57 protein-coding genes and 1 other RNA gene (2 of these 58 running past the window's edge) are annotated in these 55311 nt (G+C 65.8%); 27 read left to right on the top strand and 31 right to left on the bottom strand.

Annotation, left to right across the window (positions count from 1 at the left end; genetic code table 11):
- Positions 1–53: the end of a 5'/3'-nucleotidase SurE gene (gene surE, locus CS1BSM3_RS00255; RefSeq protein ID WP_072384974.1), read on the top strand. It extends 724 nt beyond the left edge of the window; 53 of the gene's 777 nt are visible here — the last part of the coding sequence; its start codon lies beyond the left edge, outside the window; the stop codon is at positions 51–53.
- Positions 54–126: 73 nt separating this feature from the next.
- On the opposite strand, the gene CS1BSM3_RS00260 is transcribed toward surE, so the two are convergent.
- Positions 127–315, bottom strand: coding sequence for a hypothetical protein (locus tag CS1BSM3_RS00260; RefSeq protein ID WP_072384975.1), 189 nt, complete (start codon positions 313–315; stop codon positions 127–129).
- Positions 316–424: 109 nt separating this feature from the next.
- Between CS1BSM3_RS00260 and gcvA the strand changes: the two genes are divergently transcribed.
- The gene (gene gcvA, locus CS1BSM3_RS00265; RefSeq protein ID WP_072384976.1) at positions 425–1483 is read left to right on the top strand and encodes a transcriptional regulator GcvA; all 1059 of its coding nucleotides are present in this window, start codon (positions 425–427) and stop codon (positions 1481–1483) included.
- Here the strand turns inward: gcvA and thiL are convergent.
- Complete coding sequence (gene thiL, locus CS1BSM3_RS00270; protein WP_143149023.1) at positions 1392–2402, bottom strand: thiamine-phosphate kinase; 1011 nt, start codon at positions 2400–2402, stop codon at positions 1392–1394. The genes gcvA and thiL overlap by 92 nt on opposite strands.
- Before the next feature lie 139 nt (positions 2403–2541).
- Here thiL and CS1BSM3_RS00275 point away from each other — a divergent pair, with 139 nt between their 5' ends.
- Together CS1BSM3_RS00275 and CS1BSM3_RS00280 are read left to right on the top strand one after the other, a co-directional pair.
- Complete coding sequence (locus CS1BSM3_RS00275) at positions 2542–4563, top strand: NADPH-dependent 2,4-dienoyl-CoA reductase (RefSeq protein ID WP_072384977.1); 2022 nt, start codon at positions 2542–2544, stop codon at positions 4561–4563.
- Between the two features lie 20 nt (positions 4564–4583).
- Complete coding sequence (locus CS1BSM3_RS00280; protein ID WP_072384978.1) at positions 4584–5345, top strand: SDR family NAD(P)-dependent oxidoreductase; 762 nt, start codon at positions 4584–4586, stop codon at positions 5343–5345.
- Positions 5346–5352: 7 nt separating this feature from the next.
- Here CS1BSM3_RS00280 and CS1BSM3_RS00285 read toward each other — a convergent pair whose 3' ends face one another.
- A complete protein-coding gene (locus tag CS1BSM3_RS00285; RefSeq protein WP_072384979.1) occupies positions 5353–5910 on the bottom strand; it encodes a DinB family protein in 558 nt (185 codons plus the stop codon).
- Positions 5911–6022: 112 nt separating this feature from the next.
- Between CS1BSM3_RS00285 and CS1BSM3_RS00290 the strand changes: the two genes are divergently transcribed.
- Positions 6023–6766, top strand: coding sequence for a 16S rRNA (uracil(1498)-N(3))-methyltransferase (locus tag CS1BSM3_RS00290; protein WP_072385225.1), 744 nt, complete (start codon positions 6023–6025; stop codon positions 6764–6766).
- Positions 6767–6770: 4 nt separating this feature from the next.
- Here the strand turns inward: CS1BSM3_RS00290 and ruvA are convergent, their stop codons facing one another.
- From ruvA to CS1BSM3_RS00315, 5 genes are all read right to left on the bottom strand, one after another.
- Entirely contained in the window at positions 6771–7406 is a 636-nt protein-coding gene (gene ruvA, locus CS1BSM3_RS00295) for a Holliday junction branch migration protein RuvA (protein ID WP_072384980.1), read from the bottom strand.
- Positions 7403–7930, bottom strand: coding sequence for a crossover junction endodeoxyribonuclease RuvC (gene ruvC, locus CS1BSM3_RS00300; RefSeq protein ID WP_072384981.1), 528 nt, complete (start codon positions 7928–7930; stop codon positions 7403–7405). Before ruvC ends, ruvA begins: the two co-directional genes overlap by 4 nt.
- A 35-nt stretch (positions 7931–7965) precedes the next feature.
- Positions 7966–8565, bottom strand: coding sequence for a TIGR04282 family arsenosugar biosynthesis glycosyltransferase (locus CS1BSM3_RS00305; RefSeq protein ID WP_072384982.1), 600 nt, complete (start codon positions 8563–8565; stop codon positions 7966–7968).
- A gap of 94 nt (positions 8566–8659) precedes the next feature.
- Entirely contained in the window at positions 8660–9658 is a 999-nt protein-coding gene (locus tag CS1BSM3_RS00310; protein WP_072384983.1) for an MBL fold metallo-hydrolase, read from the bottom strand.
- A 114-nt stretch (positions 9659–9772) separates the two neighbouring features.
- Entirely contained in the window at positions 9773–10462 is a 690-nt protein-coding gene (locus tag CS1BSM3_RS00315) for a TIGR04283 family arsenosugar biosynthesis glycosyltransferase (RefSeq protein WP_072384984.1), read from the bottom strand.
- 65 nt (positions 10463–10527) lie between these two features.
- On the opposite strand from CS1BSM3_RS00315, the gene CS1BSM3_RS00320 reads away from it, so the two are divergent.
- Positions 10528–11034: a GrpB family protein gene (locus tag CS1BSM3_RS00320; protein WP_072385226.1), complete on the top strand. Its 507-nt coding sequence runs from the start codon at positions 10528–10530 to the stop codon at positions 11032–11034.
- Between the two features lie 58 nt (positions 11035–11092).
- Positions 11093–12223: a PA0069 family radical SAM protein gene (locus tag CS1BSM3_RS00325; protein WP_072384985.1), complete on the top strand. Its 1131-nt coding sequence runs from the start codon at positions 11093–11095 to the stop codon at positions 12221–12223.
- 2 nt (positions 12224–12225) lie between these two features.
- Here CS1BSM3_RS00325 and CS1BSM3_RS00330 read toward each other — a convergent pair whose 3' ends face one another.
- The 5 genes from CS1BSM3_RS00330 to cysS are packed head-to-tail and all read right to left on the bottom strand — an operon-like array spanning position 12226 to position 15443.
- The gene (locus tag CS1BSM3_RS00330; protein WP_072384986.1) at positions 12226–12918 is read right to left on the bottom strand and encodes an alpha-isopropylmalate synthase regulatory domain-containing protein; all 693 of its coding nucleotides are present in this window, start codon (positions 12916–12918) and stop codon (positions 12226–12228) included.
- Positions 12919–12923: 5 nt separating this feature from the next.
- The gene (locus CS1BSM3_RS28750; RefSeq protein ID WP_280174700.1) at positions 12924–13046 is read right to left on the bottom strand and encodes a hypothetical protein; all 123 of its coding nucleotides are present in this window, start codon (positions 13044–13046) and stop codon (positions 12924–12926) included.
- Positions 13043–13528 (bottom strand): GFA family protein, encoded by a 486-nt coding sequence (locus CS1BSM3_RS00335; RefSeq protein WP_072384987.1) that lies wholly within the window; start codon positions 13526–13528, stop codon positions 13043–13045. The genes CS1BSM3_RS28750 and CS1BSM3_RS00335 overlap by 4 nt, the downstream gene beginning before the upstream one ends.
- Complete coding sequence (locus CS1BSM3_RS00340) at positions 13525–13965, bottom strand: VOC family protein (protein WP_072384988.1); 441 nt, start codon at positions 13963–13965, stop codon at positions 13525–13527. Before CS1BSM3_RS00340 ends, CS1BSM3_RS00335 begins: the two co-directional genes overlap by 4 nt.
- Positions 13962–15443 carry a cysteine--tRNA ligase gene (cysS, locus tag CS1BSM3_RS00345; protein WP_072384989.1) on the bottom strand — a complete coding sequence of 494 codons (1482 nt, stop codon included), beginning with the start codon at positions 15441–15443 and terminating at the stop codon, positions 13962–13964. The genes CS1BSM3_RS00340 and cysS overlap by 4 nt, the downstream gene beginning before the upstream one ends.
- A 427-nt stretch (positions 15444–15870) precedes the next feature.
- Here cysS and CS1BSM3_RS00350 point away from each other — a divergent pair, with 427 nt between their 5' ends.
- Entirely contained in the window at positions 15871–16380 is a 510-nt protein-coding gene (locus CS1BSM3_RS00350; protein WP_072384990.1) for a GNAT family N-acetyltransferase, read from the top strand.
- On the opposite strand, the gene CS1BSM3_RS00355 is transcribed toward CS1BSM3_RS00350, so the two are convergent.
- Positions 16365–17120, bottom strand: coding sequence for a CPBP family intramembrane glutamic endopeptidase (locus tag CS1BSM3_RS00355; RefSeq protein ID WP_072384991.1), 756 nt, complete (start codon positions 17118–17120; stop codon positions 16365–16367). The genes CS1BSM3_RS00350 and CS1BSM3_RS00355 overlap by 16 nt on opposite strands.
- A 90-nt stretch (positions 17121–17210) precedes the next feature.
- Between CS1BSM3_RS00355 and ssrA the strand changes: the two genes are divergently transcribed.
- The 3 genes from ssrA (at position 17211) to CS1BSM3_RS00370 (ending at position 19289) form a co-directional block, all read left to right on the top strand.
- Positions 17211–17614, top strand: a transfer-messenger RNA (tmRNA) gene (gene ssrA / locus CS1BSM3_RS00360).
- Positions 17615–17681: 67 nt separating this feature from the next.
- On the top strand, positions 17682–18392 hold the full coding sequence (locus CS1BSM3_RS00365; RefSeq protein WP_072384992.1) for an SspB family protein: 711 nt from the start codon (positions 17682–17684) through the stop codon (positions 18390–18392).
- A 126-nt stretch (positions 18393–18518) separates the two neighbouring features.
- Positions 18519–19289, top strand: coding sequence for an SDR family NAD(P)-dependent oxidoreductase (locus tag CS1BSM3_RS00370; RefSeq protein ID WP_083528140.1), 771 nt, complete (start codon positions 18519–18521; stop codon positions 19287–19289).
- Positions 19290–19296: 7 nt separating this feature from the next.
- On the opposite strand, the gene CS1BSM3_RS00375 is transcribed toward CS1BSM3_RS00370, so the two are convergent.
- Positions 19297–20001 carry a class II aldolase/adducin family protein gene (locus tag CS1BSM3_RS00375; protein ID WP_072384994.1) on the bottom strand — a complete coding sequence of 235 codons (705 nt, stop codon included), beginning with the start codon at positions 19999–20001 and terminating at the stop codon, positions 19297–19299.
- A gap of 65 nt (positions 20002–20066) precedes the next feature.
- On the opposite strand from CS1BSM3_RS00375, the gene CS1BSM3_RS00380 reads away from it, so the two are divergent.
- Positions 20067–21218, top strand: a complete 1152-nt coding sequence (locus CS1BSM3_RS00380; RefSeq protein ID WP_072384995.1) for a CobW family GTP-binding protein — start codon at positions 20067–20069, stop codon at positions 21216–21218.
- Between the two features lie 134 nt (positions 21219–21352).
- Here CS1BSM3_RS00380 and CS1BSM3_RS00385 read toward each other — a convergent pair whose 3' ends face one another.
- Both CS1BSM3_RS00385 and CS1BSM3_RS00390 read right to left on the bottom strand, forming a co-directional pair.
- Positions 21353–21796 carry a GNAT family N-acetyltransferase gene (locus CS1BSM3_RS00385; protein ID WP_072384996.1) on the bottom strand — a complete coding sequence of 148 codons (444 nt, stop codon included), beginning with the start codon at positions 21794–21796 and terminating at the stop codon, positions 21353–21355.
- Positions 21797–21961: 165 nt separating this feature from the next.
- A complete protein-coding gene (locus CS1BSM3_RS00390) occupies positions 21962–23869 on the bottom strand; it encodes an NYN domain-containing protein (protein ID WP_244540388.1) in 1908 nt (635 codons plus the stop codon).
- Positions 23870–24161: 292 nt separating this feature from the next.
- On the opposite strand from CS1BSM3_RS00390, the gene CS1BSM3_RS00395 reads away from it, so the two are divergent.
- Positions 24162–24587: a hypothetical protein gene (locus CS1BSM3_RS00395; RefSeq protein WP_072384997.1), complete on the top strand. Its 426-nt coding sequence runs from the start codon at positions 24162–24164 to the stop codon at positions 24585–24587.
- 53 nt (positions 24588–24640) lie between these two features.
- Here CS1BSM3_RS00395 and CS1BSM3_RS00400 read toward each other — a convergent pair whose 3' ends face one another.
- The 8 genes from CS1BSM3_RS00400 to CS1BSM3_RS00435 form a co-directional block, all read right to left on the bottom strand.
- Positions 24641–25981 carry an outer membrane protein assembly factor BamB family protein gene (locus CS1BSM3_RS00400; RefSeq protein ID WP_244540389.1) on the bottom strand — a complete coding sequence of 447 codons (1341 nt, stop codon included), beginning with the start codon at positions 25979–25981 and terminating at the stop codon, positions 24641–24643.
- Between the two features lie 189 nt (positions 25982–26170).
- The gene (locus CS1BSM3_RS00405; RefSeq protein ID WP_072384999.1) at positions 26171–26896 is read right to left on the bottom strand and encodes a tetratricopeptide repeat protein; all 726 of its coding nucleotides are present in this window, start codon (positions 26894–26896) and stop codon (positions 26171–26173) included.
- Between the two features lie 171 nt (positions 26897–27067).
- Positions 27068–27508, bottom strand: coding sequence for a DUF1489 family protein (locus CS1BSM3_RS00410; RefSeq protein WP_072385000.1), 441 nt, complete (start codon positions 27506–27508; stop codon positions 27068–27070).
- A complete protein-coding gene (locus tag CS1BSM3_RS00415) occupies positions 27505–29454 on the bottom strand; it encodes an acetyl/propionyl/methylcrotonyl-CoA carboxylase subunit alpha (RefSeq protein ID WP_072385001.1) in 1950 nt (649 codons plus the stop codon). Before CS1BSM3_RS00415 ends, CS1BSM3_RS00410 begins: the two co-directional genes overlap by 4 nt.
- 159 nt (positions 29455–29613) lie before the next feature.
- Positions 29614–32025 (bottom strand): LPS-assembly protein LptD, encoded by a 2412-nt coding sequence (lptD, locus tag CS1BSM3_RS00420; RefSeq protein ID WP_244540390.1) that lies wholly within the window; start codon positions 32023–32025, stop codon positions 29614–29616.
- A 79-nt stretch (positions 32026–32104) separates the two neighbouring features.
- Positions 32105–33205, bottom strand: coding sequence for an LPS export ABC transporter permease LptG (gene lptG, locus CS1BSM3_RS00425; RefSeq protein ID WP_072385002.1), 1101 nt, complete (start codon positions 33203–33205; stop codon positions 32105–32107).
- Entirely contained in the window at positions 33202–34434 is a 1233-nt protein-coding gene (locus tag CS1BSM3_RS00430) for an LptF/LptG family permease (protein WP_072385003.1), read from the bottom strand. The genes lptG and CS1BSM3_RS00430 overlap by 4 nt, the downstream gene beginning before the upstream one ends.
- Before the next feature lie 173 nt (positions 34435–34607).
- Positions 34608–35360 (bottom strand): alpha/beta fold hydrolase, encoded by a 753-nt coding sequence (locus CS1BSM3_RS00435; protein WP_072385004.1) that lies wholly within the window; start codon positions 35358–35360, stop codon positions 34608–34610.
- A gap of 145 nt (positions 35361–35505) precedes the next feature.
- On the opposite strand from CS1BSM3_RS00435, the gene CS1BSM3_RS00440 reads away from it, so the two are divergent.
- Genes CS1BSM3_RS00440 through ppa form a run of 3 tightly spaced genes read left to right on the top strand, consistent with a single transcriptional unit; the run spans position 35506 to position 37498 of the window.
- Positions 35506–35757, top strand: a complete 252-nt coding sequence (locus CS1BSM3_RS00440; RefSeq protein ID WP_072385005.1) for a zinc-finger domain-containing protein — start codon at positions 35506–35508, stop codon at positions 35755–35757.
- Positions 35758–35766: 9 nt separating this feature from the next.
- Positions 35767–36948 (top strand): FAD-dependent monooxygenase, encoded by a 1182-nt coding sequence (locus tag CS1BSM3_RS00445; RefSeq protein ID WP_072385006.1) that lies wholly within the window; start codon positions 35767–35769, stop codon positions 36946–36948.
- A 19-nt stretch (positions 36949–36967) separates the two neighbouring features.
- Positions 36968–37498, top strand: coding sequence for an inorganic diphosphatase (ppa, locus tag CS1BSM3_RS00450; RefSeq protein WP_072385007.1), 531 nt, complete (start codon positions 36968–36970; stop codon positions 37496–37498).
- Positions 37499–37524: 26 nt separating this feature from the next.
- Here the strand turns inward: ppa and CS1BSM3_RS00455 are convergent, their stop codons facing one another.
- Entirely contained in the window at positions 37525–39123 is a 1599-nt protein-coding gene (locus tag CS1BSM3_RS00455) for an ABC transporter substrate-binding protein (RefSeq protein ID WP_072385008.1), read from the bottom strand.
- A gap of 191 nt (positions 39124–39314) precedes the next feature.
- Positions 39315–40916 (bottom strand): ABC transporter substrate-binding protein, encoded by a 1602-nt coding sequence (locus tag CS1BSM3_RS00460; RefSeq protein ID WP_072385009.1) that lies wholly within the window; start codon positions 40914–40916, stop codon positions 39315–39317.
- 286 nt (positions 40917–41202) lie between these two features.
- On the opposite strand from CS1BSM3_RS00460, the gene CS1BSM3_RS00465 reads away from it, so the two are divergent.
- From CS1BSM3_RS00465 to CS1BSM3_RS00475, 3 genes are all read left to right on the top strand, one after another.
- Entirely contained in the window at positions 41203–41562 is a 360-nt protein-coding gene (locus CS1BSM3_RS00465; RefSeq protein WP_244540391.1) for a nuclear transport factor 2 family protein, read from the top strand.
- A 98-nt stretch (positions 41563–41660) separates the two neighbouring features.
- On the top strand, positions 41661–42485 hold the full coding sequence (dapB, locus tag CS1BSM3_RS00470; protein ID WP_072385011.1) for a 4-hydroxy-tetrahydrodipicolinate reductase: 825 nt from the start codon (positions 41661–41663) through the stop codon (positions 42483–42485).
- A gap of 54 nt (positions 42486–42539) precedes the next feature.
- Entirely contained in the window at positions 42540–43163 is a 624-nt protein-coding gene (locus tag CS1BSM3_RS00475) for a 2,3-bisphosphoglycerate-dependent phosphoglycerate mutase (protein ID WP_210188732.1), read from the top strand.
- Here CS1BSM3_RS00475 and CS1BSM3_RS00480 read toward each other — a convergent pair.
- Positions 43109–44389, bottom strand: coding sequence for an FAD-dependent oxidoreductase (locus CS1BSM3_RS00480; RefSeq protein ID WP_072385013.1), 1281 nt, complete (start codon positions 44387–44389; stop codon positions 43109–43111). The genes CS1BSM3_RS00475 and CS1BSM3_RS00480 overlap by 55 nt on opposite strands.
- Positions 44390–44456: 67 nt before the next feature.
- Positions 44457–44966 (bottom strand): hypothetical protein, encoded by a 510-nt coding sequence (locus tag CS1BSM3_RS00485; protein ID WP_143149024.1) that lies wholly within the window; start codon positions 44964–44966, stop codon positions 44457–44459.
- Between the two features lie 234 nt (positions 44967–45200).
- Here CS1BSM3_RS00485 and CS1BSM3_RS00490 point away from each other — a divergent pair, with 234 nt between their 5' ends.
- Together CS1BSM3_RS00490 and CS1BSM3_RS00495 are read left to right on the top strand one after the other, a co-directional pair.
- A complete protein-coding gene (locus CS1BSM3_RS00490; protein ID WP_072385015.1) occupies positions 45201–46376 on the top strand; it encodes a thiolase domain-containing protein in 1176 nt (391 codons plus the stop codon).
- 6 nt (positions 46377–46382) lie between these two features.
- The gene (locus CS1BSM3_RS00495; protein ID WP_072385016.1) at positions 46383–46775 is read left to right on the top strand and encodes a Zn-ribbon domain-containing OB-fold protein; all 393 of its coding nucleotides are present in this window, start codon (positions 46383–46385) and stop codon (positions 46773–46775) included.
- An 84-nt stretch (positions 46776–46859) separates the two neighbouring features.
- Here the strand turns inward: CS1BSM3_RS00495 and CS1BSM3_RS00500 are convergent, their stop codons facing one another.
- Positions 46860–47846, bottom strand: a complete 987-nt coding sequence (locus tag CS1BSM3_RS00500; protein WP_072385017.1) for an MBL fold metallo-hydrolase — start codon at positions 47844–47846, stop codon at positions 46860–46862.
- Between the two features lie 316 nt (positions 47847–48162).
- On the opposite strand from CS1BSM3_RS00500, the gene urtA reads away from it, so the two are divergent.
- From urtA to CS1BSM3_RS00530, 6 genes are all read left to right on the top strand, one after another.
- A complete protein-coding gene (gene urtA / locus CS1BSM3_RS00505; RefSeq protein ID WP_072385018.1) occupies positions 48163–49458 on the top strand; it encodes an urea ABC transporter substrate-binding protein in 1296 nt (431 codons plus the stop codon).
- 302 nt (positions 49459–49760) lie between these two features.
- Positions 49761–51377 carry an urea ABC transporter permease subunit UrtB gene (urtB, locus tag CS1BSM3_RS00510; protein ID WP_083528110.1) on the top strand — a complete coding sequence of 539 codons (1617 nt, stop codon included), beginning with the start codon at positions 49761–49763 and terminating at the stop codon, positions 51375–51377.
- Positions 51374–52519, top strand: coding sequence for an urea ABC transporter permease subunit UrtC (gene urtC, locus CS1BSM3_RS00515; RefSeq protein WP_143149025.1), 1146 nt, complete (start codon positions 51374–51376; stop codon positions 52517–52519). The genes urtB and urtC overlap by 4 nt, the downstream gene beginning before the upstream one ends.
- A gap of 10 nt (positions 52520–52529) precedes the next feature.
- Positions 52530–53309: an urea ABC transporter ATP-binding protein UrtD gene (gene urtD / locus CS1BSM3_RS00520; protein ID WP_072385019.1), complete on the top strand. Its 780-nt coding sequence runs from the start codon at positions 52530–52532 to the stop codon at positions 53307–53309.
- A gap of 19 nt (positions 53310–53328) precedes the next feature.
- Positions 53329–54024, top strand: a complete 696-nt coding sequence (gene urtE, locus CS1BSM3_RS00525; RefSeq protein WP_072385020.1) for an urea ABC transporter ATP-binding subunit UrtE — start codon at positions 53329–53331, stop codon at positions 54022–54024.
- A 219-nt stretch (positions 54025–54243) separates the two neighbouring features.
- Positions 54244–54735 carry a nuclear transport factor 2 family protein gene (locus tag CS1BSM3_RS00530; protein WP_072385021.1) on the top strand — a complete coding sequence of 164 codons (492 nt, stop codon included), beginning with the start codon at positions 54244–54246 and terminating at the stop codon, positions 54733–54735.
- 16 nt (positions 54736–54751) lie between these two features.
- Here the strand turns inward: CS1BSM3_RS00530 and CS1BSM3_RS00535 are convergent, their stop codons facing one another.
- On the bottom strand, positions 54752–55311 hold the 3' portion of the coding sequence (locus CS1BSM3_RS00535; protein ID WP_072385022.1) for a pyridoxamine 5'-phosphate oxidase family protein. 76 nt of this gene lie beyond the right edge of the window; only the last 560 of its 636 coding nucleotides appear in the window; its start codon lies off the right edge, out of view; the stop codon is at positions 54752–54754.

The raw sequence follows: 55311 nt of genomic DNA on the forward strand, positions 1-55311 counted from the left end.
ACATGACCGACCGCGGAATGCACCAAAAGCTGCGGGGCAGCCTGGTGCTCTGACCAAGCTGCCCCGCAAGGATCGGGACGCGGCGTCTAAGGGGAGGGCGTACGAATCCGCGCCCCGCTACTCTGCTCAACCCAGCCGCAGTTTCGGCTGCTTGAGGCTGAAATCGGCGTTGTCCGTCTCGCGGCTCTCCGGCCGGGAGAACAGGTTCTGGAGAATGGCCCACACGGCCTTCGACCGCTCGATACGGGCCTTGCGCATCGACTTCTCGATGAGCTCGGTGGTGATCTCCGGGTGGTCCCAGATGCTGTTGCTCATGTTAGCTCACCTCAACTCTTGTTTTGTTTGTGCACTCTATATGCCTCAGGATTTTCCGTGATACAAACGAGCGTTCCTCACCCCATGATTGAGATAAACTAATCGATCGATGCCCAAGCTGCTGCCCCCGCTCAACGCACTCCGCGCCTTCGAGGCAACCGCCCGGCACCTCAGCTTTTCCCGGGCTGCGGAGGAACTGAACGTGACGCCGGCCGCCCTCAGCCATCAGGTGGCGGGGCTCGAGGCCTTCCTCGGCGAGCGGCTTTTCAACCGCAGTGCCCGCACGATCTCGCTGACGCCGGCCGGTGATCTGCTGTACCCCGGGCTCAATGCTGCCTTTGCCCAAATTCGCCAGTCGGTCGAACGGGTTATGGAGACGGGCGACGGCCAGATCCTGGTCGTCAGCGCGCCGCCGGGCCTCACCGCGAAGTGGCTCGTGCCGCGCCTTCATCGCTTCCTCGCCGCCCATCCCGAGCTGGATGTGCGCGTCTCGGCGAGCCTGATGCTCGCGAGCTTCGCCGGCGATGGCGTCGATGTGGCGATCCGCAATGCCACGGGGCCCTTTCCGGGGCTCTGGTCGCGCAAGTTCCTCGAGATCGAGACACTGCCCATCGTCAGCCCGCGCCTCATCGAGCAGTACGGGCCGCTGGAGACCCCAGACGATCTCGCACGCTTCCCGATCATTCATGACGCCTCGCTCGGCCGCATGTTCGGCCTGCCGACCTGGATGGACTGGCTCAAGGCCGCCGGTGCCGAGCACGTGGACCTGAGCCGCGGCCTGCACTTCTCGAGCGCCGATCACGCCATCGAGGCGGCGCTGGAGGGCGCGGGCGTGCTGCTCGGCGTGCGCTCGCTCGCCATTGACGACGTGCGGGTCGGCCGCCTCGTCTTCCCTCTCTCGCTGAGCCTGCGCTCGGAGCGCTCATTCCACATCGTCTGCCCGGCGGGGCATGAAAACCGGCCCAAGATCGCGGCCTTCTGCGCCTGGATCCTCGATGAGGCGGCGAAGCTTGGTCTTGCCTGCACGGACGACAGCCCGCAGCCAGTCAGCGAAGGCAAACGGGGACGGCGCAGCGTCAGCGCGGCTGGAAATGATCCCAGCCCGAACGCCCCGGCGCCAGCGGCACGCCCTCAGCGTCGAGGACGCGCACGTCAGGCCCCGACGTGACCTCGCCGATCCGTGTCACCGCGATGCCGGCCTGCTGAGCCGCCGCCTCGAAGCCAGCACACGCCGACGGAGCAACTGCCGCGAGAATTTCGTAGTCGTCACCGGCGGCCACAACGTCCCGGATCCGCGCCGGCTCCGCAATGAGCGCGCGCCGCATGACCGGCGAGAGCGGCAGATCAGCCGTTTTCACGATCGCACCGACAGCCGAGGCGCGGCACATGCGGCCGAGATCCTTCATCAATCCATCCGAAAGATCCATGGCCGCGCGCGCGTGCAGGCGCAGGGCCTCGGCGAGCGCCACACGCGGCTGCGGCCTCAGATAGCGCCCGATCGCGTATGCCGCCTCGTCCGCGCTGAGGCCGAGCCGCGCAGCGAGCGCACCATCCAGCTTGAGCGCGAGACCGAGCGCCGAATCCCCCAGCGTCCCGGACACGTACAGCACATCGCCGACCTGAGCTGCCGCCCGCCGCACCATGCACCCCGCCGGCACCTCGCCGATCACGGTGATCGCCATGGAAAGATGTCCCGGCGTGCGATCCGTATCGCCACCGGCGAGGTGGATGCCGAACGCGCGCTGCGCAGCACCGAGACCCTCGGCAAAACGCGCCATCCATTCACGCTCGGGCGCCTCGGGCAGCGACAGCGACATGAGATAAATGCGCGGCGTCGCCCCCTTTGCCGCCAGATCCGAAACGTTCACCGCGAGCGCCTTCCAGGCAATGTCCGCCGGATCATCATCCGCGAAGAAGTGTACACCGGCGACCACCGGATCCGTCTTCAGCACGAGCTCCGATCCGGGCGTCGGCGCGAACGCCGCGCAGTCGTCCTTGAGGCCGAGCGCGCCGGGAAAACCGGCTGCCAGCGGCGCCAGGAATGTGCGGACGAGTTCGTCCTCGCTATCGATGCGTGTGCCGCTCACGCGCGCCTCTCCGTCCTAACTTTTCAGAACACTACCATGGATTTAGGGTGAAGCCGCACGATCCCGGTAGGCACGAGCGCGTCCGGTGTGGCACATCTCGGGAATAACCATCAATAAACTTCAGCCGGAAACAGCCATCATGAACGCCTTCCCGCACCTCACGGCCCCGCTCGACCTCGGCTACATCAAGCTGCCGAACCGCGCCATCATGGGCTCCATGCATACCGGTTTCGAGTACCTGGACCGGCACGTGGAGCGCACGGCCCGCTTCTATGCCGAGCGCGCACGGGGCGAGGCGGCGCTGATCGTGACGGGCGGCTACTCGCCGAACGCCGACGGGCTCTTCGGTCCGGGCGGACCCGAATTGAGTCGCGCCGAGCACGTGCCCGAGCACCGGCGCATCATCAGCGCCGTGCACGCCGAGGGCGGGCGCATTGCACTGCAGATCCTGCACGCGGGCCGCTATGCCAAGCACAAAGGTCTCGTCGGCCCCTCGACACTCGCGTCGCCGATCAATCCGCTGCAGCCGCGGCGCATGACCGCCGAGGACATCGAACGCACGATCGAGGATTTCGCCATCTCGACCGCGCTCGCGCGCGAAGCCGGCTACGACGGCGTCGAGATCATGGCGTCCGAAGGCTATCTCATCAACGAGTTCACGGCGAAGCGCACGAACGACCGCGATGATGACTGGGGCGGCAGTCTCGAGAACCGTCTGCGCCTGCCTGTCGAGATCATGAAGCGCGTGCGCCAGCGCGTCGGCGACGACTTCCTCATCATCTATCGCATTTCCTCGATCGACCTCGTGGAGGGCGGGCTCACGGGCGACGAGATCGTCGCGCAGGCCAAGGCCGTCGAGGCCGCCGGCGCCTCCATCCTCAATCAGGGCATTGGCTGGCATGAGGCGCGCATTCCCACCATTGCGCAGAAGGTGCCGCGCGCGGCGTGGACGTTCGCGGCGCGGCGCCTGAAAGATGCGGTGAAGATCCCCGTCGTCGCCTCGAACCGCATCAACACGCCGGCACTCGCGGAAGACGTGCTGGCGTCCGGCACGGCCGATCTCGTCTCCATGGCGCGCCCCTGGCTCGCCGATCCGCATTTCATGCGCAAATCGCGGACTGGTAAATCGGACGAAATAAATGTCTGCATTGCCTGCAATCAAGCCTGTCTCGACTACATTTTCTCGAGCCGCGCGGCGAGCTGCCTCGTCAATCCTGTCACGGGCCGCGAGCTCGACTTCGATGCCTTCCCCAAGCCGCAGAAGAAGAAACGCGTCGCGGTCGTCGGCGCCGGTCCGGCCGGCCTTGCCTGCGCGACGACAGCCGCCGAGCGCGGCCATGACGTGACGCTCTATGAAGCGGCGCCCTCCATTGGTGGGCAGCTCAACATCGCGCGCAACATCCCGGGCAAGGAGGAGTTCGACGAGACCATCCGCTACTTCGGCCGCATGATCGAGACGCGCGGCGTGGCGCTCAAAGCGGGCAAGGCCCCCGAAGCCAGCGATCTCGCGGGCCAGTATGACGAGGTGGTCGTGGCGACCGGCGTGCGACCGCGCACGCTCGACATTCCCGGCATCGAGGATCCGCGCTGCGTCTCCTACATCGACATTCTCTTGGGGGCCGTGCAGGCGGGCCGCCGCGTCGCGATCATCGGCGCGGGTGGTATCGGCTTCGACGTTGCTGAATTCCTCTCGGGCCCTTCGCAGAAGGAGGCCGCCAACGTCGCGCACTTCCTGCACGAATGGGGCGTCGACACCGGCATTGCAGTCCCCGGCGCGCTCGCGACACCGGCCGAGCCCGAGATCAATCGGCAGATCGTCATGCTGCAAAGAAAGCCGGGCCGCATGGGCCGCACGCTGGGGCTCTCCACGGGCTGGGTGCTGCGCATTACGCTCGCCAAGCGCAAGGTCGCACAGCTCACGGGCGTGACCTACCAGAAGATCGACGCAGAGGGCCTGCACATTCTGGTCGGCGAGGAAGCGCGCGTGCTGCCCGTCGATACGATCGTCGTCTGTGCGGGCCAGGAGAGCGAGCGCACGCTCGCCGACAAGCTCGTCGCCGCCGGCACGCCGCCGCACGTCATCGGCGGTGCCGATGTCGCTGCCGAGCTCGACGCCATGCGCGCGATCGACCAGGGCGTGCGGCTCGCCTACTCGTTCTAATCATAAAAATGGAGGGAACGATGATCCGTTACGATCTATCCGGCAAGACCGCGCTCGTGACCGGCGGCGCATCCGGCATTGGTCTCGCCGCTGTCGAGCAACTCGCGCGTTCGGGCGCGAAGGTCGCGATCAACCATCTCGCGGATGATCCGCGCGGCGCGGAAGTCGTGGCGCGGCTCTCGGGCGAAGGCATGGACGTGGTCGCCGCGCCGGGCAATGTCGGCGATGCCCTTGATGCCGTACGGATGGTGGAGAGCGCTGTCCAGAAGCTCGGGCGCCTGGATTTGCTCGTCGCCAACGCCGGCACACCGGGCACGCGGCGCAAGATCGATCCGCCCGAGCTCGACCTCATCACGGAAGAGCTCTGGCAGACCGTCATTCAGGTGAACCTGCTCGGCGTGTTTCGTTGCGCCAAAGCGGCGGCACCGGCGCTCAAAGCCTCGCGCGGCGCCATCGTCAGCACAGCCTCCATCGCCGGCCTCGGCTTTCCCGGCAGCAGCCTCGCCTATGGCGCGACAAAGGCGGGCGTCGTCAGCCTCACGCAGAACCTCGCGCGAGCACTCGCGCCGGAGGTGCGGGTCAATGCCGTCGCGCCCGGATCGGTCGACAGTCCCTGGATGGTCGAGTGGACGAACGCGCAGGTCGCGGCCATGAGCGACGGCGCGCTGCTCAAGCGCCGCTGCACGCCGGATGATATTGCCGAGGTGATCGTGTTCCTCGGCTTCGGCGCGTCCATGGTGACGGGGCAGACAGTGACGGTGGATGGTGGATTGACGTTGTAGTTAGTGATCAGCCCATCAGCTCGGCCTCGGTCCATCCGAGCGCCGTCATCTCGGGGACACGCGCATTCGTGTCCGCGGGACCGTCGAGGATGAATTCGTCGAGTTGCGGCGGCTTGACGGACGTTCCGGCGAGCATGGCGTGCACTTGTCCGCGGTGATGCACCTGATGCAGGAAGAGATGCGCCAGAAGGTCGTCGGTGCGCGTCACCTGGATGCGTTTCGCACGATGCACCCGGCTGAGCCCCACGAGCCGGTCCGGCGTCAGATTGCAACAGAAGGCCAACAGGCGCTTATCGACGGCGGTCTGCGCGTCCGCCAGCGGTCCGATGGCATCGAACGGCTCCTCCGGATCCCACGCCTTCGGTCCGAGCGTGCCGCCTTCGAGCGCATCCACATAGAACCAATCGATCGTGAGATTATGGTTGAGTGTCGCCTTGATGGATGGAAAGAAGCTCGTGCGCTTTGCCTCGAACTCGCCGGGCTGAAGCTGCTTGCAGGCATTCATCAGGCGGAGATTTGCAAGGCGGTTGGCCTGGGCGAGTTTGCGGAAATGACGAACGCTCATGGGACATCCTCCCGTTTTGATGGAGCCATCTTACAAAACCGCACAGGCATGTGTTAGGCGGAGAGCATGAAAGCGTTCCCCGCCGGATCGTGCCCAGCATCGCGTGTCCGTCATGCCTGAGCCCTATGACTTCCGCAGCCCACGCCTTTATGTCGAGGCCGATCTCGGCAATGGCGCGATCGTGCCGCTCGCGCGCGAGCAGGCGAACTATCTCCTGAACGTGCTGCGGCTTGGCAATGGCGACGGCGTGCTCGTCTTCAACGGGCGCGACGGCGAGTGGTATGCGGGGATCGAGGTCGCGGGAAAGCGGAGCGCGAACCTCGTCCTCGAAAAGCAAATGCGCCCGCAGACGGGCGGCCCAGATCTCCACTATCTCTTTGCGCCGCTGAAGCGCGCGCGCCTCGACTACATGGTGCAGAAGGCGACGGAGATGGGCGTCGCACGCCTTCAGCCCGTGCTGACGCGGTACACGGTCGCCGAGCGCGTGAACGGCGAGCGCATGCGCGCCAACGTGATCGAAGCCGCCGAGCAGTGCGGCATCCTGCGCGTGCCCGAGGTTGCAGCGCCCGAGCGGTTGGAGAAGGTGCTCGCTTCTTGGGATGCCGGGCGGCGCCTCATATTTTGCGATGAAGGCGCACCGATTGCCGATCCGATCGCGGTGCTGCGCGGAATCGGACCAGGCCCACTCGCCGTGCTCATCGGCCCCGAAGGCGGATTCGCACCCGAGGAGCGCGAGGCGCTGGTCGCGCAGCCCTATGTCGTGCGTATCGCCATGGGACCGCGCATCATGCGCGCGGACACGGCGGCCGTCGCCGCGCTGACGCTGGTCAATGCCGTGTTGGGTGACTGGCGCTGAGCAGCTACCGCGCCAGCTCTCTCAACCCACGCCGGATGAGCTTCGCGGTATCCGCCTCGGCGCCGAGATCGCGTGCGGCAATCGCAATGGCCTGCGAGGCCTGGGCCGGGTTGTAGCCGAGATTGGTCAATGCGGAGATGGCCTCGGCGGTCGCGTGCCCGTCGCCGGATGCCGAAGCCTCGCGTGCGCCCTTGCCGGCACCGTTGACCGCAGCGGGCACATGGAGCCCGGCAACGGCCAGCGCCGGCGCCTTGTCCTTCAGCTCGGCGACAATGCGCAGCGCGAGCTTCTTGCCGACACCCGGTGTCTGCTCGACGGAGGCCCAGTCCCCGAGCGCGATCGCGTTCGAGAGATCATGCGGCGAGAGCGTACCGAGCACCGCGAGCGCCACCTTCGAGCCGACACCCTGTACATTCTGCAGCGTGCGGAACCAGCTTCGCTCGACCTCGCTCGTGAACCCGAAGAGCCGGATCGCATCCTCGCGCACGTGCGTGTCGATCACGAGCGTCACCGGCTGGCCGATCTCCATGTTCCTGAGCGTGCGCGCAGAGGCTTGCACCTCGTAGCCGACGCCGTTCACGTCGATGATGCAGTGGCTCTCGCCGATCGCGTCCACAAGTCCCTTGAGCTTGCCGATCATTTCGCGGCCTCCCGCAAGGCCCGCGCCGCGCGCGCGGCCGGGCTCGTGCGATGGTTGGCATGGCAGATGGCGATCGCGAGCGCGTCGGCTTCATCGGCGCTCTCGAAGCGCGCCTTGGGCAGCAGGAAGCCGATCATGGCCTGGATCTGGCGCTTCTCGGCGTGGCCGGCGCCGACGACGGACTTCTTGACGAGGTTCGGCGTGTACTCGGCGATCGCGAGGCCCTTCACGGCCGGGGCGAGCAGCGCCATGCCGCGCGCCTGTCCGAGCTTCAGCGTGGCGCGCGCGTTGTCGTTGACGAACGTCTCCTCGATCGCGGCCTCGTGCGGCTTGAAGGACGCGATGACGCTCGAAAGCCCCTCGAAGATCGCGCGCAGGCGATAGGCGAGATCGTCCTCGGCGTCGGACGTCACATGCCCGCTCGCGATATAGACGAGCCGCACGCCGTCGCTGTCGACCACGCCCCAGCCGGTGCGCCTAAGGCCCGGATCAATGCCGATGATGCGAATCAGTCGCCCCGTCATGTCTTCGGCGATAGCACAAGCGAACGCGACGGTCGTTAGCAGGAGGGCAACGGCGGGACGCGGCGTGCGTAGCGCCCCCTGTTGCGGGCGAGATCGGCAGCGGAATCAACATCGTGGTGGCGCTTGGTAAAACCCGCGCGGAACCCCGAAAGGTTCGCCAGTGTCCGCTCGAGCGTGTCGGGGCGCGACCAGGGAACGCGCCCGCGGTAGGGATCGATCACGCGCGGCCTGCGCTTGAGGCCGACCAGCCAGAAACCGCCATCCTCCGCCGGGCCGAAGACCGCATCATGATCGCCGAGCTGCCGAAAAGCGCGGCGCACGTCCGCAACTGAAATATCCGGCACGTCGGTGCCGATGAGGCAGACCGGCCCGGGCGGCAGTATCCGCATCGGCCGCTGCATGCGGACGCCGAGATCGCCGCGTCCCTGGCCGGCGCGCGTCACTCCGCCGGGAAGCATCCGGCTCGAAACCCCGCTGTCGGGATCGATGACGAGAACCGTGCGCCAGAAGGGCTGGCGCGCCAGGTGCGCGATCACACCGCGCATGGCATGGCGGTAGAACATCGTCGCGCCGACGATGCCGACCTCGCGCGCGAGCCGCGTCTTGACCCGGCCGGCGACAGGCACCTTCGCCATGATCACAAGGCGGCACGCGAAAGGCGCCGCCCGTTTGGGCAGCGCCTCGCAATGTGTGTGTCGGCGAAGGCGCATCGCGCGCCACGCCGGTCGATCAGACCGCCGCGGGCACGAGGGCGTAGCCGTTGCCATCCTTCTGGATGGTGCCGGCACCCGGCAAGCCCCAATGGTAGCCGGTGATGACCGACTTGTCGGCGACCACCTGATCATAGAGCTTGCGGCGGTTCTCCTCGGCCAATGTCGGGTTGCTGTCGAAGACCAGATGCCAGCCCGGATTGGCGAGATTGAGCGCGGCGATGTTCGTCACGTCGCCACCGACGATGAGCGAGTCGCTACCCGAGGACACGACATAGGATGTGTGTCCTGGCGTATGGCCGTACGTCGCCATCGAGCGCACGCCGGACATCACCTCGGTGCCCGCCGCCGCCTGCTTGATGTTCTTCCACGTCGGCAGCGTCGCCTGGATGCGCCGAATAGCGCCGCGGGCCCCTTCCGGCACCTTCTCGATCAGCTCCGGCGCTGTCCAGTGCTTGTACTCGGCCTCCGGCACGATGATCTCGGCGTTCGGGTAGACTTGCGCGTTCGTTTCCTTGGCCATGAGGCCCCAGATGTGATCCGCGTGGAAATGCGTGACGACGATGCTGGAGATGTCGCTGGGCTGAACGCCGGCAGCAGCGAGATTCTTGGCGACGAAACTGCCCGCGGTCGGGGCCAATTGACCGCCCGTGCTCGAGTCGAACATGATGGTCCGCCCGCCGACGCGCACAACGGTGACGGTGAAGGAGATCGGCACGAAGGCGTCGGTGAGACCGGCCTTCTTCAGCGCCGCCTTGGTCTCGTCGAGCGAGGCATTGCGGACGAAGCCCGGATCATGCGCCTTCTCCCAATGGCCATCATAAACCTGGATGACCTCGATCGAGCCGACCTTGAACTTGGCGAAACCTTGATCGACCAACGCCTGCGGCGCGCCGATCGGATTGCTTCCCTGCGCATGCGCTGCGGAACTGAAAACTTCGAGAGGGCCATCGAGCCCGAGCGCAGCTCCGGCAGCCGCAGCCGAAATGACGAAGCTGCGACGTGTTAGGTCATACATTAGCCAGTCCTCCCAATGAGATTTGAAGCCCGCCCGGCTCTATCATCATGCTAAGCGCGCTTCCGCACAATTAGATGACCAATGGCCCTCACGCAGTGTTGAAGGCGCAGCACACTATCCGTACAGGCGCGCAATAATTCGCGTCGGCACACGGAGGAAATAGAGCGCGAGGCACGAGAGATTGCGCACGCTGCGCCGCACATACCCATCCTGCTGATATCGCGCCGCACTCGTCACGGCGTGCGTCCGCAGCAAGGTCATGCGGCGCCGGCCGATGCGTCGGACGAGATCCACGTCCTCCATGAGCGGCAGGCGGTTGTAACCACCCACCTGCTGATAGAGCTGCCTCGGAATGAGCAGGCCCTGGTCGCCATAAGGGAGACGGAAAAGGGCACAGCGCAGCGCAACGCCCATCTCGATCGTGCGCGGACGAAAACCGTCATCGTCGAGCGCGAAGCGGAACGCCGCCGCCGTCGGACGCCGTCTCCCGCTGTCGATCCGCTCCATGAGCGCCGACACCTCGCGCTCCCATCCCGGCTCGAGGACGGTATCGGCATGGAGGAAAAGCAGCCAGGGCCCGCGCGCCCGCGCCGCGCCCGCCGCAAGCTGCTCGCCTCGTCCAGGGCCCGAGCGCACGAGCTCGGCGCCCGACTGCTCGATGATCTTGAGCGTCCGGTCGCTCGACCCGCCATCGACGACGATGACCTCGCGCACCATCCCCTCGACGGCCGCCGGAACGATCGCCGTCAGGCAGGCTGCAAGCCCGCCTTCGGCATTGAGCGTTGGAATGACGACCGAAATCATCGACAGCAGTTCCGAGCACGAGCCCTGCCTTGCTGGGCGCCGGTGCCATTGGTACAGCTCGCGGCATGTCCGTTGAACCAGATTTTTCGCTCCATCCGGACCCGGCGCTCGCTAGCGCGGCGGCGCAGGATCTCTTCGAGCGAATGGAGGCGATGTTGCGATCGCTGCTCCCCGCCTCGGCAGACATCCGCCACATCGGCGCGACCGCCATCCCCGGATGCCTCACAAAGGGCGATCTCGACATCGTCGTGCGCGTGGAGGCCGCTGATTTTGCGGGCGCGGACGCGGCTCTTGCCGCGCATTTTGACCGGAACACGGGCTCAACGCATTCGGACACCTTCTCGAGCTTCGAGAGCGACAGCACGAGCCCGCGTCTCGGCGTGCAATTGACGGTCATCAGGGCTCCGGGCGACTTCTTCCACACGTTCGCCGAGGCGCTGGCGCGCGATCCCGACCTGCTGACCCGCTACAATGCCTTGAAACGTCAGTTCGACGGCCATCCGATGGACGACTATCGCGCCGCCAAGAACGCGTTCATCACGAGCGTGCTGCACGGCGCCGAATGTTCTTGATATGTTCTCATCCTGCTGGTACGGTCCTCTGTAGGTTGCGTGTCCAAGAGGACGTGCCATGCGGGACGATCGCGAGCACATTATCGAGACCGAGTTGGCGCCTGCAGAGGGAGCGGATCTGAAGCCCGATGCCGAGCGGCGGCGCGGCCGTGGCGCGCGCTCGAACCGTTCGAGCCGCTATGACGAGGGCAAGCGCGAGGCCTTTGACGACGGCTGGGAGACGCTGGCAACGCTCGACGCTTTCCGTACGGACGTGATGGACGAGCACGCCAAGAGCATCATCGCGACCAACGACAGCCCCGATCTGAGCTTCGACCAGTCGATCAATCCCTATCGCGGCTGCGAGCACGGCTGCATCTACTGCTATGCCCGCCCGACGCACGCCTATCTCGGCCACTCCCCCGGCCTCGACTTCGAGACCAAGATCTACGCCAAGGTCAACGCGCCGGAGCTCCTCGAGCAGGAGCTCGCGCGGCGCAACTATGTGCCGAAGACCATCGCGCTCGGCGCCGTCACCGATCCCTACCAACCCGCCGAGCGCGAACGCGGCATCTCGCGGCGCATTCTTGAGGTTCTCGACCGCACCTCACATCCGGTCGGCATCGTGACCAAATCGGCGGGCATCGTGCGCGACATCGACATTCTCGCCCGCATGGCCGAGCGCGGTCTGGCGAGGGTAGCAATCTCGATCACGACGCTCGATCGCCAGCTCGCGCGCAGCATGGAGCCGCGCGCCGCGACGCCGCCGAAACGCCTCGAGGCCGTCCGGCGCTTGAGCGAAGCCGGCATCCCCGTCGCAGTCCTGACGGCGCCGATCATCCCCGCCCTCAATGACAACGAGATCGAGAGCATTCTCGAAGCAGCTTACGAAGCGGGCGCGCGCGAAGCCGGTTTTGTCGTGCTCCGCCTGCCGCTGGAGCTGAAGGAGCTCTTCCGCGAGTGGCTCGAGACGGATCACCCCAATCGCGCCGCGCGCGTGATCTCGATCCTGCGCTCCATGCACGGCGGGCGCGACTATGTCTCCGAATTCGGCATTCGCCAGCGCGGGACAGGGCCCTACGCCCAGCAGATCGGGCTGCGCTTCCGCCTCGCGTGCCAGCGCCTGGGGCTCAACAAGCGCTCACTGAAGCTGCGGACGGACCTGTTTACGCCGCCCGTCCCCAAGGGAGGGCAGATGCGCCTTTTCTGAGATCAGCTCGCAAGTGCGTGTGCGACCTCGGCGTTGCTCTTGAGGAGCTTGTAGTTGATGGCGTCGACCAGCGCCTCGAAGATGGCATCGACGATGTTGGCAGAGACGCCGACCGTGAACCAATGCTCGCCGGTCGTACGGTCACGGCTCTCCACATGGACGCGCGTTACAGGCCCGGGACTGCCCCTCAGGAGACGAACCTTGTAGTCGACGAGCTCGAAATCCCTGATGTGCGGCTGATAGGGACCGAGGTTCTCGCGCAAGGCCTGATCGAGCGCGCAGACCGGCCCGGGGCCTTCCGCGACGGACCATACGGGCTCGTGGTCTCCATGGATGAGCACGCGCACCGAGGCCTCGGACACGGTCGTCGGGCGCCCATGATCCGTGCAGCACTTCTCGATCACATGAAAACTGTCGACGGAGAAATACTGCGGCACCTGCCCCATCAGGCCGCGCGCAAGCAGCTCGAAGGACGCATCGCCTCCCTCGTACGCATAGCCGCGCGCCTCGCGCATCCTGAGCTCTTCGCCGATGTGCACGACGCGCGGATCGTCCTTTTCGAGACTGATGTCCAGGCGCTCGAGCTCGGAATGAATGTCGAGCCGCTTGCGGTGACGACTGAGCTTGGCTGCAACGCGCCGCCCCCACATCTGCAGCTCGTCAACCGCGCCAGCGGCGCGTTTCTCCGTGGACATGGCGCTCAGAGAACTCCGAAGATGCGCAGAGCGAAATAGATACCGCAGGCAAGCACAACGATCTTGATGAATGGATAATAGAGCGGATGCTTGCGGAAGGGCGGCCGTTCAGGATGCTTGTCGTTCATTGATGCGGCTCCGTCGCAGCGCGGGTGCGCGCTTCCCATGCATCCGTGTCGTGATCAGGATGCTGATATGAGACGACGCGCGCATAGCGCTCGGCCATTGCGGGGCTCTCGGGTCGCGGCGGCAGCGCATTGAGATGGTCACCCCACGGAATGCGCGCCTCGGCAGCGAGCTGGATTGTCGGCGGCACGTCGGCAGGGCGGTCGAAGGCCACGATCGAGAGATCGACGGCGCCTCCGCTCTCGAATGTCAGCGGCGTACCGCAGTCGCCGCAGAAACCCCGCCGCGCGACATCGGAGCTGACGAAATATTTCGGCGCGCCGCGCGTCCATGCGAACTCTTCGGCCGTGATCAGCAGACCGCCGAGGCCGGCCGTCGCCTTCTGGCACATGCGGCAGAAGCAGATCGAGCCGCGGCCGAGCTTCGTCACGCGAAAGCGCACGGCCCCGCATTGGCATCCGCCGGTGTGGGCCTGATCGCTCATGGCGGCGCCGTCTTTCGATCGCGACCAACGCGATTGCCGAGCCCTGGCCCCAGCGGATCGGGGTTCAACACCTGCCCGAAGGCAATGACGTGCCCATCAGGATCGTCGACGACGAACTCGCGGCAGTTGTAGACCCGCGTCTCGGGCGGATGCGGAAGCTCAACGCCCAGCGCCTCGTACTCGGCATAGAGCACATCGACATCTTTCACGTAGAGGTAGGCAGCCCAATTGCGGCTGACTGCGACTTTGTCCTTCGGCATCAGCGCAAATGCGATCGAAGCCGTGCCGCGCTGCATGATCGCGAATGTAGGTGGCTCGCCCCAGGTCGCGCCGTCAAAGCCGAGCTTGTCGCGCCAGAAGACAATGGTCGCTGTCATGTCCGAGCAGTCCAGCACGGGCATCGCACGCATGAAGGGGAAATCGGATGTGGTGGTCATCGCTTGACCTCCCACGTCGTGACCGGCTCTCCGGTAGCAGGGTCCTTGCCGTCCTTGAGCTGGATGCCCATGGCGGCAAGCTCGTCGCGGATGCGGTCGCCCTCGGCCCAGTTCTTCGCCTTGCGCGCGGCGAGACGGGCGGCGATTAAGTCCTCCGCATGCTTGACGTCGATGTTGCCGGCCCGACTGTGCCAAGCGGCCCACTCGCTGGCAGTTGAGTTGAGGAGCCCTAGTAGGTTCGCACTGGCCTTCAATTCCTGATTTGGAAACCCATCTCCGCTATCCGGATTTGCATACGTTGCTTCATTGATGATCCAATGAACGGCCTCAGGCGTGTTCAGATCATTGAGAAGCGCGTCCTGGAACCGGTATTCAGGCTTCGCCCACGGCTCCAAACGAGTCTCACCAAGCTTGCGATACAAATAATCCAGTGTTCTTGTGGCCTCCCTTAAGCTCTCTTCAGTGAAGTCTATTGGCTGACGGTAGTGTGTTCTGAGCATTGCCAATCGCAGCGCCTCTCCATGCCATCTCTGACCGCGCCATCCTGAGAGCAGCTCATTGATCGTCACGAAATTCCCGAGGCTCTTGGACATCTTCTCGCCCTCGACCTGCAGGAAGCCATTGTGCATCCACACATTGGCCATCACGCGCGTGCCGTGAGCGCAGCGCGACTGCGCGACCTCGTTCTCGTGATGCGGAAACACGAGATCGATGCCACCACCGTGGATATCGAAAACATGCGGCTGCTTCAGGCCCGCCTCGGACAAAAGCCCGCGCACGCGCGGCTCCTCCCAGAGCCAGCGATCGGCCATGGCCGAGCACTCGATGTGCCAGCCGGGCCGTCCCGGCGTCGCAATGCCCGCAGGCGATGGCCAAGCCGGTTCGCCGGGCTTCGAGGGCTTCCAGAGCACGAAATCCATCGGCCCTTTCTTGTAGGGCGCGACATCCACGCGGGCGCCGGCCTCCATCTCCTCGAGCGAACGGCGCGCGAGACGGCCATAGTCCGGCATGGAGCTGACCGAGAACAGCACGTGATCCTCGGCGACATAGGCATGGCCGTTCGCAACCAGCGCGTCGCAGAGTGCGCGCATCTCGGCAATGTGCTCGGTCGCGCGCGGCTCGACGGTCGGCTCCAGCACGCCGAGCCCGGCAATGTCCTTGTGGAACTGCGCCGTCGTCTCCTCGGTGAGCTTGCGGATGGCTTCGGTCGGCGGCAGCTCGGGATAGCGCTCGACGGCGCGCGCGTTGATCTTGTCGTCGACGTCCGTGATGTTGCGCGCGTAGGTGACGTGCGCCTCGCCATAGAGATGGCGGAGCAGCCGGAAGAGCACGTCGAAAACGATGATGGGCCGCGCGTTGCCGATGTGCGCGAGGTCGTAGACCGTCGGCCCGCAGACGTACATGCGTACGTTCTTGGGATCGATCGGCTGGAACGGCTCCTTGCGCCGCGTCAGGGTATTGTAGAGCGTGAGCGTCATACCGCACCTCGGCATAGTGTAATGATCGAGAAATTCGCCCTATGAGGCGGCACGGTAGTGAGCGGATTTCTCGATCTGAATCACACTAGCAAGACTATAATTCTGGTGTCCCTTTCGATTCCAAAGTTCGCTCGGAACACCAGCGCCGAGATCTGGCGAACTTCGGAATCGGGCCACCAGAAGGCTGGCGGGAAGGTCTCTGTGCTCGGGATTTCTGGCAAAGAAACGCGGCCGCGCCAGCGCGAATGCTAGCCCGTAATGTTCAGGATGCCGCAACAATTGTTGACGGCGGGGTTTTGCGCGTACCGTTTCATGGGGCGCACCTTATCCGTGGTCGCAGCCATCGCGTCAAGTCACGTTGCGCGACAATGACAAATTCGACCGCCGCCGTCCTGCTGCCGCCATATCCGCCTGCAAGGGAGCGCCCATGAAACTTCGCCCTGCCACGCTTGCCGACGTGCCTGCGCTCGAAGCCTGGGACCAGCAGGCGCACGTCATTGACGCGACGGGCAGCGACGATGGCATGTACGACTGGGCCGCGGAAATACCGCGTCAGGTCGACTGGCGCGAATTCTTGATCGCCGAGATCGGCGACCGCCCGATCGGGATGCTGCAGATCATCGACCCGGCACGCGAGGAAAGCCACTACTGGGGTGATATCGCACCCGATCTACGCGCCATCGACATCTGGATCGGCGATGCCGCGGACCTCGGGCGCGGCTACGGGACGGAGATGATGCATCTCGCCCTCGTGCGCTGCTTCGCGCCAGCGGAAGTCACAGCCGTCCTGATCGATCCGCTCGTCGCGAACACACGCGCGCACCGCTTCTACGAGCGCATGGGCTTCCGCCGCATCGAGCGGCGCCTGTTCGGCGAGGACGACTGCTACGTCTATCGCCTGGAGCGGGCAGATTGGCGCGCTCAGGGCAAGGGATAGAGGGCAAGGACCGCCAGAAAGAAGATGTTCGTCGCGGCGTGCGCGATGATCGGCATCCAGAGGTTGCCCGTCCGCCAGAGCAGCCACGACAGGTAAAGGCCGCCAACGAACACCTCGAGCACGCCCGCAATCGAGTAGCCGAAATGGAAGCTGGTCCATACGGCGTTCGCCAGGAGCGCTGCAGGCCAGAAGCCGCCGCGCCAGCGGGCGAGGGCCGAGAGCAGGAAGCCGCGGAACAGAAACTCCTCCGAAAGCGGCGCCCCGATGCCCACCGCGAGCATGGTCACGGGCCAGAGCGGCGCCTCGAGCATGGGCCGGAATGGCGCCACGTCGGACATGAAGAGGTCCGGGCGGATCAAGTAGACGAGGGCATTGTAAGTGCCCAGGACGAGTGCCAGCCCGACAAGAGCGGCGACGACATCGCGCACGCTGGGAGCACCACGCTGGAGTTGCAGCACGGCGCGCCGTTCGCCTCCGAAAAGGCCCGCCCCCCACCACGCGAATGCGACTACGCCCACCTGGGAGAGCGCCAGGAAGACGAGCACGGCGAGCAGCAACTGCTTCGCCGCCGGTATGCCGGATATGAGCTGAGCATCGCCGCCGCCCACGTAGGCCCCCAGCACGCCGCCGAGCAGTTGCAGCCCCGCCTGGGCGACAACTGCCGCGACCAAAGCGACCAGCGGCGGCCAGGCACTGTGTGCGGTATAGCGAGGCGGTCCCGCCAGCAGAGGGTTTGCCAAAGTCGTGTTTCTCCGGTCACGGTGCCTGAGCGCTTTACCACGCGAATTTGAACGCGCGTCGTTGCGCGCCGTCCACACGTGTGGCTGAGCGCGCTTTCATTTGGTCAAAGGCCATCCTATATTGAGGGTGCCGGATTCGTCCGGCTATGGCGATAAATGGACATCGGAATAAGCCTTTCGGACCCGGGGGCGGTACCCGGCGCCTCCACCATCAGCCCACGAAGGTTCAGGCCACGGCCGTGGCACCCGCCAGGGGAACCGAAGTGCCCGTGGTCTGTTGATGGGGGCGAAATAGGATCGACGAGGGTGTAAAGGGTGCTCTTTTGCCCGGCATGATACCGCCGTTATCGGGTCACCAGAATAGTTGCCAACGACAACTATGCTGAGGCTGCTCTCGCTGCGTAATGCGGCTGGAATAGTCTGAACTTGAAGCCCTGTCGTCTAGCAACGGCAGGCGCGGTTCGGAGGGCACCGGGCAACAGAAGCCCTCCACTTACTTCTCGCCTCCATGCGGGTGGCATGCAGGCACACTGTGCGGGCTCGTGCGAAGACTGATGTAGCATGACGGCAGAGCATGACATCGATTACGACGCTCTGGCGCAAGAGGCCATGCGTGGCGTCGTGCGCGCGGTGCTGTCGCGAGTACAGAAGACCGGGCTTCCCGGCAATCACCACTTCTATATCGCCTTCGACACCCGCCATCCGGGCGTGGTGCTCTCGAAGCGCCTCAAGAGTAAATACGCTGAGGAAATGACGATCGTGCTCCAGCATCGTTTCTGGGAGCTCATCGTCACCGACGCGCGTTTCGAGGTGAAGCTGACCTTCGACGGTATCCCCGAGCGGCTGGTCATCCCGTTCGATGCGATCAAGGTCTTCTTCGATCCGAGCGTGCCGTACGGCCTCCAGTTCGACGAGGCCGGCGCGACGCGCGAAGGAACGGGCAGCGTCGTTGGTCTCAACGAGGAGAGCGGCATTGCCGGCCAGATCACCGGTGTGCCGGGCCTCGGCCGCGCATCCGGGCGTCCGAGCCCGGGCGACCGCAAGCGCCCGCCGCGCCGTACCCGCTCCGACAAGGAAGACGAGGCCGTTCCGGTCGGCGACGAGCAGATGACGGAAGGGGCACAGGGCCGACGCGCCGAGCCGGCTGCGCGCCCACACGCTGCGCTCGTACCCATTACGACGGGCGTGGATGGCGATGCCGATGCCCCGGACGACGGGACGCCGACACAGGACAACGTGATCAGCCTCGATCGCTTCCGCAAGAAGCCTTGAGGCGCGTCTTTCGCGATGCGACCGGAGTGCAATTTCAGCCCGTTCGGCACATGAGCCGAGCGGGCTTAATTTTTTAGCTCTTGGAGCGCGTGTAGACACGGCGCGCCGAAGCGAATGGAGGCCAGCATGGCACCGATCGGGCTCTTCACCGGACAAAGCGCGCTCGTCACCGGCTCTGCTTCGAACATCGGCCGCGCCATTGCCGAGGCGCTCGCCGCGGAGGGCGCGAAGGTCCTGCTCGCGGATGTTGATGCCGAGCGCAATGCGGCGACGCTGGCGACGATCACGGCAGCAGGCGGGAAGGCGGAAGCCATCGCCACCGATCTTTCGACGCCGGACGGCTGGCGTGATCTGCTGGACCGCATCGGCAATACGCCGCTCGACATGTTCGTGCATTCGGCCTGCCCGCCGCGCAAGGAGGTGGACGACGCTGCAGCCGTCAGCGAGGCGACGTGGGATGCCTTCCAGAACGTCAATGTGCGCTCGGGCTACTTCCTCGGCCGCGAGATTGCCGGTGCCATGCAGGCGCGCGGCACGAAGGGAAGGTTGCTCTTCATCACCTCGCTCCACGCCGAGACGCCCCGCAACCTGCCGCACTACTCCGCCGCCAAGGCCGGTCAGACCATGGTCGTACGCGAGCTTGCGCGCCACTTCGGGCCGGCCGGCATCCGCGTGAATGCGATCGCGCCGGGCGCCATCCCGGGCGGCGGCTTCAATGCGGCAGCTTATGATTTCAGCGGCAAGATCGCGCTCGGACGGCTCGGCACGGCGGCCGACCTCGCCGGCCCCGCGCTGGCGCTGCTCTCGGACCGCTTCGCGGGCTATGTGACGGGCACGACGCTCGTCGTCGACGGCGGCATCGACCTCTTCAACTGGATCAAGCCGCCTTGGGGGTGAGGCCCAGTCATGCTTTCCCGTTCCGGCCGTAGGTGGAGAAGCGCTCGAGCACGCGCGCCATCTCATCCCGGGCAAGGACGTGCGGCGTCCCGAGCATGAGCACTTTCACGTACTGCTCAGCCAGCACCTCGACCTCTTCGGCGAGCGCCAAGGCCTCGGGACCGTTCGCCGCGACGGCAATCTGGCCGTGATTGGCCATCAGGCAGGCATTGCGGTGAGCGAGGCCGTCGGCCACGTGACGGGCGAGCTCCTCGCTGCCGAAGGTCGCATAGGGCACCAGCGGGATGTCATCGCCACCGGCCACGGCCACCATGTAGTGAAATGCCGGGATCGGCCGGCGCGCGCAGGCGAGCACCGTCGCGTGCATCGAATGGCAGTGGACGACCGCACCGACATCAGGCCGGGACCGGTAGACGGCCAGATGAAAAAGCAGCTCGCTCGACGGCGCCTGCTGTCCGGGCGGGACATGGCCATCGAGCCTGACGCGCACGATGTCGGCCGGTGTGATGAGGTCATAGGGGAGGCCGCTCGGCGTGATCAGCAAACTATCCTCGAAGCGCGCCGAGACATTGCCCGAACGGCCGGGCGACAATCCCCCGCGGCTCATGGCCAGGGCGGTATCGACGACCCCGCGGCGCGCGACCAGCTCGGCCGTCCCGCGCTGCGGGGCCCGCCTGCCCGCCCCGACCGCTCTCCCGATCTCACGCGCCATGATGCGACTCCCAATCCTGACCGCGACCCGATAGCCTGCCACGCGAGGCAACAACGAGGGCCGACATGAGCATGACCCCCAACCCCGCCATCCCGATCACCGTCCTCACCGGCTTTCTCGGCTCGGGCAAGACGACGCTCCTGAAGCGCCTGCTCGACGACCCGGCGATGGCGGGCACTGCCGTCATCATCAACGAGTTCGGCGAGGTCGGCCTCGACGATGCGCTCGTCGAGAAGATCGACGAAGATGCCGTCCTGCTTCCCTCGGGATGCGTGTGCTGCGCCGTGCGCGGCGATCTCGTGCAGGCACTCGAGCGGATGCACACCAAATCGCTCTGGGGCGACATCCCGCCGATGCAGCGCGTTGTCCTCGAGACCACCGGCCTCGCAGATCCAACGCCGATCGTTCACACGCTGATGACGGAAGAAAGCCTCTACCGCATCTATCAGCTCGACGCCGTCGTTACGACTGTCGATGCTCAGCACGGATTACACCAGATCGATGCGCATTTCGAGCCCGCAAAGCAGATCGCGATCGCAGATCGACTGATTGTGACTAAGAGCGACCTAACAGAGCCCGACGCTGTCGATGCACTGGAGCGGCGCCTGCGCGCATTGAACCCCGCCGGACAAATCAGACGCGCCGTGAAAGGTGATATCGCGCCGTCGGAGCTGATCGGCCTCGGTGCGCACGAGCCCGCGCTGACGGGCGTCGATCCGGAGCGCTGGCTCGCGGCCGAGCGCTATCACGAGGATCACGGACATCACGAGCACGGTGCAAATTGCGGCCCCGACTGCAGCCATGATCACGAGCACGATCATGAGGGCCACCACCATCACCACCACGCGCACGACGAGGCCTGTGCCGATCCGCATTGCGCGCACCCTGCGCACGAGCATCTGCATGGCATTCGCTCGTTCTGCCTGAGGTTCTCGGAGCCGCTCGACGGGCGCGAGCTGTCGAATGCCATGCAGCTTCTCGCGCAGCTCTACGGCGAGCGTCTCCTGCGCGTGAAAGGCATTCTCAACGTAAAGGATCAAACGAAGCCGTTCGTCGTGCACGGCGTGCAGCACATTTTCTATCCGCCGGAAACGCTCGCCCGCTGGCCGGGCGAGGACCATCGCTCGCGGCTCGTTTTCATCACGAAGGACCTGCCGGAGGAGAGCATCCGCAAGCACTTCCGCCCGTTCGTCGGCGAGGCGGAAGGGGCGGTGTAAATCCGCCCTCCCCATTGAAGACAATGGGGAGATGGGGAAGTGGGGCGCGTCATACACCGCGCTCTCGCGACCGCGGGCATGGCACCACCGCAGAATGCGATAGCCCCCCTTCCCAGCAGCCCGCGGCAAACAAACTAACGCCGATACTGCAGGAAGGGCGACTTCGTCGCGAGCTTGTCGTAGAGGCCGCGCGCCCGATAGTTGAACTCCTGCGTCGCCCAGTAGGTGCGCGTCGCACCACTCGCGTCGGCCTCGGCATAGACCTGCTCGATCAAAGCACGGCCGATGTCCTTTCCGCGCACCTTTGGATCGACGAACAGATCCTCAAGGTAGCAGTACCATGTCGGTGACCACGTCGAGCGGTGGAACAGGACGTGCGCGATGCCGACCGGCACATCATCGTCGCCGACCGCAACGAGGCCGATGTGAAAGCCTTCCTTGCCGCTCAGCAGGCGCTCCCACGTGGTCTCGATGACCTCCTCGGGGATCGTGGCCTTGTAGAACTCGATGTAGCCCTTGAAGAGCGGCAGCCAGGCCGGCTTGTCCTTGGCTTCGAGGCGACGGACGCGGATGCTCATGTCTGATGATCCTGTAGTTGGGCGCTGGACTTGCCGCCAGGGTAGCGAAGCCTAACCCAACGTCCGCATCGGATACCAGACGCACGACCGCTCCGACCGTCGCACGCGTCGTGCGACCCGATCGAAGCGATCATGCTCTAGGGGTAGAGTGAGGCCTTGTCGCCGTCAGCCGCGCAGACGCGTGCGGACGATGCGAGGGAATTCATCGCTCGTGAACTCGTCGGCCGTTCGCGGCTGCGCGGGAACACCCCCGCGCGCCGGATCCGACGCCATGCCCCCTTGGGGTGGCTGATACGGCGCCGCCGTCTGGGCGGCAGCACGCTGCCCTGCAGCACCGGCCGGGGCACCATTGCCGACGAACCACGCTTCGATGAGATCGAGCTCATCGGCCGAGAGCTTGAGGCCCTGGCCCCGGCAGCGCGCAACCACGAAGTTGCGGAACCGGCCAGCGAACAGGTTCGCCGAGGCGCCCTGCTCGAACCACGGATCGGCCTCGCTCACGACATCCATCACGAACCGCACATCATCCCGGCGCAGCTCGAGCCCGTGCTCCTGCGCGCGGCGGAGGACGTTCTGGATGGTCTGGGCGCCGAGCAGATTGTTCTCGTTGATCTCGAGCGCCATGACCTCGAAGAGCGTGCGGTACTCAGGCGGCGCGAGCGGCGGCGCCTGGCAAGCCTCGTGAATGCGCGCAATCGACTGCTGGATCGTCGAAGTCGCTTCCTTCGGCCGTGCCTGCGACGCTGCAGCGGGCTGCATTCCCTGAGAGGCAGAGGCGGTGTGCGTCGGTGCGGCAGGCTTCGGGGCCTGGGCCGGCACCAGCGGCGCCGAAACCGTCGACGGGCGGAGCGAGGGCTCGCGCGCGGGAATGTCGTGCTGTGCGTAGCGCGGCGTCCCGCCGAGCGAACGCGTGTCCTGCGTCGCTGCGGCAGGCGGCGGCAGCGAGCGCTCGGGACGGAAATCCTCGTCATGATGATCGAATGCGGGCTGCTGCGGGCGACGCTGCAAACCGCCCATGCTCCCGAGCTGGCTGCCGGTCTGATCCGCGAACCCACCGCGCGTGCTGGTGTGAGCGGCGGCTGACGACGGCGGCGCGATCGCCCGCGACGGCGACATCTCGCGCATTTCAGGCATCTCGGGCAGTGGGGCGGCGCGCTTCGTCTGCAGATGACGGCGCGTGTCGATGACGAGATAGGGCGGCTGCTCCGAAAGCCTGAGATCATCGGGCAGGGACTGCGCGAGAAGCTCGCGGAAGCCGCCGGCTCCGGCCCAGGACGTCGCGACCGTGCGATCGTGCCCGATCGAGCGCACGGCCCGATCGGCCAGCACTTCGAGGGGCACCGGCGTCGGCGAAGCCTGCACGGCCTGGACGACATCAGCGATGATCTCGTGACGAAGCGCCTCGCGATCCACCTCCGGCAGCACCATCGGCTTCGTCTGCGGCGCAGCCAACTGCGCTGGTGCGGACGTGCCGATCTCGCCCTGCTGCTCAAGCAGCAAGGCGATCAGATCCGATTCGCGCACCTCGCCGTCGCTGATCGCCGTGTAAGGTGCGGCCGTGTAGTCATTGGCGAAGATCACCGTGCGCCGGGCGTGCGCGCGCAGGCGATGCAGGACAGGCGTGAAGTCCGCGTCGCCCGAGAGAATGACGAACTCGTCGAAGTGCGTGCCGTGCGCGAGATAGTCGACGACATCCATGACCATACGGATGTCGGAGGAGTTCTTGAGCTGAGCGGTGAGGGGCGGGCAGTCGACGATCTCGAACCCGGCGCGCAGGAAATGGTGGCGCACGAACGGGAAGGAGTTCATGTCCGTCGAGTTGTCGCTCTGATTGCGCCGCGGGACGGGGTTGCCGTAGCAGCGATTCATGACGATGCGGCGCGGCTCCGCCGAGAACGATCCATTGGTGGAAGTGATCAGCGCGCCACTCTCGATGGCCTTGATCCACGACGCGGCGTCACGGGCAAAGCGCTTGGCAGCCTCTTCGTTCTTGCGCTTCAACGACAAATAAATGTTGTCGTAGTCGACGAAGACGGCGCTCAAGAACGCACGCCCAGCTTCACGCCTGATCATCCAACGCCCCCTGAATATTCACGGACAAGCACCGCCGCCCCGGGGTCACTGTTTATGAGTCGCATAGCGGGGGCAAGGTCCGGGCCCCTGGCAAGCGAATCAAGCCAGTGGATTTGCTGTTGATTCGGCCGGAGCGCGGCGCGCGAGCCGCATATCCGATGTTGCGCGCCTACCACAGGCTGCCCGCGCCACCCGTCCAACTCCCGCACGGCGCTTAGCGCTCCATTAACCCTGTTCTCTCATAGTCCTGGGCGTCAGTGCCTGTTGCTTCCGTGCGTGAAAGGCGTTCGTGATGTTTCCCAAGCGTTGTGGCCGCGCGCCGCACTTCATCCGGCTGAGCGCCGCCCGCACAGGCCTGATCGGCCTGCTTGCCGTCCTTGCCGGCTGCGCGAACGAGCGAGGCGCCACCACCACCTCATCCACTTCCGCAGCCACGCCGATGCACATGGCCGGCGTGCGCACCGTCATCGAGGCCGATGGCCTGCCGGCCCAGCTCGCGCCGCGCGACTACAAGCCCGGCGCCGACGACCCGCGCGAGCCGTGGAGCCCCAACTACGGATCCGCGCGCCCGGCAAGGACAACCGAAGCCGAGCCGGCGCCCGTCGCGCCTGCGTCACCGGCGCGCGTTATTCCCGTCCGCTACACCCAGCCGATCGATGCCGAAGACGTTATCCGCCGCGCCGTTGCCGCGCATGAAATGCGACAGGGGGACCAATGAACGACTACACCCGCGCGCCCGCTCCGGGCTCGGTCAAGCCGCTCTCGAGCCCGTCAGTGAAGGGCGATGAGACGCGCCTTGTCGGTGAGCACGTACATGCGGCCGTTGGCGACGACTGGCGGGATAAATACAGGCGCGCCGAGATCGAGCTGCGTCTCCACCTTGCCGCCAGCCGCATTGATGCCGATGAGCTTGCCCGAGTCGGAGGCGAGCCAGAGACGGTCGCCGGCTAGCACCGGGCCTGCCCAGCTCTTGCCGCCAGCAACGCGCGTCGTCCACAGCGCCTTGCCGTCGCGCCGGCTCATGGCGATGAGCTGGCCGCCGGTGTCCACGACATAGACGGCGTCGCCGGCAACATAGGGCCGGTTGATGCCCGCCACGTTCGCCGACCAGACCCGCTCGCCCGTGCGCGCCTCGGTCGCGACCATGCGACCGGCATGGCCGATCGCAAACACGGTGCCGCCATCAATGGCCGGGCTCGCGGCATCGCTCATGGAGCCGAGCGAGGAAGCCGCGCGCGTGCGCGCCAGCGATTCCTGCCAGGCCACCGTGCCATCCGCTATCCTGATGGCAACGACGTCACCCGAAGGATAGGGAACGACCGCGACATCGCCATTGAGCGCTGGGCTCGCGCTGATCAGCAGGCTCGCACGCTCGGGGAGTCCGCGGAAAGCCCAGAGCTCGGCGCCGTCGTGGCCTGCGAGCGCGACCGTGCGCCCGTCGGTCGTGAGGACGATCACACGTCCGCTGGCGACGGTCGGCGCCGCGCGCACCGGCGAGCCGACGTTCTTGTCCCAAAGCTTCTTGCCGCCCTGCATGTCGAGGGCCGTAACAATGCCGTGCCCGGTGGCGACGAACAGCCGTCCGCCCTCCGCCGCAAGGCCACCACCATAGGCATTCGTATCGGTTGCCTTCTCCGGCACCAGCGACGTCCGCCAGGACACCGAGCCCGAGGCACTGAGCGCGGTTACGCGACCTGCGGCATCGAGCGTGAAGATGCGGCCGTCGGCGACGATGGGGCTTGCGGTCAGCCGCCCATACTTGCTGGAGCCCTGCCCGACGTCGGCGCTCCATGCGGTGCGGATGGAAGCTGGAAGCGCGAGATGGCCGGGTGCATTCGACGGCGCGCCGCCCGGGTACGCCCAGGCATCGTTCTGGCGTGCCGGCGGAACCGAGATCGGCCGGTCCGCGCTCGCGAGCTCGACGCTGCCCGTGGTGCCCTCGGTGAGCACGACGGGGACGCGCGTGCCAGGAAGCGGCACCTGCTTTTCTGCGAATGGGTTGAGTGCCGCGATATCCGAAACACTCGGCATTCCGCCCGAGCAGCCCGCCAGGCCCGAAAGCGCCAATGCGCTCGCGATGGCCGCCAACCGCCCTGTGCGCAAGAGGTCCACGATCAACTCCCCCCTAGTGTCCCGTTTCCGAAGTTCGCTTAACCTCGATGCTGGCGTCCCGAGCGAGCTTCGGAAACAAAAGGGACACTAGAAGCATAGTCTTGCTCGTGTGATTCAGGTCGAGAAATTCGCTCCATACCGTGCCGCGAGATCTGGCGAATTTCTCGATCATCACACGAGCCGCCACCCCTATTTCGTCGCCGAGCCTTCGCCCGGTTTCGCCCCCGCGCCCCCCGGCTGGGCAGCCTTCGATAGTGCTGCCTCGGTCAGGATCGTCATCAGGATCCGCGCCCGCTCGGTAGTCGACGGCGGCGCCGCGCTGTCGGCCAGGATCTGCTCGAAGGCCTTGCGCGCTTCATCCTGATTTCCGGCCTTCATGGCCGCAAGCCCAAGCACCTCGCGCGCGGGCGCACGCCAAGCATTGGTATCATTTGTGAGATCTTTGAGGCGATTCTGCATCTCGGTCCAGTCGGCCTCGTCCACCCTCAACAGGGCTGCCTGGAGCGTGGCGTAGTCCCGGAGCAGCGGATCGGCGCTCGTGTCCTTCGAAACCGCGTCGTAAGCGGCGACCGCGTCGGCGCGCTTGCCCTCGGCGGCGTATGCGCCGGCATTTCTGAGGCGCGCCAGCGTGCCGTAGCCGGGCGGCGCGTTCTTGACCATCGCATCGAACGCCTGGTGCGCTTCCTGCGCCTTGCCCCCGGCAGCGAGCCGGGCCGCGGCCTCGAACTCCTGCCCCGCGGCCTGACGTGCACTGAGGCTGCGATGCTCGGCGAACTGATAGCCGCCCACGCCAAGCACGAGCAGCACAGCGGCAGCGACGATGAAAACGCCATACCGATCCCAGGTCCTCGCGAGACGCTCCTTGCGCATCTCGTCCTGGACTTCACGCATAAAGTGGTCGGTCTGGTCGGCCATGCTGATCCTTGCTTCCTCGCCACCGGCTATAGGGCGTCGGCCACTCTATAACCCGCGACGCCGCCACGCGGAAGGTGGCAGGCATCGCCGTCGATGAACGGCGTTTCCGGCGATTTCGTGGCCCCCACAATCACGCTCGATGTCAGCATGTTCCATGCCCGCCGGGGGACCTCAGAGCAGCCCGAGCTCGGCGAGCTCGCGGCGCAGCTTGGCGGGCATCGCATCGAGATCATCCGCGCGGCCGCCCGCGAGGTCCTTGGGCGCATCCTCCACGGCGAGATAACGCCACCCCTGGAAAGCCCGGCGCGGCACCGGCCGCACGGCCACGAGCTTACGGTCGAGGATGAGCAAGGTGCAGGGCGTGCCATCGGGCCTCGTGCCTTCCTTCAGATCGAGGAGGCGCTGGCGAGCCTGGATGATGCCTTTGATGACCCAATAGATGGACCCGCCGTCGAGCAGCTCCTCGCGCCGCTTCGGCATCTGGAAGGTCCGGTGGAAAAGCTCGGGCTTCTGCTTCTCGGCCTTCATCTGCTTGAGGCGTTCGACCTGCCAGCCAGCCAGATCCTCGATCGATTCGGTGCCGACGCTCAGCTTCACGAGATGAATCGTCACGACTGGGCTTCCTCCTCGAGGCTGACGAGCAATGCGCCCTGATTCACCTGCTGTCCCTCGCTGGCCGCCACGCTCGCCACCACGCCGTCACGCGCGGCCGCGAGCACGTGCTCCATCTTCATGGCTTCGACGACCGCCAGCCGGTCCCCCTTCGCGACGGTATCGCCGGCCTTGACGAAAATGCGCGCGACTTTGCCATTGATCGGCGCGCGCACGGCATCGCCCGCATGGCCATTATCGACGTCATCGGCATCGTAGGTCGGCCAGCGCACCTCGACCTGCTCGCCCTCGAAGAGGGCATAGAGACCATCATGCGCCGTGACGCATGCCGTCGGCGCCCGCGCCTCGGAGCCTGCCGCGGCGGCGCCGGCGGCAACAACGTGCGGCGTCGTCTCACCACGCGGCCACGTCGCCGCAAATGTCCGCGCCTCACCGTTCACGACCAGCGGCACGGTAAGCGTGCGCGGCGCGCCGAGCTGAAAGCCATCACCGGCACTCCAGGGATCTGAAGCCGCGCCCTCCGCTGGAGCGAGCAGCCGGGCGACCGCGGACATGACCTCGGAGTTGCCGATGTGCGTCCGCGTGAGCGCCGCGAGGTCGCGTCCGATAAGGCCGGTGTCCATGCGTCCGACGCGGACATCGGCGTGCTCGAGAAGTGCACGCAGGAACGCCGCATTCACGCGCGGGCCCGCAACGACGAGTTGCTTGAGAACGGCCACCATCGCATCGGCCGCCTCGTCGCGCGTCGCACCGTGCGTGATGAGCTTGGCGATCATGCTGTCATAGAAGGGCGAGATCACATCGCCCGCACGCACGGCCGTCTCGAGGCGCACGTCCTCGGCACTATCAGGCAGCGCGAACGCCGCAATCCGCCCGATGCTCGGCAGGAAGCCCTGCGCCGGATCCTCCGCGCAAAGCCGCACCTCGATGGCGTGACCGTGCATGGTGATGGCGCCTTGCTCGAGCGGCAGTGGCTCGCCGGACGCCACGCGAAGTTGCCACTCGACGAGATCGAGCCCGGTGATCGCTTCCGTCACCGGATGCTCGACCTGGAGGCGCGTGTTCATCTCGATGAAGTACCACGGCGCTTCGGGCCCGAGGCTGCCGTCCTCGACAAGGAACTCGACGGTGCCCGCGCCCTCATAGCCGACAGCGCGCGCGAGGCTGACGGCCGCCCCGCACATCTTCTCACGCAGCGCCGCGCTCATGCCCGGAGCCGGCGCCTCCTCGATGACTTTCTGGTTGCGCCGCTGGAGCGAGCAGTCGCGCTCGAAAATGTGCACGACATTGCCGTGGCGATCGCCGAACACCTGCACCTCGACGTGGCGCGGCTGCTGCACGACCTTCTCGATCAGGACGGCGGCATCACCGAACGACGAGAGGGCTTCGCGCTGCGCGCTCTCCAGCGCCGCTGCGAACTGTTCGCCGCTTTCGACGAGCCGCATGCCGCGACCACCGCCACCCGCCACGGCCTTGATCATCACCGGATAGCCAATGCGGTCGGCTTCGCGCCGGAGCAGCGCGGGTGTCTGGTCGGCGCCATCATATCCCGGCACGACGGGCACACCGGCCGCGCGCGCGACGGCCTTGGCGGCCGCCTTGCCGCCGAGCTGGCGCATGGATGCGCCCGAGGGGCCGATGAAAACGAGGCCCGCTGCTTTGCAGGCATCGGCAAAGTCGGCGTTCTCGGCGAGGAAGCCGTACCCCGGATGGATCGCCTCCGCGCCCGTCGCCCGCGCGGCGGCGATGACGCGATCAATGCGCAGATAGCTTTCCGTCGAGGGTGAGGGACCAATGTGCACGGCCTCATCGGCCGTCGCAACGTGAAGAGCCTCGCGGTCGGCATCCGAGTAGACGGCCACGGTCGCCACGCCGAGCCGGCGCGCCGTTCGCATGATCCGGCACGCGATCTCACCGCGGTTGGCGATCAGGATCTTTTTCAGCATCGGCACACCCTTCGTCCGGGCGGCAGGTTGGACGCCCGCGGCCTGGCCGCGACGGGACTGCCACTGGGCCGCCACCGGGCCACGAGGGAAATGTGTCGGACGTTTTCGGGGGCCATTCAAGGGGGAACACACAAGGCTCCCCCGGTCCTTGCGGCGGGATCAGTTGCTGGGCTGGTTCTCGGCGCCGACACCGCCGGCAACGTTCGAGTTCAGCGCGAACTGACCGAGGTGCTTGAACTCGAGCCGCAGCATGACGGCCTTGTCCGGCTCGATGCCGAGCGTCGGGTTCGCAATGAACGATTCCGTGTACGACGCCGTCAGCACGAAGCAATCGTCGGCGTAGCGAAGCTGGATCGTGTCCTGAAGCCGCTCGCGGGTGTCGATGTCGTAGCGAATGCCGCCGAGCAGCGTCCAACGATCGGTCAGGCGCAGGGCGCCGCCGAACTGGACTTCCTGCTCAGGCTTGTCGGTGGGCTGATCCGGGTTGAAGCGCATATAAGAGTACTGAACCTGCGCAGTGAGCGGACCGGCTGTGAATGAGGTGTACGTGTCGTTGCGGCGCAGCGACAGATCCTTGTCGTCGAAACGCGCCTGGGACACGAGACGGAAGCCATCAGCCGGCGCAAGGTAGGCGCCGAGGACATAGTCCGAACGCGTCGTCTCGAGACCACTCTTCGAATTGAAGATGAACGGGTCGGACGGACTCGGGGGCTGGCCTGGCGCAGGAAGCTGGCCTGGATTGTTGAAGGCGTTCACCCCGGCGACCTGATAGCTCTGGCCGAGGATGAAGCGCGCGTACGCACCACCGGTCGCCTGATAGGTATATTGCACACCGACGTTGGCGCGCGTGCCGGTCTCGACGCGATCCCATCCCGAGAACTTGTCGACGTCGAAGAGAAGCGTGTCGTCCCAGACAAGGCTCTTCGCGTCCTCATCCGGCAGGCGGCGCTGAGAGGCGACGGCTGTACGCGTCACGACCTGGCCGATCGGCTCGACGATGTGGCTGCCAGCCCCAGTATGCTTCACGAAGGGATAGGCATAGGTGAGCGCGGCCGTACCCAAGGCGCGCGTCATGCTGCCGTCTTCCCACGTGTTGTTGTTCGGATCCCAGGCATTCTGGAACGAGGTCACGTCGCCCCGCGCGGAGACGTACGGCGTCCACACCTGTCCGAGTCCGTCGACGACTTTGCTCCGCCAGCGGCCATCGAAGGACGCGCGGTGCATATCCGTGGCGGCGGAGTTCGAACGCGTGAGGGACACGGCATTCATATTGAAGGCCAGCTCGCCACCCGCCACCGGCCGATCGACGACGTAGTTGTAGTCGATCACGGGCAGCACGCGACTCGCAGCATCGGCACCGCCGTCGACCAGCAGACTGCCGAAGTGATAGAGCGTCGCGGCGAAGTAATTGCGCTCGCTCATACCCTGCAAATAGACCGTATTGATGCGGTCGGTCTGCAGAAGACTGTCGAGCTTGTAGAAGCGGCGGAAGGCGTCGTCACTCTCGACCGTGACATCCCAGCCGAAGCGCCACCACGTCGAGAGAGAGAACAGACCGCGCGTCTGCACGCTGCCGCGCCAGCCGTCGAGCTTCGGATCCGGCGTGCCAGGGAGCGTGTTCACGTCCTGATCGATACCCGCGACCTTGATATTGTACGTGCCGCGGATGTCGCCCCAGTTCACCCTATGCCGCCACTCACCCTGCCAGAGCATGCCCTGGCGCGAGGTGTACATGGGGTTGAACGTGAAGTCGTAGTTCGGCGCGAGCGCGAAATAGTAGGGAACGCTAAGCGTCGTGCCGAGGGTATTGGTGTGGCCATACTCCGGCGAGAGGAAGCCCGTGCGCCGCTTCACCGACGGATCGGCGTGCGAGAACCACGGCATATAGAGAACCGGGACGCCGAAGAACTCGAACGCCGCATCCTGATAGGTGATCGTGCCGGCCTGCTGGTCGTGCGTGACGCGGGCGGCGCTGATGCACCAGAGCGGCGGGCTGCTGCCGTCAGTCCGGCACGGTGTGAACCGGCCCTGCTCGAACTCGGTGACATTGCCCTCGCGACGTACGGCGCGGCGCGCCGTGATACGGGTGTCGTCACGTGCCGTCACGCTCAGCGCCTGGACGAAAGCCTCGCGGAAGTCATCCGTCGCGGTGAGCTTGTCCGCGCGCACGATGTTGCCGTTCGGCTCCTGCAGCTGCGCGTTACCTTCTGCGGTGAGCGTCTGCGCACCCTGGTCGTAGACGACGCGATCGGCTGTTAGAATGTAGTTGTTGAACACGATCTCGACGTTGCCGATCGCGATGACGCGATTGTTGGCCGTGTCATAGATGAGCTCATCGCCCTGCAGATAGAGGGGCGCTGCGCGATCCACCTTGGCGGGCGTCCCGCCGAAGATGCCGCCTTTGGACTTCTTGAACTGCTGCTTCTGCGAAGTCAGGTTGCGAACCGGATCGTCGATGCGAATTCCGGTGCCGCGCGTGAGCGGATCGGTGGCATCGCGCGCGGCACCCGGCGAAGGTGCAAGGAGCACGACCGCGGTTGCGCAAAGCCCGATCAGGGACAGTGCAGACAAGATCAGGCGCGCGCGCAGCCGAAACGGCTTGCGCGGAGCTCCCCCTCCCGCCTGAAACGCATGCCCCGTTACTTCCACCTCAGCCGTCCTCCTGGTGCAACAGCACCGTCAACGACCCGCACAACGCCACGAGGACCGGGACCCATACCGCCATCATGGACGGCGTAAGTCCAGCCACCCCAACCTGCCGAGAAACTTCGGAGAAAAGGAGAAATCCTAAGCCCCCGATCGCCCCCATTCCCACCATAGTCTGTAAGCCACCTGAGCGGAATGACCGCAAAGACACAGACGCCGCCAAAAGGACCATCACCGCCAGCAACATAGGCCGGCTCAGATGGAGATCATACTGGACTTGGAATCGGGCCGCAGAGAGGCCTGCACGCTCAGTTTCATTGATAATTCCAGGGAGTTGCCAAAATGACAACGAAATGGCCGAACCGAGTGCATCGCTGATACGGTCCGGCGTCAGATACGTGCTGACCGTGAACGTCTCGAACTGTTCCGGCTCGCGTCCCGGCCGGGCGACCTTCGCCTGCTCGAACTGCCAATAGCCGTCACGCAGGAGCGCCCTTACCCCTTCGACGCGCTCGATGAACCGCCCCTCGGCGTCGAACTGGAGCACCGTCGGGTTGTAGATCGTGAGCCCATCGCGGGACGCCGCGCTCGCACTCAGAACGGATGATCCGTCCACACTCTGCTGACGGAGCCAAGCGCCGCTCGCCCCTCCGCCGAACGCCGGCGTGGCCTCGCGGCCATATAGCTCCGCTAAGAGACGATCCGCCTCCGCCCTAGTGACCGCGGCGAGCGGATTGAAGGCCGCTGTCGCAAGCACGCCGAGCACGATCGCGACCAGAATCCCGGGGCCAATGAACTGCCAAGCCGACATCCCGGCCGCCCGCATCACGGCGAGCTCCGAGCGCCGGTTGAGCTGGATCAGCGCCACGCCACTCCCGACCAGCACGCAGAACGGCAGCAGAACCTCGATGTAGCTCGCCAGCCGGAGCACGACGATCAGCGCAACGGAGGCAACCGGAATACTGCCCGTACGGCCCGTCATGCGCAGGAGCTCGACGAGATCGATCATGATGATCAGCGAGGCGCAGACCGCCAGCGTACCCATCATGGCAACCACGAAGCGGCCACCGACATAGCGACTGAGAGTTCCGAAGGCGCCACTCATCGGCTGGGCACTCCCACGCCGTGGGCTCCCGATGTGGGCCGCCGCTGCGCCGCCGCGCGCCGGGCACGCCGGCGCTCGCCAAATCGATCGAACAGCTCGCCGATCGCTGCCGCCGCGCGGGCCAGAGGCGTATTCGTGCGGCGCGGGCGCATTCCGGCATGGGCGTGCGTCGCTGCCAGCAGGGCTGTGCCGAGAGGGATTGCGTAGACCAGCGGGATGGCCGTGGGAGTGACGCTGATGAGATTGGTCACGGTCAGACCGCCGACGCGGGCAGCCGTGGCCAGAACGAACGCGAGGATGAGCGCCTGCCCGCGTCCCTGGCGCGTCGTCCGCGCCTGGCCGAGCAGGGCGACGGCGATCATCACGAACGTGAGCGGATAGAGCGGGCTCGAGAAGCGCTCGTGCAGCTCCTCGACGATCAGGTTGCGGGCACGCGCCGTCGCGACATCCTGAGGCGCCGGGTTCAGCAGTTCGCTCAAGTAGCGCTCGCGTGGGCGCAGCCCCCGCTGCTCGGTCTTGGCCTCGAAGTGAGCAAGATCAACGCCGTAGCTCTCGAAGGCAATGATCTGAGTCGGCTCGCCCGGTGCCGCCCGGCGCAGGATGTGACCGGTCTGCATGAGCATGAAGGTCTCGCCGCTCTGCTTCACGATTCGTGCGCGCTCGGCGAGGAAGGTCGTCGTCTGCTTGCCATCGCGGGCATCGTGGAGCACGAGGCCGAGGAGCTCACCCGAGTGCGCACGGTCGCGCACGTGGAAAGTGAGCCCGCGTTCCGGGCTCGTGAAGCGGCCCGGCTGGATGACCTGCGTGATGAGGTCCGTGCGGACCGCGATGATGGCATCACGCAGCTCGCGGCTCGCCCAGGGCATCACGACAAAGTTGAACAGCAGGACGACGAGGCTCACCAGCACGGCCAGCAAGAGCAGCGGCCGCGCTGGCGCCCATACCCTGGCACCGGCCGCCGTCATCACGATCAGCTCGCTGTCGGCGCTCAGTCGATTGAGAAGCTGAATGGACGCAATGAGCAGCGCCACCGGCGCAATGACCGCCATCAGGCTCGGCAGGCCGAGCAGCGTGATCTTCAGGAAGGCGAATGCGTCCTGGCCCTGTGCGGTGACGAGGTTGAGCTGGCGGAGCGCCAGCGCGATCCACACGAGGGAGGTCAGGGAGATGACGATCATGACCGTCGTCGTCGCTGCCTGACGGAAAATGTAGCGTGAGAGCGTGCTCATGCCTGATCCGTCACGGCACCCGGCGTTCGGCCCGACCGAAACCCGGCACGTGCACTCTTTCCCCCCTTCATGCGCTGCGGCCCCCCGGCGTCACATTCATGAATCACCGGCCACGCTCGAGGATGGTTGCGCGAGCAAGGTGGCGGAAATTCGGCTCTCCACAGCCTGCGATTTCACGGGCGCCGCCCCAGGAACGCGAGCACCCCGTCCTTGTAGATTCGGTCGCCGACCGCCTTCATGTGGTCGCGGCCCTCGATCACCAGCGCCTCGGCCCCCGGGATGATGGCGGCAAGCTCCTCCGCCGAGCCGCCGATCACATCCTCGCTGCCGACGGCGACCAGCACGGGGCAGGTCAGCGTCGCCAGCGCCTCCGGGCGGATCGGATCGCGCGCGCCGCGGATGCAGGCGGCCAAGGCCTTGAGATCGCTACGCGTTTGCTCAGCGAAGGCGCGAAAGGTGCGAGCCGTCTGGCTCGTCACGTCGTCGATCGTCGGCGCCTCGAGCGCGTGCGCAATCGGACCGGTCCCCGCCATCGGACGCACCATATTGACGCCGAGGCCGCCGAAGATGGCCGAGCGGACGCGATCCGGGTGCGCCATGGCGAGGAAGGCCGTGATCCGCGCGCCCATGGAGTAGCCCATGACGTCGGCGCGGGCGATGCCGAGGTGATCGAGGAGCGCGCGGGCATCCTCGGCCATGGCCGGCGCGGTATAGGCTGCCGGATCATAGAGTTTCGCGCTCTGGCCGTGCCCGCGGTTATCGATTGCGATCACCCGGCGACCATCGGCCTTGAGCGTCCTGACCCAGCCGGTATCCACCCAGTTGACGGTCCGGTTGGAGGCAAAGCCGTGGATCAGCAGGATCGGGTCGCCTGTTCCCTCATCGAGGTAGGCGATCTCGATTCCGTCGTGGATGAACGTCGCCATGGGCCTCCTTTACCTCGCGGGCGCCGCCTGCGCTTCCGGCTCCCCTACCATTTCGGGAGGCAAGCCGCTATGGTGCGCCCCGCTTCATCCGCAGGCACGATCCGCTAGCGTACAGCGCGGCGCGCCAAAGCTCAGGGAACTTCCGATGGCCGCGAGCGTCGTGCCGCATTTCGCCAATGACCTCGGCGTCGAGAAAATCTACATCGGCGCCAAGGAACTTCAGTGCATGGGCGCACGCGCGCCCTACGATCATCCCCATGTTTATCTCGACATGGGTGCCGACAGCCAGATCCTGTGCCCCTACTGCTCGACACTCTATGTCTACGATCCGCGGCTCGGCGCCGGCGAATCGGAGCCGAAGGGCTGCCTGGTCGTGGCGGAGGCCGAAGGGGTCTGAGCCCCCAGCATGGCACACACTGAGCCCGTCCTGATTGCCGGCGGCGGCATCGCCGGGCTCGCAACGTCATTGGCGCTCGCGCAGCACGGCATCTCCTCGCGCATTTTCGAGCAGCGTGAGATCTTCTCCGAGGCCGGAGCCGGCATCCAGATCGGCCCCAATGGCGTCCGTGCGCTCAGCGCGCTCGGCGTCGCGCCGCTTCTCGCCCGGCACGTGAGCGTACCCGAGGAAATCGTCGTTCATCAGGGCGCGAACGGCCGCATTCTCACGCGGATGCCGCTCGGGGGCTGGATTGCCGATCGCCACGGGGCTCCCTATTGGGTCGTCCATCGCCGCGACCTGCAGACCGCTCTGCTCGAGCGCGTGCGCGCGACGCCAGGCATTGCGGTCGAGACGGGCTTTGCCATCGCGGAGGCAGCCGACCATGGCGATCATGTGAGCGTTCGCAGCTCCACAGGCACGACGGTCCGCGGTCCCGTGCTTGTCGGCGCCGATGGCATCCGCTCACGCATCCGAACGGCCGTGGCTCCCGGCACGCAGCTCCGCTTTTCCGGCAAGGCGGCTTCGCGCGCGCTTCTTTCTCCTGATGCTGCCGCCAGTCTTGGCGATGCCGCGAGCATGGGCGTGTGGCTCGCGCCCGGCGCCCATGTGGTGCACTACCCCATCGCGGCCGGCGCGCAGATTGCCGTCGTCGCCATCGTGCCCGATGACCGCATGACCGACGACTGGGCCGCCCCGAACGACTGGAGCGCGCTCGCCCCCCACCTCGCAAGCTTCGCGCCCGAGCTGCGCCAGGTCCTCGCTAGCGCGCCCGAATGGCGCCGCTGGGCCCTCTTCGAGACCGCGCCGCTCGCGAATCTTGCAAATGGCCGTATCGCACTTGCGGGCGACGCAGCTCATCCCGTGTTTCCGTTCCTCGCACAGGGCGGCGTGATGGCTCTCGAGGATGCCCTTGTGCTCGCCAGTGCCCTGGCCAACCAGCCTGAAGATCCCGCAGGCGCGCTGAAGGCCTACGAGGCCGCGCGACGGCCCCGCGTCAATGCGATCGTTGCAACTTCGCGGCAGAACGGCCGTATCTTCCACCTTTCCGGTCCGGCTGCGTTTGCGCGCAATCTGGCGATGGCCACAGTGCCCGCCGCGCGCCTCATGGCCCGCTATGACTGGGTCTACGGCTGGCAGCCGCCGGCTTAATCGAAGGAGATTGATTGTCATGCGCCTCGATGCCGTGCCGACAGGCAAGAACCCACCCGAGGACATCAACGTCATTATCGAGGTGCCGGTCGGCGGCGAGCCGATCAAATATGAGATGGACAAGGCCTCGGGCACGCTGTTCGTCGATCGCTTCCTCTACACGCCCATGCGCTATCCCGGGAACTACGGCTTCGTCCCGCATACGCTTTCGGCCGATGGCGATCCGATCGACGTGCTCGTCTGCAATACGCGCGCGATCGTCCCCGGTGCGGTCATCAACTGCCGGCCGGTCGGTGTGCTCGTCATGGAGGACGATGGCGGCGGCGACGAGAAGGTGATCGCGGTCCCGTCCGCCAAGCTGACGCGCCGCTATGAGCGCGTGCGCAACTACACCGATCTCCCCGACATCACCCTCCAGCAGATCCAGCACTTCTTCGAGCACTACAAGGATCTGGAACCCGGCAAATGGGTGAAGATCCACCACTGGGGCGACGCCGACGAGGCCAAGCGCCTGATCAGCGAGGCCATGGAACGGGCGCGCGGCGAATAAACCAGCCGCCGCGCGCTTCACACTGGCTACTTGTCGAGCCAGACGTTCTCGAAGCGCCAGTTGTTGTAGATCGAGTTCTGGTGCAGCACGTGGCCCTTCACGTGCGGGTGCCAGCAGGTGCCGGCGAAGCCGTGATAGATGATCGGGCGCGCCTGGTCGTCGATCAGGATCTTCTCGATCTGCCAGACGAGCTGCTTGCGCTTGGCAACATCGATCTCACGCGACTGCGCGTCGATCAGGCGATCGACCTCCTTGTTGCAGTACTTCGTGTAGTTGCGCTCCGAGCCGCACGAGTAGCTTTCCACCATGGTCACATCCGGCTCGTCGACACCCGAGCCGGTGAGGTTCAGCACCACGGCGTAGTCCCCGCGCGTCACGCGGCCGTAGTAGAGCGTCGACTCGATGATCTCCAGCTCGGCGTCGAAGTAGATCCGGTTGAGCTGATCGACCAGCAGCACCGCCGGGTCCTTGAAGGCCTGGAAGTCGCGCGTGCCGACCTTGATCTTGAGCTTGTTGCTCGGGCCATAGCCGAGCTCCTGCATGATCTTGCGCGCCTTCTCGCGGCGTTCGGCGGGCGTGCCGGCATACTCGGCGAACTGTTCGAGCATAGCTTTCGGCATACCCCAGTTGCCTTCGGGCTCGGCCATCATGGCACCCGAGATGCTGGCCTTGCCCGCCGTCACGATCTTGACCATGGCATCGCGATCGAGCGCCAGCGTCATGGCCTCGCGCAGCTTCGGATTGTCGAAGGGCGGCTTCTCGCGATTGACGAGCAGATTCGTGCTGACGCCCGAGGGCACCAGCTCACAGGTTGCCTGCGGCGAGCGGGCTTTCACATCGCCGACCAGCGGCGCCGTCACGTCGGCGACGAACGTGATGTCGAACTCATTGGCGGAGAAGGCGAGGAGGCGCGTCGAGCGGTTGCCGATGATGCGGACCTCGATGCCATCGACGTAGGGCCGGCCTTCCCGCCAGTAGTCCTTGTTGCGCTCCATGCGGATCACGTTGTTCGCCTCGAAGGAAACGAACTTGAAAGGGCCCGTGCCGACCGGCTTCGTGCGCATGTCGCGCGTCGGCACGTGGCACGAGTAGACCGGAGACATGTTGGAGGCGAGCAGGCTCAGGAACGACGCCTGGGGGCGCTCGAGCACGAAGGTGAACTCGTGATCGCCCTTGATCTCGATCTCCTTGATGTTCGTCCACCAGAGCTTGCGCGGATTCTTGCGGAACGCGTCCGGGTCCTTGCCGAGAATACGGTCCCAGGTGCACTTGACGTCCGCCGAGGTGAACGGCTTGCCATCATGCCACTTCACGCCCTGGCGCAGCTTCATGGTGAGGCGCGTGTTGGCCGCGTCCCAGGCCCAGCTCTCCGCCAGCTCGGGGCGAATGACCTCGGGTTTGTTGATCGGCTCGGCCTGGTCGAAAATGACGAGGTTGTTGAAGATCGGCGCGAAGGCAAAGGCCGTCGCGATCGTCGCCTCCTCGATGATCGAGGCACTCGGCGGGTTCGAGCTGTTGTACGTTCTCAGGATGCCGCCGGACTTCTGAGCAAAGGCGGCAGATGGCGCAAGCGCGCACGCTGCAATGACAAAAGCAGCAGCACCGCGGGTCACGCGGTTGGTCATCGTATCCTCCCGGATGTAGTTCTTGTTCTATCCGCGCCCGTTCGTTGACGGGCACAGGGGCAGTGTTTCATCCAATGCGCGACACATCAAGGCGAATGCACTGCAGCAGGTCCTCAGAGGCCTGAGAAAGCATGAGGGCGGCAGGTGCCTGGCACCGCCGCCCTCACGTCATCGACGATCAGGAACGTGGCTTACTTGTCGAGCCAGACATCCTCGAAGCGCCAGCTATTGTAGATCGAGTTCTGGTGCAGCACGTAGCCCTTCACATGCGGATGCCAGCACGACGCGGAGCGATTCTGGAAGATGATCGGCCGCGCCACGTCCTCGGCGAGGATCTTCTCGATCTGCCAGACGAGCTCCTTGCGCTTCGCCGTATCCAGCTCGGCCGACTGCGCGTGGATGAGGCGGTCGACTTCCTTGTTGCAGTAGTTCGTGTAGTTGCGGCTGGATCCGCAGAGATAGCCTTCGAACATCGTCACGTCGGGATCATCGACGCCCGTACCCGTCAGGTTGAGCGCAACCTGATAGTCACCGCGCGTGATGCGCCCGTAGTAGAGCGACGTCTCGATGATCTCGAGCTCGGCATCGAAGTTGATCTGGTTCAGATGGTCGACGAGCAGCACGGCCGGGTCCTTGTAGGACTGGTAGTCGCGCGTGCCCACCTTGATCTTGAGCTTGTTGTTCGGGCCGTAGCCCAGCTCTTCCATAATCTTGCGCGCCTTCTGCCGGCGCTCCTCGATGGTGCCGGCATACGACGGGAGCTTCATGAACTCCTCGACGGAGTTGCTCCACACACCTGCCGGCGGCGGCAGCATGGCGCCACCGATCAACGCTTCACCACCCGAGACGATCTTCACCATCGCGTCGCGATCGAGCGTCAGCATCATCGCTTCGCGGAGCTTGGGATTGTCGAAGGGCGGCTTGTCGCGATTGACGAGGAGGTTGGCGCTCACGCCCGTCGCGGCGAACTCGCAGGTCGCATTCGGCGAGCGCGACTTCACGTCGGGGAGCAGAGGCCGCGTGACATCCGACACGAACGTCAGGTCGATCTCACCCGCGGCGAACGCCAGGAGGCGCGTGCCACGGCTGCCCATGATCTGGAACTCGAGGCCATCGAGGTAGGGCCGGTCCTTGCGCCAGTAGTTCGGGTTCTTCTCGAGGCGGACGAACTTGTTGGCCTCGAAAGCCACGACGCGGAAGGGACCGGTGCCGATCGGCTTCGTGCGCATGATGCGGGCCGGCACGTGGCACGGATAGACCGGCGACATGCCCGAGGCCATGAGCGTCAGCAGCGAGGCTTGGGGCCGGTTCAGCTCGAAGGTGACCTCGTGGTCGCCGTTGACCGTGATCTCCTTGATATTGTCCCACCAGAGCTTGCGCGGGTTCTTGCGGAAGCCGCTCTTCGGATCGGCTTCGCGGCTCCAGTCCCAGGTGCACTTCACGTCCTTGGCCGTGAAGGGCTTGCCGTCGTGCCAGGTCACGCCCTGGCGCAGCTTGAAGGTCAGCTTCGTTTGGGCGGCATCCCAGGCCCAGCTCTCGGCCAGCTCCGGGCGGATGACCTCGGGCTTGTTGACCGGCTCGGCCTGGTCGAAGATCACGAGATTGTTGAAGACGGCCATGAACGGGTGCGTCGTCCCGCTGGTCGCCTCTTCGAGAATGGAAGCACTCGGCGGATTGGCCACCTCGTAGGATCGCAGAGTTCCGCCGGACTTCTGGGCTAACGCGAGGGAGGGTTGGAGGGCGCACACCCCGGCAAGCGCCGCGATGAGGCCAAGGGACTTCGTAGAGCTCAATATTTCCTCCTAGATTGGTCAGATCCGGTGCCCATCGGGCAGGGCGCCGCGCTCGAGTGCGAGGAAGCCAAGCCGTGTCGGCAGAACCCTCCTTGTCCCTGCCGACTTCAGCCGAAACCCCCGCGTACGGGGCCTCGCGGCCCGGCAGACGCGCGATCGCATATGTCCGGACGTGAGGGCCCGCCGTCTTTTAGCGGGCGATGACCGGCTTGTCTCCCTTGGCAAGCACAGATCATCCATGCAGCGTGCTGACGAGGAAGCGACTTGATCCCCGATGGAGGAAAAAATGGCCGCCAACGATCACGAGGTGCTCCACGCGCTCAACGCGAACTATGTCCGCTCGGTCGCCGAATCCGACGTGCGCTGGTTCGATGAGAACCTTTCCAGGGACTTCCTGAATACGAACCCGGACTGCACGATCATCGACCGGGCGGGCTTCCTGAAGCGGATTTCGAACCCGGTTGGCGTCACGGGCCTGCACCCCGAGGACGTGAACATCCGCCTCTTCGGCGACTTCGCGATCATCCACGCCCGGACCGTCTACACGAAACCCGACGGCAGCCCCGGCGCCGGCCGCTACACCGACATCTGGGCGCGCCAGGGCGGGCGCTGGCTCTGTGTCGCGGCCCACGTCGCGCGGGGCTGAAGCCCCGGGGTGAGGAGAGCGCCCCTTCCAAGCCGGCGGGACCGGGTGCTATAGGGCCTCAGCACATTCAATTCGGACGGGTAATCAGGACAAATCCGATGAGCGCGATGAAGCTGGCCGTGATGGGCGCCGCGGGCCGCATGGGGCGCGAGCTGATCCGTGCCGTTCATGCGACCGGCGGCGACGCCGTAGTCGCCGGCGCGGTCGTTGCCGGCGCCATCGAGCGGCCCGGCTCGAACGCCATTGGCCAGGACGCGGGCGAGCTCGCCGGCATCGGCAGGATCGGCGTGCCGGTCACGGCCGATCCGCTCGACATCATCGCCAAGGTGGATGGCATCCTCGACTTCACGGTGCCCGAAGTCAGCGTCGAGATTGCTGGCCTCGCCGCCAACGCCCGCATCGTCCACGTAGTCGGCACGACCGGCCTCACAGCAGAGAACGATGCCGCGATCAAGGCCGCGGGCCGCCACGCGACGATCATCAAGGCTGGCAACATGAGCCTCGGCGTAAACCTGCTCGTTGCCGTGACGCGCAAGGTCGCGCAGGCTCTCGATGCCGACTTCGACATCGAGGTGCTGGAAATGCACCACAAGCACAAGGTCGATGCGCCTTCCGGCACGGCACTGATGCTCGGCGAAGCCGCAGCCGAGGGGCGTGCCGTATCTCTTGCCGAGACGAGCGTCCGCTCCCGCGATGGCCATACGGGCGCGAGAAAGCGCGGCGACATCGGCTTTGCGACGCTGCGCGGCGGCAATGTGGTCGGCGAGCACAGCGTCATTTTCGCTGCCGAGGGCGAGCGCATCGTGCTGAGCCACATCGCGACCGACCGCGGCATTTTCGCCCGCGGTGCCGTCAAAGCCGCACTCTGGGGCCGCGGCAAGGGGCCGGGCCTCTTCACCATGGCCGACGTTCTCGGGATCTGAGCGGCGCTTCAGCCGTTAGAAGACTGTGCACACCAACCAACGGAACTGCTCGCGATCATGACCCACCTCCTCGTCCTCGTGCGCCACGGCGAAAGCGAGTGGAACAAGCTCAATCTCTTCACCGGCTGGAAAGACCCCGACCTCACGGAGAAGGGCGTCGAGGAGGCCAAGCGCGCCGGCAAGCTGCTGAAAGAGGCCGGCCACCACTTCGACATCGCGTACACGAGCGACCTCACCCGCGCCCAGCACACGCTGCGCCTCATCCTCGCAGGGCTCGGCCAGTCGAATCTGGAAACGATCCGGGACCAGCGCCTCAACGAGCGCGACTACGGCGATCTCTCGGGCCTCAACAAGGACGATGCGAGGAAGCGCTGGGGCGAGGACCAGGTGCTCATCTGGCGCCGCAGCTATGACGTCCCCCCGCCGGGCGGCGAGAGCCTCAAGGACACGGCCGTTCGCGTGCTCCCCTACTACGAAGCCGAGATCTGGCCGAAGCTCAAGAGCGGCAAGAAAGTGATCGTCGCCGCGCACGGCAATTCACTGCGCGCGCTCATCATGCAGCTCGAAGGGCTTTCGGGCGAAGAAATCATCAAGCGCGAGCTCGCGACGGGCGCCCCGATCGTCTATGAGCTCGATGACGCCGGCAAGGTCGTGAGCCGCCGCGATCTGGTGGCGTAGCGCTCACTCCAGTCGCCGGGATCGAGCTCGCTGAAGGGGCCGGTCTTGATGCCGGCGAGCGTGCGCAGCATTTGCCCCTCGGCGAATGGGACCATCGACGCGAGCCCGAAAGTTGCATCGCGCACGAGCCCCAGCACGCGGCTGTCCGACTGGAAGAACGGCGTGAGCCAGCGGCTCGCGAGCTGGTAGAAGGCGACATGGCGGCGGCGCGCGGCCTGGTATTCCCCGAGTGCCGCTTCGATCGTGTCTTCGCGCGAGAGCGCACCTGCAAGCGTCATTGCATCCATGAGCGCGAGGTTTGCGCCCTGACCGAGCTGCGGGCTCGTGCCGTGGGCGCCATCGCCAATCACGGCGAGGCTCAGATCCGGGCAGTAGGGCTGCTCGACCACCACATCCGCATAGGACACGAACGAGAGATCGCCCGACGCACGCACACCATCGAGGATCGGCGCGATGGCCGGCCAGAGCGTCGCGACGCGCGTCTTCCACGCATCGAGCCCCGCTGCCATCCACGCCTCGCGCTGATCCACGCGCACGCTCCAGAAAAAGGCGCAGCGCGGCGTCGGATCCTCCGGCAGGCGCCCGATGGGAAGAACGCCGATCATGACCGGCGCGCCGTCATAGCGTTGCATAAGTGTTGCGCGATGCGGCCAGCCGTCCGTGATCGGCAACGCGGCCCAGATTGCACCGTACTTGAACTGGCGATCGCGGATGCGGCCACCAAGCGTCCGGCGCAGTGGCGAGCGCATACCGCTCGCATCCATGACGAAATCGTACGGACCATGATGGCGGCCGAGCTTGTCGATCACGACCGTGCGCTGGCGCGCGTGCGGCTCGACGCGGACAGCCTCGACGCCCGTCGTGATCGGCACACCAAGGCGGGCGACCTCGTCGTGCAGCAGCGCAAACAGGCTCCCGCGGTGAATGCCGAGCCCAAAGAGGTGCGGTTGTAAGCGCCGGTAGTCCATGGCGAGCACGCGCCGGCCGCCGACCGTGCGCCCTTCCAGATCATGGATGACCGCACCGAGCGATCGCGCGCGCGCATCGAGGCCGAGCTGCGCGAGGCAGGCGAGACCTGTCGGCTGCAGCAGGAGCCCGGCGCCGACCGGACGCGCTTCGGCGAAGCGTTCAAGCAGGTGAACTTCGTGGCCATCGCGCGCGAGGAAAGCCGCTGCCGCAAGCCCGCCTGTGCCGGCCCCCACGATGCCTATGCGCAGGTTCCGCATCCGACGATCCCAGTCTACGGGCCCAGTCTTGGGGTGAAAGATATCAGCCGAGGTGACCAGCCGTGGCCTAGGTCACCGGCCCCGGCGCGCGCCGCGATGCAGCCGCCGCTTTGGCCGCGGCACTCTGAGCGGCGGCCTCGGCTTCGACAGCGCGCCGCCGCTCTGCTGCGCTCCGTCCAGCGACCAGCCAATAGACCATTCCGGCGACGAAGCCGCCCGTCATGAAGGCCGTGAAGGCGTAATTGTTGACGATGGTCGGTGCGCCCTGCAGCTCGCTCACGTACTGCGCCAGAAACCCGACGCCAGCTATGAGCAGGCCGACCAGCGCGTAGTAGATCCACTCATTGATCCCGCGCCATTCGGCCATGGCCGCTGCGAAGAACGCCAGCGGTGCAGCAAAGATCAGGACCTGTATGAAGCTCGCGAGGAGCTGGAAGCCCGCCATGGAAAAGCGGCCCGATCCGGCGCCGGTACTCACAAGCTCCGCCGGTGTGAACACGAAGGCCACCAACGCGAGGGCAAAGGCCACGCACGCCAGGACATAGCCGGCCAATATCCAAAGTACGCGCAACAACATGCTAGCCCCACCGATCCCCGCGGCCTGGGTCGAGATTACAGGGATCGCAAGGGGTGCAGCAATTGCTTTCACGGCACACCGAGAACCCGCCGTTTGCCGACGACCCAACGCGCAGCGCGCGCCCACTGCATAGGCCCTTGCCCATGCCGGACTTGACGCCGCCAATCTGAGGCGTAGACGTTCAACCCCATCCAACTGAATGAAATGACGGGAGTTCTGGGAGAGCATGGCCGGATGAGCACCAAGGGCAAAGCGTATATTGTCGGGGCCTATGAGCACCCGACGCGCAAGGCGCCGGACAAGTCCCTGGCGCAGCTTCACGCCGAGGTCGCCAAGGGCGCGATCGAGGACGCGGGGCTCAGCAAGGACGACATCGACGGCTATTTCTGCGCAGCCGGCGACACCCCCGGCCTCGGCGGCAACTCGTTCGCCGACTACATGGGCCTCCGCCTCAAGCACATCGACACGACGGACACGGGCGGCTCGTCCTACCTCCTCCACGTCGGCCATGCCGCTCAGGCAATCGCCGCGGGCAAGTGCAATATCGCGCTCGTCACGCTGGCCGGCCGTCCGCGCTCGGAGGGCGTGCAGACCGGCACGAACCCGCGCCTCGGCAATACCAACCAGCCGGATCTCCAGTTCGAGTTCCCCTACGGACCGGCGACCGCGAACATGTACGCCATGTGCGCGATGCGCCACATGCACCAGTACGGCACCACAGCTGAGCAGCTCGCCTGGGTGAAGGTCGCGGCCTCGCATCACGCGCAGTACAATCCGCACGCCATGCTGCCGAAGGTCGTGACCGTCGAGGACGTCGTCAACTCGCCGATGGTGGCCGACCCGCTGCACCGTCTCGACTGCTGCGTCATCTCCGACGGCGGCGGCGCGCTGATCATCACCAAGCCCGAGATCGCCAAGAGCCTGAAGCGGCCGCTGGTCAAGGTCATCGGCACGGGCGAGGCCGTGAAGCACCAGATGGGCGGCCAGGATCTCGACCTCACGTTCTCGGCCGGCCGTTGGTCGGGCAAGCGCGCGTTCGAGGAAGCCGGCGTCAAGCACAAGGACATCAAGTACGCCTCGATCTACGACAGCTTCACGATCACGGTCGTGATGCAGCTCGAGGATCTCGGCTTCTGCGAGGTCGGCCAGGGCGGCAAGTTCGTCTCGGACGGCAATCTCATCTCGGGCGTCGGCAAGCTCCCCTTCAACACCGACGGCGGCGGCCTCTGCAATAACCACCCGGGCAACCGCGGCGGCATGACGAAGGTCATCGAGGCCGTGCGTCAGCTCCGCGGCGAGGCTCATCCGAAGGTACAGGTTCCGAACTGCGACATCGCGCTGGCGCACGGCACGGGCGGCTCGCTCGGCACGCGGCACGTGGGCGCGACGGTCATCATGGAGCGGGAGTAAGCGACTATGGCAGGTGAAGAGAGAATTTATCCGGTCGTCCCGCCGACCCCAGGCTCCGAGCCCTATTGGGAAGGTGCCAATGCCGGCAAGCTGATGCTCAGCCACTGCAAGTCGTGCAACAAGTCCTTCTACTATCCGCGCGGCGCTTGCCCCATGTGCCTCTCGACCGACGTTGAGTGGCGCGAGGCCAAGGGCACGGGCACGATCTACACCTACTCGGTCATGCGCCCGGCGAAGCCCGTGTACGTCATTGCCTACGTGACGCTCGACGAGGGCCCCTCGATGATGACGAATATCGTCGATTGCGATCCGGCAGCCGTGAAGATCGGCCAGAAGGTGAAGGTCGTCTTCAAGCCGCGCGAGGACGGCACCAAGATCGCCTGCTTCACGCCCGCCTGAGGAGCGGACTGAAGCGCGCCACTCCTGCCGACAAAAGACCGCCCTGATGGCGCACCCCTCCATCAGGGCATTTTCTTTGCGGCGTCAGAACCTGAAGCGCTTGCCGACGGCGAGCGGCACGAGCTTGCTGTCGCCGAACGCATTGGCGAGCGCGGTCATGGCGCGCCACCCTGTGCAATGTCCGGCCGCGATCACGCCGAGATCGAACTCCTTCATCGCTTCGACCGTCTGCGGGATCACGCGCTCGTTCGTCCCCGAGAGATGCAGCCCGCCCATCACCGCGTGTAGCGGCACATCCGGGAAGCTTGCGCGCGCGTGCTTCAGAACGTTGACGACGCCCGCGTGCGAGCACGCCGAGAGCACCACGAGCCCCTTGCCCGCGACGTGCACAGCCAGATAGCGCTCGTCCATGAGCAGCTCGTCGGGCTCCCAGCCCTTGCCGTCGAGCGTGCGGCGGTGCTGCCCCGGCAGCCCGGTCTCGAAGGGCGTGACACGTGGGATCTCACCGCTGACAAAGGCGAGACCATCCAGCGGGAAATGCGGCTCCCCTGAGCTGATGACGCGCGCACCATAGGCCGTCAGAGCGCCGATGCTCGGCACATCCTGCATGAGACGCATGGAGCCATCAGGAAGCTTCGCGGCGCGCGCACGGAACATGTCCGGGTGCGCGTAGTAGGGCACCTCGCGTCCGCCATTGCGGTCGCGCACGATCTGCAGCGCACGCAGCATGGCGCCGCCGTGATCCCAGTGGCCATGCGAGAGCACCATTGTCTCCACAGCGCCGAGGTCGGCCCCGAGACGCGAGACATTCTGCTCGAAGGTGCGATCTTCCGGCCCCGCGTCGAAGAGCAGCGTTCGCCGCTGCCCGTCCTTTATCACCGTGACGAGGCAGGCGAGGCCGTGCGCGGCACAGCAGAGGCAATCCCCCGCAAGGACCCAGGCCCCGCGTCGGCGACGCCCGAGTGCTGCGATCTCCGTTTCGACGAAGGCGGGCGTCGACGAGAGGTTGTCCGTCACGTTATCGACGAGGATGAGGATCTCGACCTCGTCGACGCTCTCCAGTCCCAGCATTGCCGCCTCCCCCAGTTGGGCTCGCCCAAAGCGAGCGCGGATCATCAGGCAATGCACAGCGCCTTGGCAATTCGCCCCCCCTTGTTCCGTCGATTGCCGGGGTTCAGAGCACATTTCCCAATCGGTCGATGAAATTGCGGGCAGCCCGCATTCATTGCCTGATTTTTCATCAGAGAAGCCTGCCTCCAAAACCCGCCACTGCCCTGCCTCCTCAGATCAAGCGCCTGAAATGAATTGATATTTCACGCTGGCCGCGGGTTGGCACACGGCTTGCGACCAGCGTTAACCGTCAGTTCACCCGTCACAGGAGGAAGGCATGCTGAAACGTCGGAACGTGCTCGCGGGACTTGCCGCGACGGCACTGGCGGGAGGCGCACTGCTTGCGGGCACCCCGCTCGCTCAAGCCCAAGACACGATCAAGATCGGCGTGCTCCACTCGCTCTCCGGCACCATGGCCATCAGCGAGACGACGCTCAAAGACGTCATGCTGATGCTCATCGACGAGCAGAACAAGAAAGGCGGCGTGCTCGGCAAGAAGCTCGAAGCCGTCGTCGTCGATCCTGCTTCGAACTGGCCGCTCTTCGCCGAGAAGGCACGCGAGCTCATCACGCAGCACAAGGTCGCCGCCACGTTTGGCTGCTGGACGAGCGTCAGCCGCAAGTCCGTGCTGCCGGTCTTCAAGGAGCTGAACAACATCCTCTTCTACCCCGTGCAGTACGAGGGCGAGGAGAGCGAGCGCAACGTGTTCTACACGGGCGCGGCGCCGAACCAGCAGGCCATTCCCGCCGTCGACTATCTCATGAGCAAGGACGGTGGCGAGGTGAAGCGCTGGGTGCTCGCCGGCACCGACTACGTCTATCCGCGCACGACCAACAAGATCCTCGAAGCCTACCTCCTCGCGAAAGGCGTCGCGAAGGAGGACATCATGATCAACTACACCCCGTTCGGCCATTCCGACTGGCAGACGATCGTGTCCGAGATCGTGAAGTTCGGCAGCGGCGGCAAGAAGACGGCCGTCGTCTCGACGATCAACGGCGATGCCAACGTGCCCTTCTACAAGGAGCTCGCCAACAAGGGCGTGAAGGCAACCGACATTCCGGTCATCGCCTTCTCGGTCGGCGAGGAAGAGCTCGCCGGCATCGACACGAAGGACCTCGTCGGCCATCTCGCGGCGTGGAACTACTTCCAGTCGGTGAGCAATCCCGGCAATGCCGAGTTCATCAAGAAGTGGCAGGCCTTCACCAAGAACCCGAAGCGCGTGACCAACGATCCCATGGAAGCGCATGTCGTCGGCTTTGCCATGTGGGTGAAGGCCGTCGAGAAGGCCGGTTCCTTCGATCCCGACAAGGTCATCGACGCGCTCCCCGGCATCGAAGCGCCGAACCTGACGGGCGGCATCTCGAAGATGCTTCCGAACCACCACATCACCAAGCCGGTGCTCATCGGTGAGATCCGCGCCGATGGACAGTTCGACGTCGTCTGGCAGACGAAGGATCTCGTCCCCGGCGACGCCTGGACCGACTTCCTCGACGGCTCGAAAGATCTCGAGGCCGACTGGGTCGGCAAGAAGTGCGGCAACTTCAACATGAAGACAGGAAAGTGCGGCTCCTGACCGTGCCAGTGTCCCGATTCCGAAGTTCGCCATCCCTCGATGCTGGTGGCGCGAGCGAACATCGGAATCAAAAGGGACACTGGGAAATATTCCCTTGGCTAGTGTGATTCAGATCGAGAAATTCGCTCCGTACGGTGCCGCGAAATCAGGCGAATTTCTCGATCATCACGCTAGCAGGGCGGCGCCTCCTCCTCCACGTCGCCCTCATGCAGCAAGCGTGCGTGCACTACGTCTCCCCGCCACCTCGGCGGGGAGACCGTCTCGGAAGCCCGCATTGATCGCGATAAATTGGAGCTGACGGCATGGGCCGCCTCATCCGCCTCCTCCTGCTCATGGGTAGCCTGCTGGTGGCCGGCGCCGGTGCACCTCAACAGGCCGCGGCCGCACCCGAGGATCTGGCCGCCGGCCTCGCGCTGATCGCCAAGGACAGCTTCAACGACACGATCACCGGCATCTATGCGATCGCGCGCTCCGGCGCGCCGCATTCCGCCGCTCTCGTCGAAGCCCTGCACGATCGCCGCCTGCTCATCGACACGGCGAACCAGAAAGTCTTCTACCGCGATACCGCCGGCGCCGTGCGCGACGCCCAGAGCAACGACGTCGTCGCCACGCCGCCCGCCAATCTCACGGCCGTGCGCCTGAACAATCGCGTGCGCAGTGCCGCCAGCGCCGCACTTGGCGCGCTGAGCCTCATGAATCCCGATCCGGCGCGCCGCATCCAGTCCGCGCAGGCCGTCATGAAGTCGCGCGACCCCGCCGCGCTTCCCGTTCTGGAAGCCGCGATCGCCGCTGAAAAGCTGCCGAATGTGCGCAAGGAGCTCCAGCTCGCCTGGGCCGCCGTGACCTTCAGCAAATCCGACGCCCCGCTCGACAAGCGCCAGGAAGCCGTCGCGCTCTTGCGCGATGCCGGCACGCGCGACGCCGTATCCGTTCTCCGCTCGCTGCCCGCCGATACCGCCGCCCCCTTGCGCGAGGCGACCACGAGCGCCATCACCTCCATCGAGCAGCGCCTCGCGCTCTGGGGCTACGCCCAGAACATCTGGTACGGCATCTCGCTCGGCTCGGTGCTTCTGATTGCCGCGATCGGTCTCGCCATCACCTTCGGCGTCATGGGCGTGATCAACATGGCGCACGGCGAGATGGTCATGCTCGGCGCCTACACGACCTTCGTCGTGCAGGAGTTCTTCCGCACGAGCGCGCCCGGCCTCTTCGACTATTCGCTGGCCGTCGCCATCCCGCTCGCCTTTCTCGTTGCCGGCGGCATCGGCGTCGCCATCGAGCGCGGCGTCATACGCCACCTTTACGGCCGCCCGCTCGAGACGCTTCTCGCGACGTGGGGCATCAGCCTCATTCTGCAGCAGGCCGTGCGCACGACGTTCGGCCCGACCAACCGTGAGGTCGGCACGCCGCAGTTCATGTCCGGCGCGATGGAGATCGGCGGGCTCGTCATCACCTGGAACCGGCTCTACATCGTGATCTTCGCAGGGCTGATCTTCGTCGGGCTGCTGCTGGCGCTCCGCTACACGCCGCTCGGCCTGCACATGCGCGCCGTCACGCAGAACCGGCGCATGGCCTCATCCATGGGCATCCGCACAGGCCGCGTCGATGCGCTCACCTTCGGTCTCGGCTCGGGCATTGCCGGGCTCGCCGGCGTCGCGCTCTCGCAGATCGACAACGTGAGCCCGAACCTCGGCCAGTCCTACATCATCGACAGCTTCCTCGTCGTCGTGTTCGGCGGCGTCGGCAATCTCTGGGGCACGCTCGTCGGCGCGCTTTCGATCGGCATGGCGAACAAGCTGCTCGAGCCCTATGCGGGCGCCGTGCTCGGCAAGATCATCCTGCTCGTCGCCATCATCTTCTTCATTCAGAAGCGGCCGCGCGGCCTGTTCGCACTCAAGGGAAGGGCCGTCGAGGCATGATCACCCGCGCCCTCCTCACTGACGATCGCACGGGCAAGTGGTTCCTTGCCATCGTGCTCGGCCTGGCCGTGGTCGTGCCGCTGCTGCATCTCGCTGTGCCGCCATCCTCGCCCTTCCACATCTCGACGGCGACGCTGGCGCTGCTCGGAAAATACCTCTGCTTTGCGCTGCTCGCGCTTTCGCTCGATCTCGTGTGGGGCTACTGCGGCATACTTTCGCTCGGCCATGGTGCCTTCTTCGCACTAGGCGGCTACGCCATGGGCATGTACCTCATGCGGCAGATCGGGACGCGCGGCGTCTATGCCCACCCCGTGCTCCCCGACTTCATGGTCTTCCTCAACTGGAAAGAGTTGCCATGGTACTGGTACGGTTTCGAGAACGCCTGGTTTGCCTTCCTCATGGTGATGGCGGTCCCCGGCCTGCTCGCGTTCGTGTTCGGCTGGTTCGCCTTCCGAAGCCGCGTGACGGGCGTGTACCTCTCGATCATCACGCAGGCGCTGACCTACGCGCTGATGCTGGCGTTCTTCCGCAACGACATGGGCTTCGGCGGCAACAACGGCCTGACCGACTTCAAGGACATCCTGGGCTTTCCGGTTCAGGCGAACGCGACACGAGCCGCGCTTTTCGCAGCATCGGCAGTGGCGCTGGCTCTCGGATACCTCGTGGCGCGGGCGATCGTCGCGTCCCGGCTCGGTAAGGTCCTCGTCTCCATTCGCGATGCGGAGAGCCGCACGCGCTTCCTCGGCTACCGCGTCGAGCACTACAAGACCTTCGTCTTCACAGTGTCGGCCATCATGGCCGGCATTGCCGGCGCTCTCTACGTGCCGCAGGTCGGCATCATCAATCCGAGCGAGTTCACGCCGGCAAATTCCATCGAGGTCGTGATCTGGGTCGCAGTCGGCGGGCGCGGGACGCTGGCCGGCGCTGCGCTCGGCGCCGTGCTCGTGAACTTCGCCAAGACGACCTTCACTACAGGTTTCCTCGCTCCCTACTGGCTCTTCATGCTCGGCGCGCTCTTCGTGCTCGTCACGATCTGGCTGCCGAAGGGCATTCTCGGCACGCTCTACGACTTCTGGGCGCGCCGTCGGCCTGCCGAAAAGTCGGCGGCCAAGTCCGAAACCGTCCCACAGCCAGCCGAATAGGACGCGCGCCATGACAACGCTGGTTCCAACGGACGCCCCTGCACCGCTCACGCCGAGCCTTCTCTATCTCGACGGCGTGACCGTTTCCTTCGATGGCTTCCGCGCGCTCAACGAGCTGTCGCTGCAGATCGCGCCCGGCGAGATGCGCGCGATCATCGGCCCGAACGGCGCCGGCAAGACGACCATGATGGACGTGATCACGGGGAAGACACGCCCCGACACGGGCGAGGTGCTCTTCGATCGCGGCGTCGATCTCACGCGCCTCGACGAGGCGGCGATCGCCAACCTCGGCATTGGGCGCAAGTTCCAGAAGCCGACCGTCTTCGAGAGCCACACCGTCGAGGACAACATCCTCCTCGCGCTCAAAGGCGACCGCCGCGCGCGCCACGTGCTCATGGCGCGCACAAGCGCAGAGGAAGCGCGTCGCCTCGAAGAGATTCTGGAGATCGCCGGGCTCAGTGCCCAGCGCGAGCGCCTCGCGGGCCTGCTGAGCCACGGCCAGAAGCAGTGGCTGGAGATCGGGATGCTGCTCGCGCAGGATCCCAAGTTGCTGCTCGTCGATGAGCCCGTCGCCGGCATGACGGACGCAGAGACCGAAGCAACTGCCGCGCTGCTGAAACGTATCTCGGCGGCGGATCATTCCGTCGTCGTCGTCGAGCACGACATGGCCTTCGTGCGCGCGCTCGGTGTGAAGGTGACGTGCCTGCACGAAGGCTCGGTGCTGGCCGAAGGCGCGATCGATACGGTATCGGAGAACCCGCGCGTGATCGAAGTTTATCTCGGGCGCTGAACAACAAGGAGAGAGCGCCATGCTGAAGGTCGAGGACGTCGACCTGCACTACGGGGCCGCGCAAGTCCTGCGCGGGGTAAACCTCGAGGTGCGCAAGGGCGAGGTGACCTCGCTCATGGGCCGCAACGGCGTCGGCAAGACCACGCTGCTCCGCGCAATCGCCGGCCACCATCCGGTGAGTGCCGGGCTCATCGAGTGGGATGGTCAGACGCTGAACGGCCTGCCGCCCTACGAGCGCGCGCGCCGCGGCATTGCACTCGTGCCGCAAGGTCGCGAGATCTTTCCCTTGCTCACGGTCGCGGAAAACCTGCAGACAGGGCTCGCGCCTCTCAAGGGCGCCGAGCGCCAGATCGACGACGAGATCTTCACGCTCTTTCCGGTGCTGAAGTCCATGCTGCGGCGGCGCGGCGGTGATCTTTCCGGCGGCCAGCAGCAGCAGCTCGCCATCGGCCGCGCGCTCGCCATGCGCCCGAACCTGCTCGTGCTCGACGAGCCGACCGAAGGCATCCAGCCTTCGATCATCAAGGACATCGGCCGCGCCATCGACTACCTGCGCAAGAAGGGCGAGATGGCCATCCTGCTCGTGGAGCAGTATTTCGAGTTCGCCCGCGACCTCGCCGATCGCTATGCGGTCATGGAGCGCGGGCAGGTCGTGCTTTCCGGCAAACGTGCCGACATGGTCGAGGCCGACGTCCGCCGCCGGCTGTCGGTTTGACCTTCTTCCCCCTCTCCCCGCGCGCGGGGAGAGGGTCGGGGTGAGGGGCGGCGGCACTTACCGACGTTTGCGTTTGCCGCCGCCCCTCATCCTAGCCTTCTCGTCGCGCCAGAGGCGCGCTTCCAGCGCGACAAGGACGGGGAGAAGGGACAAGTGGTGCCCGCTACTGCCGCAGTGCTATGCTCAGAGTTCCCAGCAACTGCGGGAAAGGTCCGAGCCATGCGCGTCGTGCGCCTTCTTTCCGGTATTGCACTCATCTGCGCCGTCTCGGCGCTCGCACTCTCATTGCAACGCGCCTCGGCCCATCCCCCCGCCATCGTCAGCGAGGCCCAGCGCAAGCTGATCAGCGAGGAGGTCGCCGCTTTCCGCAGGGACGTCGCTGCCGCCATCAAGGCCAAGGACGCCAAGCGCCTTCAGCGGATGTACGCGCCGTCCTTCGTGCACACGCACACATCCGGCAAAGTCGATGGCAAGGACGCGCGCATTGCGACGCTGCTGAAAGGCGATCCCGTCATCGAGACCGCGCCGGTGAGCGATCTCGTCATCCGCATTCCGAACGACTGGGTCGGCATCGCGACCGGCGTCTCGCCTATCAAGTCCGACGACGGCAAGACCTACGACGTCCGCTGGACGGCCGTATATACGCGCGAGGGCCAGAGCTGGAACGTCGCCGCGAGCCACGCGACGCGGCTCGGCGAGACAAAGCGCTGAGCGGACCTGCTCTCGATCAGTAGATCGTCTGCTTGATGCGCTCGGGATAGGCGATGTCGTACGCCGCGCCGTCAAAGCCTTCCGTGGTGGCAGCGACCATCTGTCCGGCACTCGGGACCGAGGCCCTCGGCACTTGCGATGCGGGATCCCAGAGCTTCGAGCGCACGAGCGCCTTGGTGCACTGGAAGTAGACCCGGTCGATCTCGACGACGATGAGGCTCTTCGGGATCTGGCGCTGCATCTCGAACGTCGCGCAGAGCGCGGGATCGGTCGTGATGTGCGCACGGCCATTGACGCGCAGTGTCTCGCCGACGCCCGGGATCAGGAACAGCAGCCCGACGCGCCCGGTCTCGACGATATTGCGGAGCGTATCAATGCGGTTGTTGCCGCGCCGGTCAGGGATGAGGAGCGTGCGCTCATCGACGATGCGCACGAAGCCGGCCGGATCGCCGCGCGGCGTGCAGTCGAGACCTCCCTCGCCCGCCGAGGCAATGGCGACGAACGGCGCCTTCTCGATGAACGTCCGATACGGACCGTTGAGATGATCGATCTCCTTGGTCACGGCGGCGCCCGCCG

The sequence above is a fragment of the Hyphomicrobium sp. CS1BSMeth3 genome (genome assembly GCF_900117415.1).
GTDB lineage: Bacteria > Pseudomonadota > Alphaproteobacteria > Rhizobiales > Hyphomicrobiaceae.

Coding starts and splice junctions, on each gene's coding strand:
- ruvA (WP_072384980.1), bottom strand. CDS start 7,406: ATGATCGGCAAGCTCAAGGGACTTGTGGACGCGATCGGCGAGAGCCAC.
- CS1BSM3_RS00390 (WP_244540388.1), bottom strand. CDS start 23,869: ATGATCAGGCGTGAAGCTGGGCGTGCGTTCTTGAGCGCCGTCTTCGTC.
- urtD (WP_072385019.1), top strand. CDS start 52,530: ATGACAACGCTGGTTCCAACGGACGCCCCTGCACCGCTCACGCCGAGC.
- urtC (WP_143149025.1), top strand. CDS start 51,374: ATGATCACCCGCGCCCTCCTCACTGACGATCGCACGGGCAAGTGGTTC.
- urtB (WP_083528110.1), top strand. CDS start 49,761: ATGGGCCGCCTCATCCGCCTCCTCCTGCTCATGGGTAGCCTGCTGGTG.
- CS1BSM3_RS00320 (WP_072385226.1), top strand. CDS start 10,528: ATGTCCGTTGAACCAGATTTTTCGCTCCATCCGGACCCGGCGCTCGCT.
- CS1BSM3_RS00370 (WP_083528140.1), top strand. CDS start 18,519: ATGGCACCGATCGGGCTCTTCACCGGACAAAGCGCGCTCGTCACCGGC.
- ruvC (WP_072384981.1), bottom strand. CDS start 7,930: ATGACGGGGCGACTGATTCGCATCATCGGCATTGATCCGGGCCTTAGG.
- ppa (WP_072385007.1), top strand. CDS start 36,968: ATGCGCCTCGATGCCGTGCCGACAGGCAAGAACCCACCCGAGGACATC.
- CS1BSM3_RS00435 (WP_072385004.1), bottom strand. CDS start 35,360: ATGGCGACGTTCATCCACGACGGAATCGAGATCGCCTACCTCGATGAG.
- CS1BSM3_RS00305 (WP_072384982.1), bottom strand. CDS start 8,565: ATGGCGAAGGTGCCTGTCGCCGGCCGGGTCAAGACGCGGCTCGCGCGC.
- CS1BSM3_RS00485 (WP_143149024.1), bottom strand. CDS start 44,966: ATGTTGTTGCGCGTACTTTGGATATTGGCCGGCTATGTCCTGGCGTGC.
- urtA (WP_072385018.1), top strand. CDS start 48,163: ATGCTGAAACGTCGGAACGTGCTCGCGGGACTTGCCGCGACGGCACTG.
- CS1BSM3_RS00395 (WP_072384997.1), top strand. CDS start 24,162: ATGTTTCCCAAGCGTTGTGGCCGCGCGCCGCACTTCATCCGGCTGAGC.
- CS1BSM3_RS28750 (WP_280174700.1), bottom strand. CDS start 13,046: ATGAACGACAAGCATCCTGAACGGCCGCCCTTCCGCAAGCATCCGCTC.
- CS1BSM3_RS00415 (WP_072385001.1), bottom strand. CDS start 29,454: ATGCTGAAAAAGATCCTGATCGCCAACCGCGGTGAGATCGCGTGCCGG.
- CS1BSM3_RS00385 (WP_072384996.1), bottom strand. CDS start 21,796: ATGAGCATCCGCGTCCGTCGCCTCGAAGCCAAGGACAAGCCGGCCTGG.
- CS1BSM3_RS00380 (WP_072384995.1), top strand. CDS start 20,067: ATGAGCATGACCCCCAACCCCGCCATCCCGATCACCGTCCTCACCGGC.
- CS1BSM3_RS00375 (WP_072384994.1), bottom strand. CDS start 20,001: ATGGCGCGTGAGATCGGGAGAGCGGTCGGGGCGGGCAGGCGGGCCCCG.
- CS1BSM3_RS00280 (WP_072384978.1), top strand. CDS start 4,584: ATGATCCGTTACGATCTATCCGGCAAGACCGCGCTCGTGACCGGCGGC.
- CS1BSM3_RS00330 (WP_072384986.1), bottom strand. CDS start 12,918: ATGTCCACGGAGAAACGCGCCGCTGGCGCGGTTGACGAGCTGCAGATG.
- CS1BSM3_RS00500 (WP_072385017.1), bottom strand. CDS start 47,846: ATGCTGGGACTGGAGAGCGTCGACGAGGTCGAGATCCTCATCCTCGTC.
- cysS (WP_072384989.1), bottom strand. CDS start 15,443: ATGACGCTCACGCTCTACAATACCCTGACGCGGCGCAAGGAGCCGTTC.
- CS1BSM3_RS00285 (WP_072384979.1), bottom strand. CDS start 5,910: ATGAGCGTTCGTCATTTCCGCAAACTCGCCCAGGCCAACCGCCTTGCA.
- CS1BSM3_RS00325 (WP_072384985.1), top strand. CDS start 11,093: ATGCGGGACGATCGCGAGCACATTATCGAGACCGAGTTGGCGCCTGCA.
- CS1BSM3_RS00315 (WP_072384984.1), bottom strand. CDS start 10,462: ATGATTTCGGTCGTCATTCCAACGCTCAATGCCGAAGGCGGGCTTGCA.
- CS1BSM3_RS00490 (WP_072385015.1), top strand. CDS start 45,201: ATGAGCACCAAGGGCAAAGCGTATATTGTCGGGGCCTATGAGCACCCG.
- CS1BSM3_RS00440 (WP_072385005.1), top strand. CDS start 35,506: ATGGCCGCGAGCGTCGTGCCGCATTTCGCCAATGACCTCGGCGTCGAG.
- CS1BSM3_RS00290 (WP_072385225.1), top strand. CDS start 6,023: ATGCCTGAGCCCTATGACTTCCGCAGCCCACGCCTTTATGTCGAGGCC.
- CS1BSM3_RS00350 (WP_072384990.1), top strand. CDS start 15,871: ATGAAACTTCGCCCTGCCACGCTTGCCGACGTGCCTGCGCTCGAAGCC.
- CS1BSM3_RS00335 (WP_072384987.1), bottom strand. CDS start 13,528: ATGAGCGATCAGGCCCACACCGGCGGATGCCAATGCGGGGCCGTGCGC.
- CS1BSM3_RS00405 (WP_072384999.1), bottom strand. CDS start 26,896: ATGGCCGACCAGACCGACCACTTTATGCGTGAAGTCCAGGACGAGATG.
- gcvA (WP_072384976.1), top strand. CDS start 425: ATGCCCAAGCTGCTGCCCCCGCTCAACGCACTCCGCGCCTTCGAGGCA.
- CS1BSM3_RS00365 (WP_072384992.1), top strand. CDS start 17,682: ATGACGGCAGAGCATGACATCGATTACGACGCTCTGGCGCAAGAGGCC.
- CS1BSM3_RS00455 (WP_072385008.1), bottom strand. CDS start 39,123: ATGACCAACCGCGTGACCCGCGGTGCTGCTGCTTTTGTCATTGCAGCG.
- urtE (WP_072385020.1), top strand. CDS start 53,329: ATGCTGAAGGTCGAGGACGTCGACCTGCACTACGGGGCCGCGCAAGTC.
- CS1BSM3_RS00445 (WP_072385006.1), top strand. CDS start 35,767: ATGGCACACACTGAGCCCGTCCTGATTGCCGGCGGCGGCATCGCCGGG.
- CS1BSM3_RS00340 (WP_072384988.1), bottom strand. CDS start 13,965: ATGACCACCACATCCGATTTCCCCTTCATGCGTGCGATGCCCGTGCTG.
- CS1BSM3_RS00530 (WP_072385021.1), top strand. CDS start 54,244: ATGCGCGTCGTGCGCCTTCTTTCCGGTATTGCACTCATCTGCGCCGTC.
- CS1BSM3_RS00495 (WP_072385016.1), top strand. CDS start 46,383: ATGGCAGGTGAAGAGAGAATTTATCCGGTCGTCCCGCCGACCCCAGGC.
- CS1BSM3_RS00465 (WP_244540391.1), top strand. CDS start 41,203: ATGGCCGCCAACGATCACGAGGTGCTCCACGCGCTCAACGCGAACTAT.
- CS1BSM3_RS00260 (WP_072384975.1), bottom strand. CDS start 315: ATGAGCAACAGCATCTGGGACCACCCGGAGATCACCACCGAGCTCATC.
- lptG (WP_072385002.1), bottom strand. CDS start 33,205: ATGAGTGGCGCCTTCGGAACTCTCAGTCGCTATGTCGGTGGCCGCTTC.
- CS1BSM3_RS00480 (WP_072385013.1), bottom strand. CDS start 44,389: ATGCGGAACCTGCGCATAGGCATCGTGGGGGCCGGCACAGGCGGGCTT.
- dapB (WP_072385011.1), top strand. CDS start 41,661: ATGAGCGCGATGAAGCTGGCCGTGATGGGCGCCGCGGGCCGCATGGGG.
- CS1BSM3_RS00430 (WP_072385003.1), bottom strand. CDS start 34,434: ATGAGCACGCTCTCACGCTACATTTTCCGTCAGGCAGCGACGACGACG.
- CS1BSM3_RS00310 (WP_072384983.1), bottom strand. CDS start 9,658: ATGTATGACCTAACACGTCGCAGCTTCGTCATTTCGGCTGCGGCTGCC.
- CS1BSM3_RS00275 (WP_072384977.1), top strand. CDS start 2,542: ATGAACGCCTTCCCGCACCTCACGGCCCCGCTCGACCTCGGCTACATC.